This is a genomic window from Halanaerobium saccharolyticum, from assembly GCF_004362045.1.
GTDB lineage: Bacteria > Bacillota > Halanaerobiia > Halanaerobiales > Halanaerobiaceae > Halanaerobium > Halanaerobium saccharolyticum_C.
Genome location: NZ_SNWX01000017.1, coordinates 1 through 57,671, shown reverse-complemented (window position 1 = coordinate 57,671; position 57,671 = coordinate 1). Strand labels below are relative to the sequence as shown.

56 protein-coding genes, 2 tRNA genes, 1 riboswitch and 1 other annotated feature (1 of these 60 running past the window's edge) are annotated in these 57,671 nt (G+C 35.2%); of the genes, 6 read left to right on the top strand and 52 right to left on the bottom strand.

Going from position 1 to position 57,671, the window contains the following annotated elements; all coding sequences use genetic code 11:
- The 6 genes from dnaJ to lepA form a co-directional block, all read right to left on the bottom strand.
- On the bottom strand, positions 1-894 hold the 5' portion of the coding sequence (gene dnaJ / locus DFR79_RS10535; RefSeq protein WP_133515451.1) for a molecular chaperone DnaJ. 231 nt of this gene lie to the left of the window's left edge; the window shows 894 of its 1,125 coding nt (coding positions 1-894); it begins with the start codon at positions 892-894; its stop codon lies off the left edge, out of view.
- 106 nt (positions 895-1,000) lie between these two features.
- Positions 1,001-2,899, bottom strand: a complete 1,899-nt coding sequence (gene dnaK, locus DFR79_RS10530; protein ID WP_133515450.1) for a molecular chaperone DnaK — start codon at positions 2,897-2,899, stop codon at positions 1,001-1,003.
- Positions 2,900-3,003: 104 nt separating this feature from the next.
- Positions 3,004-3,639, bottom strand: coding sequence for a nucleotide exchange factor GrpE (gene grpE, locus DFR79_RS10525; protein WP_133515449.1), 636 nt, complete (start codon positions 3,637-3,639; stop codon positions 3,004-3,006).
- 5 nt (positions 3,640-3,644) lie between these two features.
- Positions 3,645-4,694: a heat-inducible transcriptional repressor HrcA gene (hrcA, locus tag DFR79_RS10520; RefSeq protein WP_243727776.1), complete on the bottom strand. Its 1,050-nt coding sequence runs from the start codon at positions 4,692-4,694 to the stop codon at positions 3,645-3,647.
- A 95-nt stretch (positions 4,695-4,789) separates the two neighbouring features.
- Positions 4,790-6,022: a radical SAM family heme chaperone HemW gene (hemW, locus tag DFR79_RS10515; protein ID WP_133515448.1), complete on the bottom strand. Its 1,233-nt coding sequence runs from the start codon at positions 6,020-6,022 to the stop codon at positions 4,790-4,792.
- Entirely contained in the window at positions 6,015-7,802 is a 1,788-nt protein-coding gene (gene lepA / locus DFR79_RS10510; protein ID WP_133515447.1) for a translation elongation factor 4, read from the bottom strand. Before lepA ends, hemW begins: the two co-directional genes overlap by 8 nt.
- 259 nt (positions 7,803-8,061) lie before the next feature.
- On the opposite strand from lepA, the gene rpsT reads away from it, so the two are divergent.
- A complete protein-coding gene (gene rpsT / locus DFR79_RS10505; protein ID WP_133515446.1) occupies positions 8,062-8,322 on the top strand; it encodes a 30S ribosomal protein S20 in 261 nt (86 codons plus the stop codon).
- A 153-nt stretch (positions 8,323-8,475) separates the two neighbouring features.
- Here rpsT and holA read toward each other — a convergent pair whose 3' ends face one another.
- The 18 genes from holA to nadD all read right to left on the bottom strand — a co-directional run bounded on the left by holA (position 8,476) and on the right by nadD (position 29,132).
- Positions 8,476-9,483, bottom strand: a complete 1,008-nt coding sequence (gene holA / locus DFR79_RS10500; RefSeq protein ID WP_133515445.1) for a DNA polymerase III subunit delta — start codon at positions 9,481-9,483, stop codon at positions 8,476-8,478.
- Positions 9,484-9,585: 102 nt separating this feature from the next.
- Entirely contained in the window at positions 9,586-11,913 is a 2,328-nt protein-coding gene (locus tag DFR79_RS10495) for a DNA internalization-related competence protein ComEC/Rec2 (RefSeq protein WP_133515444.1), read from the bottom strand.
- Complete coding sequence (locus tag DFR79_RS10490; RefSeq protein WP_133515443.1) at positions 11,910-12,569, bottom strand: helix-hairpin-helix domain-containing protein; 660 nt, start codon at positions 12,567-12,569, stop codon at positions 11,910-11,912. The genes DFR79_RS10495 and DFR79_RS10490 overlap by 4 nt, the downstream gene beginning before the upstream one ends.
- Positions 12,570-12,668: 99 nt before the next feature.
- Positions 12,669-13,283, bottom strand: a complete 615-nt coding sequence (gene udk, locus DFR79_RS10485) for a uridine kinase (protein ID WP_133515442.1) — start codon at positions 13,281-13,283, stop codon at positions 12,669-12,671.
- A gap of 107 nt (positions 13,284-13,390) precedes the next feature.
- Positions 13,391-14,590, bottom strand: coding sequence for a patatin-like phospholipase family protein (locus DFR79_RS10480; RefSeq protein WP_133515441.1), 1,200 nt, complete (start codon positions 14,588-14,590; stop codon positions 13,391-13,393).
- Positions 14,591-14,690: 100 nt separating this feature from the next.
- A tRNA-Sec gene (locus DFR79_RS16130) sits at positions 14,691-14,789 on the bottom strand.
- Between the two features lie 106 nt (positions 14,790-14,895).
- On the bottom strand, positions 14,896-16,818 hold the full coding sequence (gene selB / locus DFR79_RS10475; protein WP_133515440.1) for a selenocysteine-specific translation elongation factor: 1,923 nt from the start codon (positions 16,816-16,818) through the stop codon (positions 14,896-14,898).
- Positions 16,819-18,240: an L-seryl-tRNA(Sec) selenium transferase gene (gene selA / locus DFR79_RS10470; RefSeq protein WP_133515439.1), complete on the bottom strand. Its 1,422-nt coding sequence runs from the start codon at positions 18,238-18,240 to the stop codon at positions 16,819-16,821.
- Between the two features lie 188 nt (positions 18,241-18,428).
- A complete protein-coding gene (locus DFR79_RS10465) occupies positions 18,429-18,938 on the bottom strand; it encodes a GNAT family N-acetyltransferase (protein ID WP_133515438.1) in 510 nt (169 codons plus the stop codon).
- An 11-nt stretch (positions 18,939-18,949) separates the two neighbouring features.
- Entirely contained in the window at positions 18,950-19,939 is a 990-nt protein-coding gene (gene argF / locus DFR79_RS10460) for an ornithine carbamoyltransferase (RefSeq protein ID WP_133515437.1), read from the bottom strand.
- A gap of 170 nt (positions 19,940-20,109) precedes the next feature.
- Positions 20,110-20,321 (bottom strand) — a binding site (T-box leader).
- 300 nt (positions 20,322-20,621) lie between these two features.
- Positions 20,622-21,077 carry a SoxR reducing system RseC family protein gene (locus DFR79_RS10450; RefSeq protein ID WP_133515455.1) on the bottom strand — a complete coding sequence of 152 codons (456 nt, stop codon included), beginning with the start codon at positions 21,075-21,077 and terminating at the stop codon, positions 20,622-20,624.
- A gap of 341 nt (positions 21,078-21,418) precedes the next feature.
- Positions 21,419-23,281 (bottom strand): ferrous iron transport protein B, encoded by a 1,863-nt coding sequence (gene feoB, locus DFR79_RS10445; RefSeq protein ID WP_133515436.1) that lies wholly within the window; start codon positions 23,279-23,281, stop codon positions 21,419-21,421.
- A complete protein-coding gene (locus DFR79_RS10440) occupies positions 23,282-23,509 on the bottom strand; it encodes a FeoA family protein (RefSeq protein ID WP_133515435.1) in 228 nt (75 codons plus the stop codon).
- Between the two features lie 294 nt (positions 23,510-23,803).
- On the bottom strand, positions 23,804-26,299 hold the full coding sequence (leuS, locus tag DFR79_RS10435; protein ID WP_133515434.1) for a leucine--tRNA ligase: 2,496 nt from the start codon (positions 26,297-26,299) through the stop codon (positions 23,804-23,806).
- 88 nt (positions 26,300-26,387) lie between these two features.
- On the bottom strand, positions 26,388-26,756 hold the full coding sequence (rsfS, locus tag DFR79_RS10430; protein ID WP_133515433.1) for a ribosome silencing factor: 369 nt from the start codon (positions 26,754-26,756) through the stop codon (positions 26,388-26,390).
- 14 nt (positions 26,757-26,770) lie between these two features.
- Positions 26,771-27,934: an LCP family protein gene (locus DFR79_RS10425; protein WP_133515432.1), complete on the bottom strand. Its 1,164-nt coding sequence runs from the start codon at positions 27,932-27,934 to the stop codon at positions 26,771-26,773.
- Positions 27,935-27,937: 3 nt separating this feature from the next.
- Positions 27,938-28,525, bottom strand: coding sequence for a bis(5'-nucleosyl)-tetraphosphatase (symmetrical) YqeK (yqeK, locus tag DFR79_RS10420; protein WP_133515431.1), 588 nt, complete (start codon positions 28,523-28,525; stop codon positions 27,938-27,940).
- A 4-nt stretch (positions 28,526-28,529) separates the two neighbouring features.
- A complete protein-coding gene (nadD, locus tag DFR79_RS10415) occupies positions 28,530-29,132 on the bottom strand; it encodes a nicotinate-nucleotide adenylyltransferase (RefSeq protein WP_133515430.1) in 603 nt (200 codons plus the stop codon).
- A 141-nt stretch (positions 29,133-29,273) separates the two neighbouring features.
- Here nadD and DFR79_RS10410 point away from each other — a divergent pair, with 141 nt between their 5' ends.
- The gene (locus tag DFR79_RS10410; RefSeq protein WP_133515429.1) at positions 29,274-29,792 is read left to right on the top strand and encodes a gamma carbonic anhydrase family protein; all 519 of its coding nucleotides are present in this window, start codon (positions 29,274-29,276) and stop codon (positions 29,790-29,792) included.
- Between the two features lie 94 nt (positions 29,793-29,886).
- Here the strand turns inward: DFR79_RS10410 and DFR79_RS10405 are convergent, their stop codons facing one another.
- From DFR79_RS10405 to DFR79_RS10390, 4 genes are all read right to left on the bottom strand, one after another.
- Positions 29,887-32,280, bottom strand: coding sequence for a homocysteine S-methyltransferase family protein (locus DFR79_RS10405; RefSeq protein WP_133515428.1), 2,394 nt, complete (start codon positions 32,278-32,280; stop codon positions 29,887-29,889).
- Positions 32,264-33,019 carry a Vitamin B12 dependent methionine synthase activation subunit gene (locus DFR79_RS10400; RefSeq protein WP_208107534.1) on the bottom strand — a complete coding sequence of 252 codons (756 nt, stop codon included), beginning with the start codon at positions 33,017-33,019 and terminating at the stop codon, positions 32,264-32,266. The genes DFR79_RS10405 and DFR79_RS10400 overlap by 17 nt, the downstream gene beginning before the upstream one ends.
- A gap of 1 nt (position 33,020) precedes the next feature.
- A complete protein-coding gene (metF, locus tag DFR79_RS10395) occupies positions 33,021-33,908 on the bottom strand; it encodes a methylenetetrahydrofolate reductase [NAD(P)H] (protein ID WP_133515426.1) in 888 nt (295 codons plus the stop codon).
- Between the two features lie 167 nt (positions 33,909-34,075).
- Positions 34,076-34,178, bottom strand: a riboswitch (SAM riboswitch).
- Between the two features lie 59 nt (positions 34,179-34,237).
- On the bottom strand, positions 34,238-35,131 hold the full coding sequence (locus tag DFR79_RS10390) for a cation diffusion facilitator family transporter (RefSeq protein WP_133515425.1): 894 nt from the start codon (positions 35,129-35,131) through the stop codon (positions 34,238-34,240).
- Between the two features lie 166 nt (positions 35,132-35,297).
- Here DFR79_RS10390 and DFR79_RS10385 point away from each other — a divergent pair.
- Positions 35,298-35,372, top strand: a tRNA-Arg gene (locus DFR79_RS10385).
- A gap of 108 nt (positions 35,373-35,480) precedes the next feature.
- Here the strand turns inward: DFR79_RS10385 and DFR79_RS10380 are convergent.
- Both DFR79_RS10380 and DFR79_RS10375 read right to left on the bottom strand, forming a co-directional pair.
- Positions 35,481-36,644, bottom strand: a complete 1,164-nt coding sequence (locus DFR79_RS10380; protein WP_133515424.1) for a tyrosine-type recombinase/integrase — start codon at positions 36,642-36,644, stop codon at positions 35,481-35,483.
- A gap of 14 nt (positions 36,645-36,658) precedes the next feature.
- Complete coding sequence (locus DFR79_RS10375) at positions 36,659-37,399, bottom strand: LexA family transcriptional regulator (protein ID WP_133515423.1); 741 nt, start codon at positions 37,397-37,399, stop codon at positions 36,659-36,661.
- 186 nt (positions 37,400-37,585) lie between these two features.
- Between DFR79_RS10375 and DFR79_RS10370 the strand changes: the two genes are divergently transcribed.
- The 3 genes from DFR79_RS10370 (at position 37,586) to DFR79_RS10365 (ending at position 39,822) form a co-directional block, all read left to right on the top strand.
- A complete protein-coding gene (locus tag DFR79_RS10370; protein ID WP_089862116.1) occupies positions 37,586-37,861 on the top strand; it encodes a helix-turn-helix domain-containing protein in 276 nt (91 codons plus the stop codon).
- Positions 37,862-38,273: 412 nt separating this feature from the next.
- Positions 38,274-38,447: a hypothetical protein gene (locus DFR79_RS16125; RefSeq protein WP_166638033.1), complete on the top strand. Its 174-nt coding sequence runs from the start codon at positions 38,274-38,276 to the stop codon at positions 38,445-38,447.
- Positions 38,401-39,822: a rolling circle replication-associated protein gene (locus DFR79_RS10365; protein ID WP_166638032.1), complete on the top strand. Its 1,422-nt coding sequence runs from the start codon at positions 38,401-38,403 to the stop codon at positions 39,820-39,822. Before DFR79_RS16125 ends, DFR79_RS10365 begins: the two co-directional genes overlap by 47 nt.
- Before the next feature lie 189 nt (positions 39,823-40,011).
- Here DFR79_RS10365 and DFR79_RS10360 read toward each other — a convergent pair whose 3' ends face one another.
- The 22 genes from DFR79_RS10360 to DFR79_RS10270 all read right to left on the bottom strand — a co-directional run.
- Positions 40,012-40,314, bottom strand: coding sequence for a hypothetical protein (locus DFR79_RS10360; RefSeq protein ID WP_133515421.1), 303 nt, complete (start codon positions 40,312-40,314; stop codon positions 40,012-40,014).
- A 154-nt stretch (positions 40,315-40,468) separates the two neighbouring features.
- Positions 40,469-40,675, bottom strand: coding sequence for a ribbon-helix-helix protein, CopG family (locus DFR79_RS10355; RefSeq protein ID WP_166638031.1), 207 nt, complete (start codon positions 40,673-40,675; stop codon positions 40,469-40,471).
- Positions 40,676-40,726: 51 nt separating this feature from the next.
- Positions 40,727-40,981, bottom strand: a complete 255-nt coding sequence (locus DFR79_RS10350) for a UPF0175 family protein (protein WP_133515419.1) — start codon at positions 40,979-40,981, stop codon at positions 40,727-40,729.
- 248 nt (positions 40,982-41,229) lie between these two features.
- Positions 41,230-41,775: a site-specific integrase gene (locus tag DFR79_RS10345; RefSeq protein WP_133515418.1), complete on the bottom strand. Its 546-nt coding sequence runs from the start codon at positions 41,773-41,775 to the stop codon at positions 41,230-41,232.
- Between the two features lie 183 nt (positions 41,776-41,958).
- Entirely contained in the window at positions 41,959-42,438 is a 480-nt protein-coding gene (locus tag DFR79_RS10340; protein WP_133515417.1) for a hypothetical protein, read from the bottom strand.
- A 32-nt stretch (positions 42,439-42,470) separates the two neighbouring features.
- Positions 42,471-43,457 (bottom strand): PD-(D/E)XK nuclease family protein, encoded by a 987-nt coding sequence (locus DFR79_RS10335; RefSeq protein ID WP_133515416.1) that lies wholly within the window; start codon positions 43,455-43,457, stop codon positions 42,471-42,473.
- A 22-nt stretch (positions 43,458-43,479) separates the two neighbouring features.
- Positions 43,480-44,439, bottom strand: coding sequence for a hypothetical protein (locus DFR79_RS10330; protein ID WP_133515415.1), 960 nt, complete (start codon positions 44,437-44,439; stop codon positions 43,480-43,482).
- A gap of 40 nt (positions 44,440-44,479) precedes the next feature.
- A complete protein-coding gene (locus tag DFR79_RS10325; RefSeq protein ID WP_133515414.1) occupies positions 44,480-45,478 on the bottom strand; it encodes an FRG domain-containing protein in 999 nt (332 codons plus the stop codon).
- Positions 45,479-45,497: 19 nt separating this feature from the next.
- Entirely contained in the window at positions 45,498-46,226 is a 729-nt protein-coding gene (locus DFR79_RS10320; protein ID WP_133515413.1) for a M48 family metallopeptidase, read from the bottom strand.
- 12 nt (positions 46,227-46,238) lie between these two features.
- A complete protein-coding gene (locus DFR79_RS10315; RefSeq protein WP_133515412.1) occupies positions 46,239-49,271 on the bottom strand; it encodes a type I restriction endonuclease subunit R in 3,033 nt (1,010 codons plus the stop codon).
- A gap of 3 nt (positions 49,272-49,274) precedes the next feature.
- The gene (locus tag DFR79_RS10310) at positions 49,275-50,546 is read right to left on the bottom strand and encodes a restriction endonuclease subunit S (protein WP_133515411.1); all 1,272 of its coding nucleotides are present in this window, start codon (positions 50,544-50,546) and stop codon (positions 49,275-49,277) included.
- Positions 50,539-52,032, bottom strand: coding sequence for a type I restriction-modification system subunit M (locus DFR79_RS10305; protein WP_133515410.1), 1,494 nt, complete (start codon positions 52,030-52,032; stop codon positions 50,539-50,541). Before DFR79_RS10305 ends, DFR79_RS10310 begins: the two co-directional genes overlap by 8 nt.
- A gap of 52 nt (positions 52,033-52,084) precedes the next feature.
- Positions 52,085-52,525, bottom strand: a complete 441-nt coding sequence (locus tag DFR79_RS10300) for a hypothetical protein (RefSeq protein ID WP_133515409.1) — start codon at positions 52,523-52,525, stop codon at positions 52,085-52,087.
- Positions 52,526-53,002: 477 nt separating this feature from the next.
- On the bottom strand, positions 53,003-53,269 hold the full coding sequence (locus DFR79_RS10295; protein WP_133515408.1) for a LysM peptidoglycan-binding domain-containing protein: 267 nt from the start codon (positions 53,267-53,269) through the stop codon (positions 53,003-53,005).
- Positions 53,266-54,159: a phage recombination protein Bet gene (gene bet / locus DFR79_RS10290; RefSeq protein ID WP_133515407.1), complete on the bottom strand. Its 894-nt coding sequence runs from the start codon at positions 54,157-54,159 to the stop codon at positions 53,266-53,268. Before bet ends, DFR79_RS10295 begins: the two co-directional genes overlap by 4 nt.
- Positions 54,160-54,219: 60 nt before the next feature.
- The gene (locus tag DFR79_RS16430; RefSeq protein ID WP_258363642.1) at positions 54,220-54,348 is read right to left on the bottom strand and encodes a hypothetical protein; all 129 of its coding nucleotides are present in this window, start codon (positions 54,346-54,348) and stop codon (positions 54,220-54,222) included.
- An 86-nt stretch (positions 54,349-54,434) separates the two neighbouring features.
- On the bottom strand, positions 54,435-54,899 hold the full coding sequence (locus DFR79_RS10285) for a JAB domain-containing protein (RefSeq protein WP_243727775.1): 465 nt from the start codon (positions 54,897-54,899) through the stop codon (positions 54,435-54,437).
- 24 nt (positions 54,900-54,923) lie between these two features.
- Positions 54,924-55,097 carry a hypothetical protein gene (locus DFR79_RS16120; RefSeq protein WP_166638030.1) on the bottom strand — a complete coding sequence of 58 codons (174 nt, stop codon included), beginning with the start codon at positions 55,095-55,097 and terminating at the stop codon, positions 54,924-54,926.
- A 64-nt stretch (positions 55,098-55,161) separates the two neighbouring features.
- Positions 55,162-55,584 carry a hypothetical protein gene (locus tag DFR79_RS10280; protein WP_073158286.1) on the bottom strand — a complete coding sequence of 141 codons (423 nt, stop codon included), beginning with the start codon at positions 55,582-55,584 and terminating at the stop codon, positions 55,162-55,164.
- Between the two features lie 52 nt (positions 55,585-55,636).
- Positions 55,637-55,759, bottom strand: coding sequence for a hypothetical protein (locus DFR79_RS16425; RefSeq protein WP_257286577.1), 123 nt, complete (start codon positions 55,757-55,759; stop codon positions 55,637-55,639).
- Between the two features lie 270 nt (positions 55,760-56,029).
- Positions 56,030-56,707 carry a hypothetical protein gene (locus DFR79_RS10275; RefSeq protein WP_081374545.1) on the bottom strand — a complete coding sequence of 226 codons (678 nt, stop codon included), beginning with the start codon at positions 56,705-56,707 and terminating at the stop codon, positions 56,030-56,032.
- Positions 56,700-57,671, bottom strand: a 972-nt coding sequence (locus tag DFR79_RS10270; protein ID WP_208107533.1) for an AAA family ATPase, incomplete at its 5' end; no start/stop codon positions are given. The genes DFR79_RS10270 and DFR79_RS10275, both read right to left, overlap by 8 nt.

Sequence of the window (57,671 nt, the reverse complement as noted above, 5' to 3'; positions counted from 1 at the left end):
AATATCAAACTGAACCTTACCCTCCAGGGTAGGCACTTTAATCTTATCACCTAATGTGGCCTGCACAAAACTAATTGGCACCTCACAGTAGACATCATCACCCTTGCGGTCAAAGATTTCGTGATCCTGAACATCAATTACTATATATAAATCTCCTGCCGGGCCACCTTTTTCTCCAGCCTGACCTTCTCCGGACATCCGTAGTCTGGTTCCAGTATCAACACCAGCCGGAATATTTACAGTTAATTTCCTCTGTTTTCTTACCTTACCAGAGCCATTACACTTATGACATGCTTCTTCAACAATTTTCCCATCTCCACCACATTTGGGACAGACTCTGCTCTGAGTAAACTGGCCAAATGGAGTCTGCTGACTGCTGCGCACCTGTCCCTGACCATTACATTCAGGGCATGTTTTTACATCAGTTCCTGGTTCAGCCCCACTGCCATCACAGCGATCACATTCTTCTTCCCTGGGAATTCTAATTTCTTTTTTACCGCCAAAGGCAGCTTCTTCAAAAGAAATTTCTAATCTGTACTGGAGATCGGCTCCACGGCGGGGTCCACTTCTTCTGCGGCCGCCCATTCCACCGCCAAAACCGAACATATTAAATAAATCATCAAGACCACCGAAGCCACCCTGAGCAAAATCATCAAAGTTGAAGTCCTGATCATTTATACCTGAATGTCCATACTGATCATAACGTGCTCTTTTATCCGGATCACTTAGTATCTCATAAGCCTCAGAAATTTCTTTAAACTTTTCTGAGGTATCTTTTTCCTGATTCATATCAGGATGATATTTTTTGGCAAGCTTACGATAAGCCCGCTTAATTTCTTTTTGATCGGCATCCCGGTCAACACCGAGCAGTTCGTAATAATCTTTTTTTGCCATCTTAAAATCACCTCTCTATAAAAAGAAAGAGAAAACAGTTATAGGGAGAGTCATACTCTCCCTAAACTGGTATATTCTTTTTCTTATTTATTAGTTAATTTCTGATTTATTTTTCTTCCTCTTCGTCATCTACTTCTTCAAAGTCTACATCGACTGTATCATCATCTGCATTAGCCTGACCTGCTCCAGCTCCCGGCTGTGGACCTGCCTGTCCCGCTCCGGCTCCTGGCTGAGCTCCAGCTGCACCAGCACCAGGCTGAGCTCCTTCAGCTTGAGAATACAATTCGGAACTTAACTCTGTTAATTCATCAGTTAAAGCTTCCATTTTCTCTTTGATTTCTTCAGTTTCAGCATCTTCATTTGCTAAGACTTCTTTTAACTCTTCTTTAGCTGCTTCAACCTTATCTTTAATTGCAGAATCAACTTTTTCTCCTGCTTCCTCTAGAGTTTTCTCTGTTTGATGAACTAAAGCATCTGCTTCATTGCGTGTTTCAATTTTTTCTACCCGCTTTTTATCTTCTTCAGCATGTTCTTCAGCATCTTTTACCATTTCTTCTATTTCTTCGTCAGATAAACCGCTTGTAGATTTTATAGTGATCTTCTGCTCATTACCTGTACCTTTGTCTTTTGCAGATACATGAACAATACCGTTTTTATCAATATCAAATTCTACTTCAATCTGAGGTACTCCACGTGGTGCAGGTGGAATATCAGTTAATTGGAAACGGCCCAGTGTTTTATTATGCTGTGCCAATTCTCTTTCACCCTGCAGTACATGGATATCTACACTTGTCTGATTGTCAGTAGCTGTAGAGAATATCTTGCTCTTTGAAGTAGGTATTGTTGTATTTCTATCAATTAATTTAGTGAACTTACCACCAAGTGTTTCAATACCTAAAGATAATGGTGTAACATCAAGTAGTACAACATCATCTACATCTCCCGCTAAAACACCAGCCTGAATTGCAGCACCAACTGCTACAACTTCATCAGGATTAATACCTTTGTGTGCATCTTTCCCGATCAAGTTTTTAACTGCTTCCTGAACAGCAGGAATTCTGGTAGAACCACCAACAAGAATAACTTCATCTATATCTGATTTATCCATACCAGCATCTGCAAGAGCTTTGCGGGCTGGATCCATTGTCTGTTCAATTAAATCAGTGATTAGACTTTCAAACTTAGCTCTTGTTAAATCAATATCTAAGTGCTCAGGCCCTTCATCAGTTTGAGTAATAAAAGGCAAATTAATATTTGTCTGCTTAACACTGGAAAGTTCTATCTTGGCTTTTTCAGCCGCATCTTTTAAACGCTGAAGTGCCATTTTATCTTTCTTTAGATCAATTCCAGTTCTATTTTTAAATTCTTCTGCTAAATGGTCGATGATTCTCTGATCAAAATCATCTCCACCAAGGTGATTGTTACCATTAGTTGCGATAACTTCGAAAACTCCATCTCCAATATCAAGAATGGAAACATCAAAGGTACCTCCACCAAGGTCATAAACTAAAATAGTTTCTTCACCTTTATCATCAAGACCATAAGCTAAAGAAGCAGCTGTTGGCTCGTTGATAATTCTTTCTACTTTTAAACCTGCAATTTTACCAGCATCTTTTGTTGCCTGACGCTGAGCATCACTGAAGTAGGCAGGTACTGTAATAACAGCTTCCTCAACATCTTCACCTAAATACTCTTCAGCATCCCTTTTTAATTTCTGTAAAATCATTGCTGAAATTTGCTGTGGAGTATATTCTTCTCCATTAAGTGTTGCTGTAAAATCTGAACCCATTTCTCTTTTAATTGAAGAAATTGTCTGATCAGGATTAGTTACTGCCTGACGTTTTGCATGTTCACCGACAATTCTTTCTCCCTTTTTAGAATATGCTACTACAGAAGGAGTAGTTCTAGCACCTTCTTTATTAGGAATAACAGTAGGTTCTCCACCTTCCATTACTGCCACACAGGAATTAGTTGTACCTAAGTCAATACCAATTACTTTACCCATTTTATATTCCTCCTTAGAAAATTGTTGTCAAAATACTTAACAAAAAACCAGATTAATAATAAATAGAATTTATAACAAAATTATTGAAACTTCAAGACTTTATTTTATCCGGCTACTTTAACCATCGCCGGTCTAATTACGCGATCATTGAGACTAAAACCCTTTTGAACAACCTCAACTACAATTCCTTCTTCAAATTCTTCACTTTCAACTCTCATGATTGCCTCATGATATTCAGGGTTAAATTCTTCCCCTTCTGCCAGAATTTCTTCAATACCCTGATCTTTTAGAGTTTTTAAAAGCTGTTTGTAGATCATCTCTACTCCCTGGTAAAAATCATCTACTCTGTCCTCCGCCTTCAAAGCCCGCTCAAAATTATCAATTACCGGCAGCAAACTGGCACAGAGTTCTACTTTCCCCTGGGTTGTCATCTCAGCCTTTTCTCGCTGACTTCTTTTGCGGTAATTAACAAAATCAGCCTGTAAGCGCTGTAGTCTGCTTAATAAATCATCTATTTCGGCATCCATTTCTTCAATCATTTCATTTTTTTCCTTAACTTCCTCAATTAATTCTTCCCGGGAAAGCTCCATCTGGATACCATTTAGTTCTTCTTCATTTAACTCTACCTCAACCTCAGCATTTTCTGCCTCTGCTGCAAAATTATTATTTTCTGCAGTTTCATTATTTTCGGGATTCTCAACTTTTTCTTCAAAATTATTATTTTCTTTTTTATTGTCCATAATTATCACCCACTAGCTTTAGAAATTAATTTACTTAAAATATCAGAAATAACATCCACCGAAGAAATAACACGTGGATATTCCATTCGGGTGGGACCAATAACACCAATTTTTCCAACTGCTCGCTCAGAAATATAATAAGTTGCAACAACAAGTGAGCAGTTTTTAATATCTTCAACTTCATTTTCCTGACCAATTTTAATTTCAAGATCAGAACCAGAAATACTATTAATAATTTTATTCAGCATTTCTTCCTGATCAAGTAATTTGAGCATCTTCTTGACTTTTTCCAGATCATTAAACTCCGGCTGCTCTAAAATATAGGAAGTACCTCCCAGATAAACTTTAACTCCACCAGGTTCAAATGCACCTTCAAACTCATTATAAAACTGTTTAAACAAATCAACAGATAGGTCAACTTTTGCCAGAAGCTCTTTTTCTACTTCTTTTAGATAATTAGTATCTAAATTGGCAAGTAATTTATTTTCTAACTTTTCGCTTAAAAATTTATTAAGATAAGAAATTTTAGCTGTAGATAAACTCTGATCAAGATTAATAATTTTATTATTAACCATTCCTGTATCTGTAACCAGAACTAAAAGCAGAGAATTATCTGCCAGCTGCATTATTTCAACTTTTTTTAAACGACTGACCTGACTTTTGGGCTCACTAACCATCGCCGTATAATGAGTCATATTAGAAAGCATTTTTGCCATACCAGAAATAATATCCTGTACATCCTGAAGATCCTGATATAAATTTTCCACATTTTCGATTACTCCAGGAGCTTCATTTTTCTTCCTGCTGATAAGCTGATCAACATAATAGCGATAGCCTTTATCAGAAGGTATTCTTCCTGCAGATGTATGGGGCTGTTCCAAATAACCTAAGTCTTCCAGATCAGCCATTTCATTTCTGATAGTTGCAGGACTTACATCCAGATTATATTTTTTTGCAAGTGTCCTTGAGCCAATTGGAGATGCAGAAATTATATGTTCCTGAATGATGGCCTGCAGTATTCGCTTTTTTCTCGGATCTAATTCCTCAACCATCATTTCTCACCTCTTTTTTTAGCACTCGATTAAGGAGAGTGCTAACAGCTAATAATAAAATAACACATTGATATTTTTTTGTCAAATAATTATTGGAATTAATCAAGTAAAAATTTAAGAAAAACTTTGTTAGCTACTTCTTTACCTCGATCCGTCAGATAGATACGCTCATTTCCTTCTTCAATTAAATTATTCTCTTTTAATTCTGCAATCTCTTCTTTATATAGAGATTTAAAATCGACTTTAAATTGACAGTAAAATTTATGATAAAATAAACCTTTTGCTGTTCTTAAAGCAAGAAATGAGTATTCGGCCATCTTCTCTTTTTTGCTCAAACAGTTTAATTCTCTAATTTTTATTTCCTGGTTTTGTTTGTTTTGTCTAAATCTACCTGCTGGTTGACTAACTTCACTCTCCAAAAACTCGGCAAAGGATAAATTTTGTGGATTATAATATTTAAGATACAAACTTAAATCAGACAGATTTTGCGAGCGGCAGTTACCATCAAAAGCTGCTGCTCCTGGACCTAAGGCCAGGTAAGGCTGATAGAGCCAGTAAATATAATTGTGACGGGCTCTATATCCTCTACGGGCAAAATTAGAAATCTCATAATGCTGATAACCAGCAGTTTTTAATTTTTTTAAAGCCAATTCATACATTTCTGCATCAACTTCTTCTGTCGGCAGTTTAAGTTCCCCCTGATTATAGCGCTGATAAAAAGGAGTATTCTCATGTATTTCAAGATTATATAACGAAATATGAGGAGGATTAAATTTAAGCATCTCTTCTAAATCAATTTCGAACTCTTTTAAACTCTGTTCAGGTAGAGCAAAAATTAGATCAGCACTATAACTATCAAAGTACTGATCAACTAAAGTTAATATTTTTTTATTATTCTCACTGCTACTTCTGCGCCCTAAAAAATTTAAATGCTGATCATTAAAACTCTGGATCCCAACACTTAGACGGTTAATTCCCGCTCTTTTTAAAGCAATAATTTTTTCTTCTGTAATAGAAGCCGGATTAATTTCAATCGTAATTTCGGCCGCCGGAATAACTCTAAACTTATTTTTAATCTTTTTAATCAATTCTCCTATAAAAAAAGGAGCTACTAGAGAGGGAGTTCCTCCTCCCAGATAAATAGTCTGCAGTAAATGGTTATTTACTTTATGAGTTAATTCCTCTAATTCCATAAAAAGGGCGGCCCAGTAGAGGTCCACCCTTTGTTTTGAATATTTAACTGAATAAAAATCACAGTAAGGGCATTTACTGGTGCAGAATGGAAGGTGAATATATAGTGCATTTGCATTTTCAAATTTTAAATCAGGCATTTTCATTCCTTTCTAAAACTGTCATAAATGCTTCCTGAGGAATTTCGACACTTCCAACCCGTTTCATCCGCTTTTTACCTTCTTTTTGTTTTTCAAGTAATTTACGCTTGCGGCTGACATCTCCACCATAACATTTCTGCAGTACATCTTTGCGCACAGCAGGAATATTGACTCTGGCTATGATTTTTCCACCAACTGAAGCCTGAATTGGAACTTTAAACATATGTCGGGGGATTACTTCTTTTAATCTTCTAACAAGATCATTACCCCGCTGATACGAATCTTCTTCATGAACGATTATAGATAAAGCATCCACAACCTCTTTATTAAGTAAAATATCAAGTTTAACCAGATTGGATTCTTTGTATCCTTCTAATTCGTAATCCAGGGTTGCATAGCCTCTGGTTCGTGATTTTAACTGGTTAAAAAATTCTGTAATAATTTCACTTAAAGGCATTTCATATTTTAAAGTTACTCGATCCTGATCTATATACTGCATATCCTTAAATTCACCCCGGTTGTCCTGACAGAGCTCCATCGCCTGGCCCACATATTCTTCCGGTAGATGTATTTCTGCAGTAACAAAAGGTTCTTTTATTTTATCAATTTCACTTTGATCCGGAAAAGCAGCCGGATTTTCTATTTTCAATTCTTCACCATTCTTTTTAATAATTTGATATTCTACACTGGGAGCAGTAATTACTAAATCCAGATCATACTCTCTCTCCAGTCTTTCCTGAATAACCTCCATATGCAGCAGACCTAAGAAACCACAGCGGAAACCGAAACCAAGGGCTTCAGATGTCTCTGGCTCAAAGGTAAAAGAAGCATCATTAAGCTGCAGCTTTTCTAAAGCTTCTTTTAAAATTTCATAATCCGCATTATCTGTTGGATAAAGACCACTAAATACCATAGGCTGTACTTTCTGATATCCGGGAAGGGCTTTTTCGGTAGGATTATTCTTTAAAGTAATTGTATCACCTACTCGACAGTTGCGTACATCTTTGATTCCCGAAATAATATAACCTACTTCGCCGGAACTCAATTCATCTTTTTTCTGCATCGCGGGATCAAAAAATCCAACCTCATCCACTTCATAACTTTTTTGATTGGACATCAACAAAATCTTATCTCCCTTTTTAACAGAGCCTTCCATAACTCTAACATAGGCAATTACGCCCTGATAGGAATCATAGAGAGTATCGAAAATCAATGCTTTTAAAGGTTGATTTATTCCATTATATGGCTCTGGGACACGCTTAATAATTGCCTCCAGAATTTGATCAATATTTGTTCCTTCTTTTGCACTGGCCAGAATTGCCTCATCAGGGTCAATACCGATATCTAATAGCTGTTCCTTAACCCTCTGCGGATTGGCTGATGGTAAATCAATTTTATTAATAACTGGAATGATTTCCAGGTCATGTTCCAGGGCCAGATAAATATTGGCCATTGTCTGAGCTTCAACTCCCTGAGCAGCATCAATAACTAAAAGAGCTCCCTCACAGGCAGCCAGACTTCTGGATACCTCATAGGCAAAATCTACATGACCAGGAGTATCAATTAAATTCAGCTCATAACCCTGATGTTCAATTGTCACCGCCTGAGCTTTAATAGTTATGCCTCTTTCTCTTTCTAAATCCATTTTATCTAAAACCTGTTCCTGCATTTTGCGATCTGTAATTGTACCTGTATATTCTAACATACGATCAGCAAGAGTCGACTTCCCGTGATCAATATGAGCAATTATGCAAAAGTTTCTAATCTTATCAGTCTGCAAAAAAACTTCCTCCTTTTATACTAAAACTTTTTGCCGGATTAATTATACTATCCACAGCACTTTAATTATATTATACTTAGGCTGATTAATCAATTTTCTTTTTTAACTCCATTTAAGTTATAATTTATTAATCTCATTTTAAGAGAAGCTGTTTTTTGAATTTAACTCTTGCATTTTAGATAACAACATGTTAAAATTGAAATGTTGCAAATTAAGTCTGAGACTATAAATACTTACTTTTAAGAGGGGGTGAAGTTAGATGCCTATTATTAAATCTGCTAAGAAAAGAGTTAAGGTAACAGAAAAGAAAACTGCTCAAAATCGCGAATGGAAAGATAGATTAAAAAATGCGATTAAAGATATGGAAAAGGCAGTTGAAGCAGGGGACAAAGAAGCTGCTGCAGAACAGTTAAAAGAGACTAAAAAGGTCATCGATAAGGCTGTAACTAGAAATATTATTCATAAAAACAATGCAGCCCGCAAAAAATCCCGCCTCACAAAGATGTATAATAATATGTAATTTTAATTTTAAATTTAGGACAAATGTCCTTATTAAAATATATCTAAAAGATAGCTATCTTTTAAATTATTAAACTCATCCAGCTGGGTGAGTTTTTATTTATCTATAATAAAAAGTTCAGCCTCTAACAAACAGGCTGAACTTTTTTTAGATTTAATAAGCAATTGATTTGATTATAATCATTTCCAGAGCCGTATTCTGATCCGGATAGTAACCTGTCAAAAAGTGGTAGTTAGCTCTTAATATTTCATCCAATATTTTTTCTAATTCTTTCTGGGTAAAGTTCCTACACCGCTGCAGTGATTTTTTTACCGGATAGGGATGTTTACCAATTTTTTTAGCAATCTTATAATTATCCTGAGTGTACTGACTGTAAAATTTAACCTGCATTAAAAGCTCAATCTGATTTTTAAGCATTGTCAGCAAATATAAAGGATAAACTCCCTTGTTTAGCATTTCTTTTAAAGTCAAAAGAGCCTGATCAGTTTTTTTGTCACCAATTAAATCAAGAAAGTGGAAGATTTCTTCATCTTCTAGAAATTTTTCTCTGCTGATGATATTTTTGAGATCATAATAAGAAATCTTTTCCTGATCTGGATAACGTGTTACTACCTTTTCAATTTCACTATTCAATATTTCCAGTTTATTGCTGAACATATTTTCCAGCATCTTTACACTCCGGCTGTCAATTTTTTTATTATTTTCCCTAAAACGAGCAATAATCCACTGATCTAAATCTCGATAACGGGGAGTTTCAAATTCCTGATATTCTGCAATTTTTTTTAAACTTAGATAAAACTTTTTTCGTTTATCCACTTTATTGGCTGTTAAGAAAAGCAGACTGGCACTCTGATCAATGTTTTTAAAAATTTTTAATTGTCTCTCCTGCTCACTCTGATTTAGAGAATCATCCTCTGTAAAATGAGAAATTATAAATCGCTTTTCTGCCCCCATTGGAGGAGTCTGAACAGCATTTGAGAGTCGTTTTAAATATTCATCACCGGGATTAACATAAGAAAGATTGAAATCTCTAACTGCCTCCGGCACAAATTTTTCAATAAATTTCTCTTTAAATTTATTTCTGAGATAAGAATTATCTGCATAAATATAATATAATTTTTTTGCTTCTTTTTCATTTTTAATAAACTCTTCTAAATCCATCTAATTTCACCCCAACAATATTTCGTTATTTTTCTTCCTTCTCTATTTTAACATATCTAAACTTTTCTCTCCAGTTTATAGTCTTAAATAAAAGTTAGTTTCCTATCTAAAGCAGTTAAAATAAATATTCTGTCCATCAGAAATCAATTTAATCATTCCCCTCTGATCAGTACGCAGATAGCTAATTGATTTTCGCTTAAATCTTCTAATAACTTCTGCTGAAGGATGACCAAAGTTGTTTCTGCCAACCGAAATAACAGCCAACTCAGGTCTGACTGCATCAAGCAGTATCTCACCACTAGATGTTTTACTGCCGTGGTGACCGGCCTTGAGAACATCAATTTTGTCCAAATTATAATCCTTTACTATTCGGGCTTCTCCTGCCTTAGATAAATCTCCGGTAAATAAAAATTTATTTTTTCGATATCTAAGTAGAAAGACTATAGAGTTTTCATTTCTATCTTCTTTGATCCTATTTGACTCAGGATTTAAAATTTCCAGGCTGCAGCCAGCAATTTTAAAATGAACACCGGCAGTTAAGAAATATAATTTAGAATTACCCTCACTAAGACCTTCTGCCAGCTGGTGATGCAATTTAGTTCTCTCATGATAGGGAGGAATCATAATATTTTTAACCTTTTTCCGCTGCAGTAGATGCGGAAGTCCTCCGGCATGGTCTGCATCAAAATGACTGATCATTAAATAGTCTACAGTACTAACACCGAGGTAATTTAAATAGGAGATAATACTGTATTCAATATTTCTGCCTTCCTTCCCGGGGGGACCGGTATCAATTAGCATATTTTGCCCACCTGGAAATTGAATAAAAATTCCATCTCCCTGACCTACAGCCAGAAAATTTATTTCTAAATTATCTGGAGGGGGATTATAAAATAAAAAGGCAATTATTAAGAGTAAAGAAATTGGGACTATTTTCTGCCATAATTTATATTTTCTGGCCTTAAGCCAAATATATCTTTTTCGATAAATAAAAGGAATGGCAAAGAGAAACAAATAATAAATAAAGATAGTAATTAATTTCGGCCTTGCAATAACCAGAGGCCTTCCCTGAATTAAAGTCATTAATTCAAAACCATTAAATAATAGTTTTAATCCCAGCTCAATTAAAATTGCCAGCGATCCAAAAAAATTTAAGCTGACTAGCGAAAGTAAAAGTAAAATAAAGATTAAGGGCAGTAAAACTGTAATATAGGGAATAGCCCAGAGATTTGTAACTAAAGCAATAAAGGCATATTCATTAAAATAATAGGCTGTGATTGCCAGTGAGGCCAGCTGGGCTGCCAGAGATACTGCTAAAAAGCCAGGCAGCCAGCGATTTAAAACCGGAGTTAAATAAAACAAAGCCAGAACCAGGATATAAGAAAGCTGTAAGGAAACCGTAAATAAGGCCTGGGGATCGAGCAGCAGATTAATAATCAAAGTTAGAGAAATTATATTTAAAAAATCTCCTTCCCGATTAAATTCGTCAGACCATAAAAACAGAAGCGCCAGCAGTGCTGCTCTAATAATTGAAACAGCAGCCCCTACCAGAATAATATAGATAAAAGTCAAAAAAGAGAGTAAATAAAGAGCATTTCTTTTCTTTGAACAGAGCTTAAATAGAATAAAAGAAAATGTTAGAATCAAAATTCCCATATGCAGACCCGAAATAGCCAGTAGATGGCTGGCCCCTGAATTTCTGAGTAAAGATTCCTGTTCATAACTTAAATATTCTTTTTCCCCCAGTAAAATTGCTTTGATAAAAGCAGCATTATCCTCAGTAAATAACTGATTAATATTATTCAAAAGGAGCTTTTTGACTTTAATAATTAGATTTTTTAGGGATTTGTTTTTTCTGATTAGGCTAATATTTTCTGGATTCCAGCCCTGTAGATAAACACCTTTTCTTTTTAAGTATTCTACATAAGAAAATGAACCGGGATTCAGAGCAGGAGCCGGTTTTGTTAATTCCAGTTCTAGAGTAATCAAATCTCCATCATTGAATCTCTTTAATTTTTCTGAAGTAATTATAGCACTACCATATTTTACTCTTGTCCCATTAACTGAATATACTTGAAGATAAACTTTATCACTCTCTAGATCTCCAGGATCCAGTTTAATTTCTGCCAGCAGCTGACTCATTCCAGAGTCAGCAAAATTATGGAGAGAATACTTACTTCGATACTGATATTCCTGATAACTATATAAAAGACTGCCCAGAAACAAAAATAAAATTGCAAGCCAGGTATAAATTGATTTTTTTGAAATATTTAATTTAAAAACTGTATAAAAACATAAATAAATAGTTTCAGTAATCAGTAATATTTTTAAACTTAAAATCAAATTATGACTTAATAAAAAATAACTACTTAAAATTCCTGCTGTTAAAGCTGCCGCCAGATAGAAAGCCGGTCTTCTTATAATTTTCACTGTAAAACAATCTCATCTTTAATATTTTCCAGTGTTTTCTCTCCAATTCCACTAACTTTTAAGAGATCTTCTTTTCGAGAAAAATAACTATTCTGCTCTCTATACTTAATAATTGCTGCCGCTTTAGAAGGACCAATACCACTTAATTTTTCTAATTGACTCTGATCAGCCTGATTGATGTTTATTAAATCACTATCACTGGAGGTAGAATATTTATTGAGCAAAAAATTATCTTTATTCTGTGAATCGGAAAATTTAAAATCCCCCTGAATCTGATTAATTTCCTGCTGGTTATTTTTTGATATTTCGGGAATATTTAATTTTTGCCCATCATATAACCTTTCAGCTAAATTTATTTGCTTTAGATCAGCATTTTCCATAAGTCCGCCAGCTGCTCTGATTAAATCTACAAGTCTATCATTTTTATTTAGTTTATAAACTCCTGCATTTTTGACAGCTCCGGCTAAATGGACAACTATTTGAACATTATTCTCTTTTTCCACATTTTTTTCTGCTACACTGCCTGCTTCTAGAAGATTTAAATTGGCTTCCGGATTTAAAGTCGTACTCTGCTGAATGTTTTGATTATAATAACGAAAACACAACAACAGCAATCCGACAACTAAAATAAAAATTACTCTTTTATTTTTGAACATAAAAACACCTCCTAAAGGCTTATTCGAGATAAAATTTAGATTTCCTGTAATTTTTTTACATTTAATATAAAAAAATATAGCAGCCTGAGCTGCTATTAATTAAATCTGTCGCAAGTAATCCTTGATTTTTTTAATAATTAAATCATTTGCTATCTCATTTAAACCACCATGTGGAATAATTATATCTGCCTGATATTTACTCGGTTCTACAAATTTTTGATGCATAGGTTTTACAGTTTTTAAATACTGATTTTTAACAGATTCAAAGGTTCTGTCTCTTTCTTTAATATCTCTGCTGATTCTTCTAAGTAACCTGATATCAGCATCTGTATCTACATAAATTTTTAAATCAAAAAGATTTTTTAAAGATTCATAATGAAAGATTAAAATACCTTCTACAATAATAATTGGTGCTGGTTCTACTTTTTTCTTCTTTCCCAGCCGCTCATTTGTTTTATAGGAATAAACAGGTCTTTCTACTTTTTTACCACCCTTTAACTCCTGCAGCTGCTTGACCAGCAGTTCAGTCTCAAAAGAATCCGGATGGTCAAAATTAATTTTATGATCTGCTACCTTAAAATGGCTGCGGTCATGATAATAATAATCATGCTTTAAAATAGTTACTTTATCCTGAAAAGAATCTTTTAAAATTCTTGCAAGTGTTGTTTTACCTGATGCAGTTCCTCCTGCAATTCCAATTAATAATGCACTCATTCAGTTAACCCCTTCATAATTTGATTAATTATTTTTGAAAAGTATTTAAAAATTTTTGTCTCAGTTTTGATATTATATTTTTATTATTTATCAAATCCACTATCTCCTCATTGAATAAACAGCTTCTCAGCAACATCTAAAAGAAGATCCTTTTTTAACTGCCCGGGCAGTAAATTACTCGTTTTGATAAATGCAGGCAATTTTCTGGAAAAACTTTCATTTTTTTGCTGATAGTTCTCTCTGACTATCTCTAATAATTCTTCAAAATTATAAATTTGATATCTATCAATTTTTAAAAAAGATGCCATTTCCTCCAATAATTGGGTCACGATTACACTATAACTTGCCTGATAATTTAGTTCTAATAAGTTAACCAATTTAGGAATCAAATTCTCGAAAAAAGAACGAAGATATGGTTCTTCTGTTAGAGACAGCTGTTTTAAAAGTCTCCTGATAATCTTTTGATCAAGATTCAATAAATAATTTATAAAATATTCTTCCTCTTTTTCGATATTCAAATAATATTTACTTCCACTTAAGTTTTTAAAGTATTTCATCGTATCATAGTAACCCATTTTGATATTTTTGCGCGCATTTTGCTGATCAAAATTAAGCATTCTTCCCAGTTCCTGACTGGGATTAATAAATATCAATTCTTTATCCTGATCAGTCTTTTTTTCAATATCTCCCAGGCTATAAGTTCTAATTGCAATAATTTTTTTATAACCCTTATTTTGAAGAGTTTTAAGAGGTAAATTTTCATAAAATCCACCATCAATTAAAATTTTGCCGTCTATCCGCTGCATTTTAAATGCAGGTAAATAAGAGCTGGCCATAATATAATCCAGTACTTTTCCTTCTGGAATATCTTCTATAAATAATTCAAGAGGTTTTAAATCACTTAAAGAGAGGGTAACTATAGCAAAATCAATTTTAGAATTCCTCAAACTTTCTTCATCAATATTTTTTTCCAGAATTTCTTTTAAAAAAGAATTATCAAGGCCACGATTTTGCAGTACCTCTTTAGCTTTATTGATAAAATATGATAAATTATTCTGATTGATGCTCAAATTTAAAAGTTCAGATAAATATTTATCTTCTATATCCAAAACTTTGGAAGTCGAAATATTATACCAGTAATCATAGGCAATATCTAATTTATCCTGGACAAACATCGCTCCATTCATTGCCCCAATGGAAGTGCCTGCAACTGCATCTATTTCAATATTAAGTTCGTTGAGAGCCTTAAGAGCGCCAATATGATAAGCTCCTTTGGCTCCACCACCTTCCAGCACCAATCCATACATTATAATTCTCCCCATTCCCTATATTTTGTAATATAATAAAAATGATAGAAAATAAAAGCTTAAACAAAAATAAACTACAGTCTCCAGACTGCAGTCAAAATGGCGGGAATGTGTGGGAATCGAACCCACCACAGACAGGTCCGCCTGCCTGCCGTTGGATTTGAAGTCCAGGATGTCCACCATGGACACAGCCACTCCCCAAGATTTTCTCTTATAATTTTAACATGATATTTCAAGTTATTCAAGCAGTTACAACAAAAGATAATAGCCTATTTAAAATCAAATTTTTCACCTAAATATTAAACTCATAACTCTAAATTTTCACCTGGATAGCGATAATCCTCTACTCTTTTAGTAATTTTTATTTGGTCCGTTTTTTCCAGTAAAGGTAAAGCATAACGCCTGCTGCTGTCAATTAAATCCCTGAATTCAGCCAGGTCAATACAGTCGTTTTCTCTAAAATATTCTTTAAACATTTCATTAAGTTCATTTAGTACACTAATGTGAAAATATAATTCTGCTGATAGGCGAATTAAAACCCCTTCATTTTCCAGATAATCAAATAATTCTTCTTCAAGTTGATAATAATTAAACATCTCTGTTCTGGTCGGTGGAGAAAAAAGATGCTTTTTATATTTTTTGATGACTTTATCTTTAATTTCCTTAATTTCAGGACTTAGTTTTATTTGAAAACTACTGTGAGCAATTAAATTGTTTTTTTCTTTTAGAAGTTCTTTCTTATATAATATCTGAAGTAAAGAATTTAATTCATTTTTCTTTAATTTAAAATCCAGACGGGAACGAAGTTCTTCCTTTTTTATACCCGGTTTCAAACTATATTCCTGATGATAATCAGAGACAATTTTCAATATACTATTTTCTATATCTTTTAACTTGCTTTGATGAATATAACTTTTTTCAGGAGCCAGTTCCAAAATTTTTTCTTCAGCAGTCAGTTTGTTTAAAATTTCTTTTAAACTTTTAGATTTTAAAGCACTTTTCTTTTTTAACAATTCAATTTTTGCCGGCTCATTTTGCCTTTTTTCGATAAATAATTCAACTGCTCTTCTGATAGAAGCTTTATTTAATTCTTTTAATTTCTTTACAGTTTTGCTATTATCGACTTTCCGGCTGGGAGGAGGATCCAGTTCTAAAATTTCTCCGCCACCAATTGTGTTCAGAGGAGAAATACGCCTCAATACAAATTTTTGCTTAAAAACCAGAGCTGCTGCTTTTTCAAGTATTAATTTAATATAAACCTTTTCTCCCGGAAAAGCTTCTTTTTTATTGTATAAATATATTCTTCCCCTTGTTTTTAGAGCTGCAGTATGAAAATGAATCTGATCCCCGTTTTTTACTGTAAAATTTAGATCATCTAACAGCCTGAGTTCTCCCTCAAAAAATTTGCTTTTTAAAAGAGAGTTTGACTCAGCAATAATATCCCCTCTTTTAATTTCTGATTTATTTATTCCACTAATATTGATTCCGACTCTGCTGCCTGCATTAATCTGCTGCTTCTCACAGCCGTGGCTTTCCAAACTTTTAATTTTTAATCTTTTTTTCTCGGGATAAAGACTTAGTTCATCTCCTGACTTAAGCTGACCGCTAAATAAGGTTCCAGTCACTACTGTTCCTAAACCTTTGAGACTGAAAACTCGATCAACTGGGAAATAAGTAATTTCTGATCGCTGCTGCTGATCCATTTTTAAGGCAGTCTTGACTATTAAGTCTTTAAGTTCTATAATTCCCGCCTCTTTTGTAGAAGAAACTCTGACAATTTCTGCAGTTTCTGCAAAACTATTTTTTAAATGATCTCTCAAATCCAATTCTATTAACTGCAGCCATTCCCTGTCCACCAGATCGATTTTAGTCAGCACAATAATGGCTTTTTTTACTCCCAGCAGATCCAATATAGCCAGATGTTCCTTAGTCTGAGGCATTACTCCCTCATCTGCAGCCACTACTATCAGAGCCAGATCAACCCCGGCTGCAGCAGAAAGCATTTTATTGACAAATTTTTTATGCCCCGGTACATCAACAATTCCCAGTTTCAAATTTTCTGCTCTAGTTTTTTCGTTTTCCAGCTGGGAAAAACCATTTTCTATCGAAATTCCTCTTGTTTTTTCCTGGTCCAGTCTGTCGGTCTCATCTCCAGTCAGGGCTTTGATTAAAGTGCTCTTACCGTGATCTATATGTCCTGCAGTACCAATTATCAAATTTTTTTTCACTTAAAACACCTCTGCCAGCACTTTATTTATTGAAATAGCAAGCTCCTCAAGCTGATGCTCAAATACTGTTTTTAAATCAAAAATTATCAGTTCATTCTGGATTCGGCTGATTACAGGGGTTTTTAACTGTCTTAATTTATACACAAACTTTTCCGGACTCAAATCTCCTGTTTCAACTGCCAGGGCATAACTTTTAAAAGTATTCAATGGATAAGCACCACCCCCGACCTTTGCTTCTGATTCAATTATTGTAAACTTGACTCCAGCTGGAGCCTCAATTTTAGCTTTCAGCTTTTCTGCTCTGATTTTAGCTTTTTCCGCCTTTTCTGTCAGTATTTTTAGGGTGGGAATCTTTTGCAGCGCCTCTTCCAGATTATAATATAGTTTTAAAGTTTCTTCCAGCGCAGCCAGAGTCATTTTATCAACTCTTAAAGCTCGCATCAGTGGATGCTGCTCAATTTGAGAAATGAATTTTTCTCGACCAACAATAATTCCAGCCTGAGGTCCCCCTAACAGCTTATCTCCACTAAAGGTCAGAATATCAATTCCTGCTAAAATTTCTTCCTTAACAGTGGGTTCCTCGGGCAGTCCATATTCCGAAAGATCAAATAAAATGCCGCTGCCAAGATCTTCAATTACGACTAAATCATGCTGATGGGCTGCCTTAACCATCTCTTCTGCACTGACAGAATGAGTAAAGCCCTGAATCCGATAATTACTGGTATGAACTTTAAGTAGAGCTCCTGTTTTTTCACCAACTGCAGTTAAATAATCCTTTAGATACACTTTATTTGTAGAACCAACTTCTTTTAAAATTGCTCCACTGCTCTCCATAACTTCAGGTATTCGAAAAGAACCACCAATCTCTACCATTTCACCTCTAGCTATAATTACTTCTCTGTCTTCTGCAATAGTTTTTAAGACCAGCATAACAGCTGCTGCATTATTATTAACCACCACTGCAGATTCTGCTCCCGTTAAATCTCTGAGCAGCTGCTTAGTTCTTTTATATCTATAACCTCTTTCACCATTCTCTAGATCAAATTCCAGACTCGAATATTCTGCGGCAATTTCTTTAACTTTATTTAAAGCATTTTCCGGAAGTAAGGATCGACCCAGATTGGTGTGGAGAATTATGCCGCCAGCATTAATAACCCTTTTTAGCCCCTCATTATCTTCTGCCTCCAGTCTTTTTGAAACTGAAATTAATATTTCTCCAACTTTTAGTTCCTGACAATCAATATCTGTTTCTTCCATTTCTGCTTTTTCAGCAAGTATTATTTGTCTGATTTTTTCAAGTTCACTGCGCAGAGTTTTTAAAAATCTAGTACGCGAATATTTATTAATTATTCTATCTGCCTGTTCTGCTGCTAAGAAATCATTAACCGCCGGAATAGATGATAATAATTTTTGCCTGTTCATTTTATTTCCTCCAGATTTTAAGCATTCTAATAATATTAATTCTCGAAATACCGGGTAATTCCTCTTAAAATGCAGATTAAAATAGGAAACCCACTCTGCTCACAAAACAGAGTGGGTTTCTCACTTCTCCATTCTTAAATAACATTTAATTATTTAAAATGAAGTTTGTCGAGGGAATTTCGACAAATTTATTTAATTGTTTTTACCCAGAGACCGCGTTCATAACCTTTACTGTGATCTGTTTCCAGACAATTAAAACCGAGTCCCTGATAAAAACAAATTAATTTTTCATTTTCCAGAGAAGAATAAAGCTGAAGATAATGAGCATTTAACTCCTTTAATTTTTCAACTGCCTGCTGAAAAAGCATTGTTCCCAGACCCTGATTCTGATAGTCAGGCGAAACGGCAAATCTTTTCAGGAGGTAGCGTTTATCGCTAATTTCTTCCAGTCTGAGTGAGGCAATTATTTGTTCCCCATCACTTAGAACCAGAACTATATTATTCTCTAGATCCTCTTTTACGGCCTCCAGTTCTTCCTGGAGAGCGGAATTAATAACTTTTTCTTGATCATTCTGCTCACATTTTTTCTTTGCATAATCTGCAAAAGCCTGCTGCATCAAAATATGAATTTCTTCTGCATCAGCTAAAGTACCCTGTCTACATGTATATTTGGACTGCCTGCTCACTGCTGTCATCATCTCAATCACTCCTATAATGTAGCTGTCATGACAGCTTTTATTGTATGCATTCTATTTTCTGCCTCATCAAAAACTTTAGAATATTTACTTTCAAATACCTCTTCTGTAACTTCCATTTCTTCTAGCCCATATTCTTCATATATTTTCCTGCCATTTTCAGTCTCGATATTATGATGAGCTGGCAGACAGTGTAAAAATATAACATCAGGGTTTTCTGTCATTTTTATCATATCCATATTTACCTGATAGGGAGTTAAAAGCTCAATTCTTTTTTTGAATTCAGATTCTTCACCCATCGAAACCCAGACATCAGTATAGATTGCATCTGCCCCTTTAACACCTGCTTCTACATCAGCGGTTAGTTTAATCTCAGCTCCTGACTCTGCTGCCAGATCCTTACATTCTGCCACCAGCTCTTTCTCAGGCCAGAGTTCTTCTGGAGCAACAATAGTATAATTTACTCCCATGATTGCTGAACCGACCATCAGCGAGTTAGCCATATTGTTGCGGCCATCCCCCGTGTAAACCAGATTAAGTCCTTCTAATTTACCAAAGTTTTCTTTTAAAGTTAAAAAATCAGCCAGGATTTGGGTTGGATGGTAAAGATCAGTCAGTCCATTCCAGACAGGAACCCCTGCATATTCACCCAGAATTTCCACAGTTTGATGTTCATAACCTCTAAATTCAATTCCATCAAACATTCTTCCTAAAACTCTGGCTGTATCAGCCACAGTCTCTTTTTTTCCTAACTGAATATCATTTTTACCCAGATACTCGGGCATTCCACCTTCATCCTTTGCTGCAACTGCAAAGGCACATCTAGTTCTGGTAGATGGTTTCTCAAAAATCAAGGCTATGTTTTTTGCTTCCAGACTATTTCCTTTTATTCCTGCTCTCTTTTTAGCTTTTAAATCTTCTGATAAAGTTAATAGATAATTAATTTCTATTTTTGAAAAATCCTTCAATGTTAAAAAATTTCTTCCCTTTAAGTTATAAGCCATCATAATCTCCTCCTTGAATTCTCTCTGGCATAAATATCCTCTTCTACCCTGCTCACTGCTCTAATTTACTTTAATAATTAAATTGCTAAAACTTTTAGTTAAAAAACTTATCACCTGCATAAAACCTGCATAAAACAATATAAACTAAAAAATCCCCGCTCTCTTATCAAATAAGAGACGAGGAATTACCCGTGTTACCACTCTAGTTGCCAGTTAATAACTGACCACTCTAAAACTTAACGCGTTCAACAACGTCTCTACCTACTAATTTTGGAAGAGCTCCTCCTGAGTGCGCTTCAAAATAATCTACTTATCGGACTCACAGCTGCTCCGACTTGCTGTAAAGCAAAATTATTTTTACTCTCTCATTCACTGGATTTATCTTATTTTATCATAAATCGTATTTTTTATTATTATATAGCTGAATCGGAAAAATTGCAAGTTATTTAAAAAAGTAAAAATATTCAGATAATAATTAAATATTTACTAGTTTCCACTTTACCTTTTTAAATCGGTAAAATACATAGCTTCCTCTAACTGTCCAATCTATAACCACTGCTGTCCAGGCACCAGGTTAAAAAACCAAGGCCGAGCGGATGTACCAGGATGTAACCCAATTGCAGCTACAGCAGAAGCACCCAGCCTGCCAATCATCATATCAATAATCATAATTTATTTATAATTAACTTTCATAATAAAAGCCATTGTGAGTTACAACTCTTGTTATTTCAGGATGAAAATAACTTTTAGAGCCTGCTTTTTTATCAAAAAACTTAAGCAAAGCAAAAGATAATAAAAATCCGATTCCTGAACCAATAATCCCTGCTATTTCTAAATTACTAATTATGCCGCTCAACAAACTGCTGCCGGCAAAATAACCAGCTATAATCGCAACCAGAGGAAGCAAATAGACTACAAGTGCGGAAAACAAAATCGGCCTGGCACCCATTTCCAGTTCAACTGTACTTCCCACTTCAGCTCCAATGGGATCATTAACTAAAACTTCCATTTCCTCTACCTCATGTGAATCATCAGCCAGCATACACTTTTCGTCACAGTGGCTGCAGGCAGAGGTTCTTATAATCTGAACCAGACTTTGACCATTTTCTTTTTTAATTACTCTGGCTCTTTCTTTCATCAATAATCACTCTTTCCTTATAAAAAATTTTGGTTCAAAACATTGCTAATCTATTTTAGCAAATATTGAAGCTAAAATAAAGAACACTTATCACATTCAGTACACTTTTTAAATAGATAGCTGTTACAGCGCGGACATTTGAGTTTCTTAAATTCCTTCATTTTATAGCCGCAGGTGGGACAGACAATTTTTTTCTCCTCTTCTGCCTGAGGATTTAGATCACAATTATCCAAACTAAAACACCTTCTTTCCTCTTGAACTACCAAAATAATTAAAAGTAAAATTATTAATTATAAACTTGCAAACGATACTTCAATATAAATCCAGGCAGTCCTAAATTATTAAAAAATCAGTAAATTGACCAGTCCACCGGTAATAAAAGCAGTAATCCAGCTTCCAAACCAGATATAAACTGACTCCTTAAAGTTTCGTTCCTTAATCATAATCATCATTGCTGCAATACAGGGTACAAATAAAGTTAAAGTAATTAAAGAAATTGTAATCTGGGCTGATGTTAAAGCAATTGAGGTTAAACCAGCCGCTCCAAAATCACGCCTGATAATCCCCATCACAAAAGCGGTTGCCGTTTCGGCCGGCAGTCCAAGCCAATTAACTGTTATTGGTTCTGCTCCCCTGGTAATCAGGGCCAGCAGACCTGTTTTCTGCATTACAGTAATCAGGGCAGCACCAAAAACAAAAATTGGACCCGCCTCTTTAACAAAGGCTACTGTCTGCTGATAAGTTTTATTAAAGACATTTTTTAGATCCGGCAGCCTGATTGGTGGTAAATCAATTAATAAATCACTTGACTCTCCAGGTAAAACCTTATTCAAAAAAGTCCCCGCCAGAACATAAACTGCAAAAATTGTCAGTACATAAACCAGAATATAAAAGACATCAAGCTGGGCAATTAAACCTGCTATAACACCAAGCTGAGCTGAACAGGGAATTGCAAGACCTAAAAGAAAAATAGAAATAATTCTCTCTCTTTTTGTTCCCAGTAGTCTGGTGGTAATGGTGGCCATGGTTACACAGCCAAATCCTAAAAGCATGGGGATAATTGCCCGACCATTAAGACCAATTTTCTGCAGTAGGCGATCCATGAGCACTGCAATTCTGGGTAAATAACCTGAATCTTCCAGTAGAGAAAGCAAAAAGTAAAATCCGGCCACCAGGGGTAATAGCAACCCAAAAATGTAGGTCACCGACATGGTTAAGATTCCATATTCTCCTGCCAGAAGCTGGCCAAAAAAGTTTTCCAGCCCAATAGTATTTGCTATTATATTACGCACAAAAGGCTCATAATTTTCAACAAAAATTAATTCTTCAGTAACACCAACAACTGTCTGAGCAACAAAAACCCCGATAAATTGATAAATTAAATATAAGAGCACTAAAAGCATTGGAATAGCTGTCACTGGTTTTAACATATAAGCCCCAATTTTTCTTGCCAGCTGACTTGTGTTTTCATCATAACTTAAAACTCGATCAGTAATCTGATCCACCCGCTGACGGCGAGCAGTATATATTTCTTCTCTCAATTCTGGAACAGTTTTCAGGCTAGGATATTGACAGCGAATGTTTTCATCTTCTTCTAAAATCATTAAAGCATCAGCTCTATTTTCAGTCACAGCTTCAATATCTTTCAGTTCTTTTTCTAAATCCGAATTTTCAGCAAAAATAGTATTACCTTTTACCGCCTGATCAATTGAGTGCTTAAGTTTGTCCAGGCCTCTATGTTTGGCAGCTGTTGTTGGAATAACTGGGACACCCAGTTCTTTCTCCAGAGCTTCAAGATCAATAGAAATATTATTTTTCTCTACCTCATCCATCATATTTAGCGCCACAATTATTTTTTTACCCAGATCAATAAGCTGCTGGGTTAAAAATAAATCTCGTTCCAGATGACTTGCATCAACAACATTAATTATAATATCTGCAGACATAATAAAATCCCTGGCTACTCTTTCCTCATCATTTATGGAACCGACTCCATAAACTCCTGGTGTATCATAAACAGCTGCATCACCCATTTTGCCGCTCGTGATATCAAGGGTAGTCCCGGGATAATTAGAAACACTGACATAAATACCTGTGAGGTAATTAAAAAATATAGACTTACCTACATTGGGGTTTCCAGCCAGCACAATCTTTTTATCAGCCTGCAGTTCATTTTCTATCTCTGTTTGACCGCAGTGACTCAACTAAATCATTCCTTTTTTCTTAACACTTATTTTTTCTGCAGTTCGACGTCCAATAGCAATTTCCTGTAAGTTCTTTTTTAAGATTACCGGGCCACCAGGTATTGAACCTGCACTTTCTATTTCTGAGCCTTCACTTATTCCAAAACGCAAAGCCTGTAAGCGAGTTTCTTTATCTTCAATTTTATCTATAATAAATTTATTTCCATGTTTCATATCAACTAGAGTCATTAATTTTTTCCCTCCTGCTGCTTTTTGAAAATCATCTGATAAAAACCAAAATCTTAACTAATTAATTATAAATTATTATAATTTCTTCTTTCCTAACTTTATTATACTGAAAACGATTTTCAAAGTCAACAAATTTCGTTAATTAATAGTTAATTTATCAAGTTTAAAAATTATTATTTCTAACAAAAACTCCTGCGAGTTTATTTGCTAAAAGACTCACAGGAGTTAATTATTATTTATTATATTTTCGACTTATTTCGACATAAAACGAGTAGTAACCGGTAGCTGTAAATTTTACTGAATTACCAGGTTGACTAATTTCTTTGGAATATAAATTGTTTTAACTAAATTTCCATCCTCAAGATAGGACTGAATCTTTTTTTCTTCCATAACCTGGGCTTTTACTTCTTCTTCAGAAGCATCTGCAGCAATATTAATCTTATCTCTTACCTTACCATTAACCTGGATGACAATTGTAATTTCATCCTTTTTAAGAGCTTCCTCTTTATATTCCGGCCACTGAGCTGCATGAACATTTTCCTGATGTCCAAGCTGCTGCCAGAGTTCTTCGGTAATAAATGGAGCAAATGGTGCCAGTAAAAGAACAATGTTTTCTGCAGCTGCTTTAATTAAGGCAGTATTAGTTTCTTCAGCACTGCGGTCATTTAAATAAGAATAAACTTCATTTGTTAACTCCATAATTGCACTGATTGCTGTGTTGAAGTTTAATCTTTCTCCAACATCCTCACTTACTTTTTTAATGCTGGCATGCATTGTCCGATAAAGAGTTTTAGCGTCTTTATCCAGGCTGTCAGCGTCAACTTCAGCTTCTTCATTTTTGATCAGTTCCAGATTTTCTGTGACAAAGCGCCAGACACGATTTAAGAAACGGTCAGCACCTTCAACTCCCTTATCACTCCACTCTAAGTCTTTCTCCGGTGGTGAAGCAAAAAGTATAAATAAACGGGCTGTATCTGCACCGTATTCATCTAAAATATCTTTAGGATCAACTACATTACCTTTTGATTTGGACATCTTGGCCCCATCTTTAAGCACCATTCCCTGAGCCAGCCAGTTAGTAAAGGGCTCAACATGTTCTGTTAGATCCATATCGTGAACAACCTTGGTAAAGAAACGGGCATACAGCAGATGCAGGATAGCATGTTCAATTCCACCGATATACTGATCAACCGGGAACCACTTATCCAAATTTTCTTTAGTAAATGGCATTTCTTCATTTTTAGGATCTGCATAACGCATAAAATACCAGGAAGAATCAACAAAAGTATCCATGGTATCAGTTTCTCTTTTAGCCGGACCACCACATTCAGGACAGGTGGTATTAACAAAACTATCTACTTTTTTTAGTGGTGACTCTCCGGTTGGAGAAAACTCAACATCATGTGGCAGTTCAACCGGTAGATCTTCCTCAGGGACTGCTACTGTTCCACAGTCATCACAATAAACAATAGGAATTGGAGCTCCCCAGTAGCGCTGTCGGGAGATTAACCAGTCACGCAGTCGATAATTAGTTTCTACTTTGACAAAACCTGCTTCTGAAAAATCTTCAGCCATTTTATCAAAAGCTTCCTCTACCTTTAAACCATTGTATTTACCAGAATTAATTAGATATCCATCTCCAGCATAAGCCTCTTCCATTTCGGAACCAACCAGTTCTTCTTTCTGATCCTCTGGCTGGATTACAGCTTTAATATCTATATCGTATTTGCGGGCAAAGTCAAAGTCACGCTGGTCGTGAGCTGGAACTGCCATAATTGCTCCAGTACCATAACCCATCAGGACATAATTTGCTATATAAACAGGAATTTTTTCGTCATTAACAGGATTAACAGCATAGGCGCCGGTAAAGATACCCAGCTTTTCTGTTTCGGCAGATGTTCTTTCCTGTTCTTTCTGCTTCTTAACTTTTTTGACAAATTTCTGAACCTCTTCTTCTTTTTCAGTCCCCGCTGTTAATTCTGAAACATAAGGATGCTCCGGTGCCAGAACCATATAGGTTGCACCAAAAAGAGTATCAGGTCTGGTTGTAAAGACTTCTAAATCCTTATTCAGTTTTGGCAGTTCAAAATTAACTCTAGTACCTTCACTGCGGCCGATCCAGTTTTTCTGCATAGTTTTTACTTTTTCCGGCCAGCCTTCTAAAAGCTCATGGTCTTCTAAGAGTCTTTCTGCATAATCAGTTATTTTTAAGAACCACTGTTCAAGATCACGGTGATCAACTTCAGTTCCACAGCGCTCACAAGCTTCATTTACTACCTGCTCATTGGCCAGTACTGTCTCACAGCTTGGACACCAGTTAACAGTTGATTCTTTTTTATAGGCTAAATTATCATTAAACATCTGAGTAAAAAACCACTGAGTCCACTTATAATAATCCTCTGCTGCTGTAGTTACTTCCCGATCCCAGTCATAACTTAAACCCATTGCCTTCATCTGTTCTTTCATATGGGCAATATTATCCCAGGTCCATTCTTTAGGATGAATATTTCCATGCTTGATAGCTGCATTTTCCGCAGGCAGCCCAAAAGCATCCCAGCCCATCGGATGTAAAACATTATAATCGTTCATTCTTTTATATCGGGCAATAACATCTCCAATAGAATACACTCTTACATGACCCATATGCAAATTCCCAGAGGGATAGGGAAACATTTCTAAAACATAATAATTTTCCTTATCCGGATCATCTCCAGTCTTATGTAAATTTGAGTCTTCCCAATTTTTAAGCCACTTTTTCTCTACTTCTTGAAATGGATAATAGTCCTGCAAAGATCTTCACTCTCCTCATTTATTCAAAAATTTTATCTATATTATTAAAATAAAACAAAATTATATCCAGCCTCCTACTCAGGCCAATTTACAACTCTTCTTGATCTTCCTGACGCAGAATTTTCTCTGCATCTGACCAGAGTCGTTCCAGATCATAATATTCTCTTTCTCTTTTATGAAAAACATGAACAATTACATCAGCATAATCCATCAGCACCCATCTTGCATCATCCATCCCAGCTATTTTCTTGGGTTCAATACCTATTTCAGATAGTTTTTCATCAATAGATCTTGCCACAGCTCTAACCTGCTGATCAGAATTAGCACTGCAGAGTACAAAATAATCTGCAATCACCGTTAAACCCTGAACATTTAAAATATCTATATCCTCTGCTTTTTTATCATCAGCTGCATCAGCAGCCAGTAAAGCTATATCCTTAATATTTAAATCTGACATTAATAAGCTCCTCCTTATACAGACTTCTCATAGCCTGCTCCAACTATAACTTCTATATTTTTAGCTGAATCTTCCTCAGCATCTTCAATAAATTCGGTCTGACCACCCAGCAGTTCTGCAATTTGTGAAGCTGTCTCTCTATCCTTCTGAGCATAATACTTAATAATGGAACTTTGATAATTATAACGATCAGCATTTCCTATCTCAGCAATCTGAAAACCATATTGCTTTAATAAATCTGCTGTCCTCGAAGCAGCACCGGACTCACCAACCCCGTTTAAAACCGTTAACTGATATTTCTTATTTTGAATATACGATTTGTTTCTGACCAGATTGTCAATCATTATCTCTGCTTGCTCAAGATTTGGGACCCAGTAGCTGATTCCATCTATATATTCAGGTCTTCCGGGCAGCATTTTAGATTCAATCTGGTTTAAATTAATTTCTTTAGCTGTATTTAGAAATGGTGTAATATCCTGAAATGGAATATTAGTATTGACTGCTTGATTTACTTCTTTAATAACCCCGGGTATTTTAGGGATAATAGAAGGAGAAAGGACCTTAGCTAAAACAGCATTAATAAACTTCTGCTGTCTTTCAATTCTACCGATATCTCCTCTTATATCACGATAACGAACATACTGCAGGGCTTCTTCCCCATTTAAAGTCTGCTGACCTGCAGGAATATTTATATAAAGTCCACCTGCTTTATCAACATAATGTAAACGCTCAGAAACCTTAATATTTATCCCACCTAATCGATCAATTATCTTTTCAAAACCGGTAAAATCTGTTTCTAAATAATAATCGATATCAATATCCAGCATTTCTTCCACTGTTTTCTGAGTTAACTTAATTCCCCCATAAACATGAGAAGAATTTAATTTAGTGAATTCTCTTTTATCAGAATTTATATAAGTATCACGGGGTAGAAAAATAAGACCTGCCTTATTACTTTCTACATTCAGGCTAATTAAAATAATAGTATCTGCACGAGAAGGTCCATTGATATTTGAATCATAACCTACAGCCAGAATATTGACTTTGTTATCTTTAAAAGGTCCACTGGAAGAAATTTGACTTAATTCATCATTCCACAAAAATGGAATAGCAATCCCGATAATCACCAGAAATATAATTAAAGCTATATATTTCCAGTCAGTTAATTTTTCTAACATTTATTAATCACTTCTCTTTAATAATTTATTTCGGAAATCATTTGAATAAGGATGGATCATATTATCCTGTTCAAGCTGATATTTAATAATATGAGACGTAATTAAATATAATCCTGATTCAAAATCTCTTTCGATTTCAATTCTAATTTCATCTAAACCGTCAAAATATCTATCTTCAGATATAAAATCTGCTGCATAAATAACCTTAGCTATTCCTCCCATTTCCGGATGGCCCAGAGTATGGAAGCGAATTGCTTCTAAAATTTCCGGATCAGTTATTCCAAATATATTTTCTGCCATCACTGCTCCTGCTGGTGCATGCAGTACTGGAGTAATCTCTAACTCCAGCCGATCCGGTTCCCAGTTTGAGTTCTTAACCATATCTTTTAATTCTCTCTCATTTTTACTTTTTGCAATATCGTGTAATAAAGCAGCTGTTTCTACATTTTTAAGGTTAAAATTTTGTTTTTCTGCAATCTTTAAAGCTGCTTTAAGTACAGATAATGTATGCTGAAATCTCTCTCTACCTAATATCTTTTTTATTTGTTCTAAATCAAGATCAGAATTTAATTCCTCTTTTTTTAAATACATTTAATCACCTGTAAAGATTATTTTCTCTTATGTACTCTTCAATTTGTTCTAAAGTTAAATATCGAATAGAATTTCCTTTTCTAACTTCTTCTCTAATAAAAGAAGAAGATATTTCTATATTCAGGCCTCGATACGTCAAAATATTATTTAAATAAGCTTGAAATTTCTGCTGGCTTAAAATTTCCCCAAAGTCATAATCAGGTCGATTATAGACTATAAATTTAGCTTCTGATAATAAGAATTCTGGTTCTTTCCATTTAAAAATTTCTGCTAAAGAATCAGCACCTATAATAAAAAAAACCTCTTCTGCATCAAGCTGAGGTACAAATTGAGACAAAGTCTGTGCAGTATAAGAATAACCATCTTTTTTAATCTCCCAGTCAGAAATAGAAAAACCTTGATTTTTATCTACAGCTAATCTTAGCATTTTAAACCTATCCTGATCAGGTGAAATATCTTTATTTTTTTTATGTGGTGGCATTCCAGCCGGCATAAAAATTATTTCGGCCAGGGAGAAACGATTTTTTATCTGTTCCGCTATAATAAAATGTCCTAAATGTGGGGGATCAAAGGTCCCACCAAAAATAGCCACTCTTTTTTTTGACATATTTTTCACCTCTAATTTTATACATCTTTAATTATAAATTATTTTATCAATCCTTGCAAGTTAAATGACCATTAAAAAAGGAGTTTTAAACTTTAAATAGAAATAATTAACTAGAGAATAATAAAACTGGAGGTTTTAAAAATGCTTTATAAATTCAAAAAGAAAAAACCCACTACTGCGGCAAATATTTTTATTGCTCCCGGCAGCAGAGTTATTGGAGATGTAGAAATAGCTGAACACAGCAGCATCTGGTATAATACTGTTGTGAGAGCGGATCTAGCTGAAATTAAAATTGGAAAATACTCAAATATTCAGGAGAACTCCACTGTTCATGTTGAGCAAAATCAGGGAGTTGAAATTGGTGATTATGTAACTATTGGCCATAATGCAGTCATTCACGCCTGTAAAATTGGTAATAAATCACTAATTGGTATGAATGCTACAATTTTAAGTGGAGCCTGGATTGGCGAAGGTTGTATTGTTGGTGCCGGAGCAGTAGTTCCAGAAAATGCTGAAATCCCCCCGGGAAGCCTGGTATTGGGAGTTCCTGCTAAAGTAGTTCGCAGCATTACAAAAGAAAAAATAATTGAATTAAAACAGCATGCAATTCATTACGCTGATCTAGCTGCCAGGCAGGAAGATATTGAAGAAATAAAATAAGATTAATTATGCCTCCAGTTTAAAAACTGGAGGCAATTTTAATTCAAACTATTTTCCAAAAATGTTTTTTATAAAATCAATTATAAAAATAAACTTATTCTGCAAAAATTTTCTTTGCAATTTCTACAGCTTCTTTTGCATCTCTGGCATAAAAATCAGCATCTATCATCTCTGCATAATCAGTAGTTAATACAGCCCCCCCCACCATGATCTGACACTCTGGAGCTTTATCCCGGACTGCTTTAATCGTTTTTTCCATATTTTTAACAGTGGTGGTCATTAGTGCACTCAATCCTAAAAGTTGAACCTCATTTTCTACCACAGCATTAACCACTTCTCTGATATTTACATTCCGGCCCAGATCAATGATTTGATAGCCGTAGTTTTCGAGTACAGTTTTAACTATATTTTTTCCAATATCATGAACATCACCTTTAACAGTAGCCATTACAATTTTACCTTTAGTAATATCTCTCCCACCTGTCCGGGCCATCTCCTCTTTTAAAACAGAAAACGCTTCTTTTACAGTTTCAGCTGACTGTACCAGCTGCGGCAAAAAGATATCACCTTTTTCGTAGCGTTCTCCTACCATATCAAGTGCAGGAATCAAATACTCATTTACCACTTCTAATGCTTCTTTCTCTTTTAAAAGTTCCTGAGTCAGACGGGCAGATTCACTTTTTAAGCCTCTAATAATTACGGTCTGTAAATCATTTTTTTCAGTCAGATCTTCTTCCGCTTCTGACTCAGATTCAGTTTTATTCTCCAGTTCAGACATATATTCAATATATTGAGCAGCACCCTGATCAATATTATTCAGCACAGCAGCTGCTTTAACTGCCGCCATCATCTCAACATCATTAGGATCAATAATTGGAAGATTTAAACCCTGATAAAGAGCCATTGCTAAAAAAGTCCTGTTCAAAACAGGACGAGCTGGCAGACCAAACGAAACATTAGAAACTCCGAGGGTGGTTTTAACTCCCAGTTTTTCTTTTACCATCTTTACTGCTCGTAAAGTTTCTCTGACTCCCTCCTGCTGGGCCGAAGCAGTAAGGGTCAGGCAGTCAATAATAATCTTATCTCTGCTGATCCCATGTTCAGCTGCTCTGCTGACTATTCTCTCGGCAATTTCAAAACGTCCCTCAGCAGTTGTGGGTATCCCCTCATCATCCATAGTCAAACCAATAACTGCTGCGCCATATTTTTTAACCGCAGGCAGAGTTTTCTCCAGCACTTCACGCTCTCCGTTAACTGAGTTGACAATTGCTGTTCCATTATAATATCTTAAGGCCTCATCTATTACTTCTGGGTTACTGGAATCAATCTGTAAGGGAATATCCAGAATTCCCTGCAGTTCATTGATCAGTTTAACCATCACTTTTTTTTCGTCTATCTCCGGCAGCCCGAGATTTACATCCAGAATATCTGCTCCTGCATCTACTTCTTCTACAGCCACTTTTAGAATATAGTCCAGGTCACCATTTCTTAAAGCTTCCTTAAATGCGGCTTTCCCGGTTGGATTAATTCTTTCTCCCACCACATTAACTCCAGCCAGATTAACAGACTGAGAGGGAGAACAGGCAAGACTTTCTTTTATAATTTCCCGTTCTTTGACTTTTTTATTTTTTAAATTCTCAGCAATCAAAGAAATAAACTCTTCGTTTGTTCCACAGCAGCCTCCAATAACTGCCAGTCCTTTTTCATAAAGACGGGCTATTGGTTTAAAATATTCAGCTGGAGAGATTTTAAATACTGTTTCTCCATTCTCCACTACCGGCAGACCAGCATTGGCCTGCAGGATAACCGGGAGTTTAGAATATTGAAGCACCTCTTCAACCAGGGGTTCCAGTTTTTCCGGTCCCAGAGAGCAGTTGAGTCCAATCGCGTCTACTCCCAGGCCTTCCAGCACAGAAATCATGGAGTGAATACTGCTTCCGGTAAAGGTCCGACCATCTTCTTCAAAAGTCAGAGTACAAAACACAGGTAGATTTGAATTTTCTTTAGCTGCCAGGACAGCCGCCCGGGCTTCATAAAGATCAGCTATTGTTTCTATATGTATGAGGTCAGCTCCCTCTTCCACTCCGACCAGTACCTGCTGCTGATAAAGACTGTATGCTTCATCAAAGCTTAAACTGCCCATCGGTTCTAAAAGCTCACCTAAAGGCCCCATATCCAGAGCAACAGCTGCTTCAATTTCGGATTCTATTACTGCCTGCCGGGCATTCTGGACAGCAGCAGAAACCACTTCTTCCACTGAATAATCTGTTTCTTTCATTTTTAGGGCATTGGCACCAAAAGTATTGGTTGTTAAAATCTCGGCTCCTGACTTTAAATAACTTTTATGAATCTCAACAATTTCTTCCCTTTTTTCTATATTCAATTTTTCAGGAACATCACCGGCCTTTAAACCCCGCTGCTGCAGTACTGTTCCCATAGCTCCATCAAATAATATTATCTGGTTTCCCAGTTTATCCTTTAGCTCCACAATAAATCCCCTTTCTTCTCAGCTCACAGTCCTGATATAAAATACAATTTTTGCAGTGCCTTGTCTCAAATTCTAAATCTCTCTCTTCTAAATTTTCGTTTTCGTTACCCCTATCTATACGATCTTCAGCCTGATGATCAACTTCAGTTTTTTCTGTAATAACCCCAATAATTGCAGTTACTGATTTAGTGGGAATTAACATATTATATTTAGAAGCAGTTAACCCAATTTTTTTTGGTGCCTTTAAAATTCTTAAAATTTCTTTCTGAATCTCAATCCCCAGATCTCCGTAGCCAGGACTATAGCGAAAGGTTATATCCTCATTCCCCGCTGCCAGAACTTCTTCTTTGATCTCAGCCTCGACCTGATCACAGCCTGCTTCGATAGCCGTGGTGGCACAGGCATCAAATATCATCGATTTTGTAACTGAAACTTTTTCATAATAGGAAATTTTTTTATCAACCTGAGCTCCCAGGGTAGCGGCCATTATATAGATTTCTTTGGAATTATTTAAATGTTTTTTTATACTTTTCCCTTTTAGAGTTAGGGTTGTTCCTTTTACCTTTATTCCATCCTCAGACAGCTCAATCGGAAATTTTTGATAAAGGTAACGGAAATTAATTAACTTTTTGATTTCAGATGTTGCTTCTTCAATTAAACGGTTAATATTATCGTCTTCTAAATCCTTAGAACTCTGTAAATACCTTAAAACTTCTGTTCTATCAATTTCTAATTCCATTTTAATCAGCCTTTTTCCCGTTGATGTGAGTAATCAATGATCCAACTGCTTCTTTGATTCGGCGGGCAACATAAGGATTATTCATTGTATAAAGATGAATTCCATCAACCTCACTGGATATTAAATCAACTATCTGTTCCACCGCATAGGCAATCCCGGCATCTCGTAAAGCTTCTGGATTATCATCATATTTATCTAAAATCTTTTGGAATTTTTCGGGAAAATATGCATCCGATAATTCTATAATTCTCCCTACCTGTTTTTTGTTGATAACAGGCATAATTCCTGCTTCAATAGGGACATTTATCCCCTTTTTTTCTGCCTTACTGCGGAATTCATAAAAAAGTGAGTTATCAAAAAACATCTGAGAGATTAAATAATCAACTCCACAATCAACCTTTTGTTTTAGATATTCCAGATCCTGTTCCAGACTATCTGTTTCCAGGTGTCCCTCCGGATAACAGGCAGCAGCTACTCCAAAGTCATTATTTTTATTTATATGCTCAATCAGCTGATAGGCATAATTATAATCACCAATAGCTTCCCCATCTACCGGTTTATCTCCTCTTAAGGCCAGAATGTTTTCTATATTTTTACTCTCCAGCCGGGACAGAATTTTATTTAAAGTTTCCCGGTCAGAATTAATACAGGTTAAATGGGCCAGAGCCTCTACATCGTATTTTTCCTTGATGATTGAAGAAAGCTCACAGGTTCTATTTTTTCTAACCCCTCCACCAGCACCATAGGTGACACTGATATAATCCGGGTCAATATCTTTTAACTCTTCTAAAGTTTGATAAATATTTTCAATTGGCACATCAGGACTGGGTGGAAAAACCTCCAGGGAAAATACTACTTCTTTTTCCTCAAAAATATTTTTAATCTTCATTTCTAATTTTATCCTCCTTATGCTTCTCCGCTGCTGTTAAAATTATATATCTAAAACCTCTGCTCAAATTACTCTCTGATTTTTTAGTAGACACTGCTAGAAGTTCATGTTTAAAAAATAACATGAAATAAAAAATCCACTTCCTAAGTAGAAGTGGGGTGCACAACTACTTATCTTCCAGGCTCAACCTGCTGGATTTAGCACCGGGCAGTATAACTGCTGGTTGCCGGGTTTCTCAGGGCCAGATCCCTCCACCACTCTTGATAAGACAATATTCTATTTTTAATTACTTTACCACATTAAAAGATTTTTGTCAAAAATTTGACTGCTTATATATCACAATCTTCACTCTCACACTGCTCATTTTTGTATTCTATTTCCACAGTTACATGATCAATTTTTTCTGCAGCCAGCAAATCTTTTATCTCAGATTTAAGCTTAATTATTTCTTCTTTCGAAAATTGATCTGGAATAATAACATGGGTGCTGAGAAAATTATTCTCTCCTGCTAATGTCCAGAGATGAGTATGGTGCACTGAAAGAGCCGAAGTTTCATTTTCTATTTTTTGCTGCAGATTTCCAATCTCTATCTCTCCTGGTACACCCTGCAGAAAAATATTCAAAACTCTTTTCAACTTAGAAAATACATTATATAAAATATAGAAGTTAATTAATAAGGATAAAAGCGGATCTAAAACTGGAATGCTTTTGAAAATTAAAATTATACTAACAATCAAAACTGCTGTCCAGCCCAGCAGATCCTCCATTAGATGCCAGCTTACGACTTCCTTATTCAAAGAACTGCCACCTCTTAATTTTAAAACTGAAATCCCATTAACCACTATTCCCAGGAGAGACAGAAATAACATCCCTTCTGGATGAACAGCCTGAGGATTAAATAATCTGGGTATTACCTCTGATAGAATAAAAAATGAACCTAAAATCAAAACAATACTGTTGATTAAAGCCCCCAGAAGTGAAAAACGAGCATAACCATAACTAAAATCTTTGTCTGCCCCTTTTTGCGAAAAGTTCTCCAGATACCAGGAAACTGCGAGAGAAATAGAATCTCCAAGATCATGTAAGGCATCAGACAAGATGGCCATACTGTTGGTTAAAAGTCCACCAATGATTTCAATGATCGAAAAAGATAAATTTAAGAAAAAAGCAAATTTAATATTCCCCGCTGCAGAATGATCATGTTCATGCTGATGTTCACTCATTATAATCACAAATATCAGTCATATTTTATTCTCCTTTTGATGGATTTACTTATATAAAATTATAATATCTCAAAGAAAAGAAATCTGTTAAATGATTTCTTTAAATAATAAAAATTTGCAGCTTATTGACATTGACCGGTCTGTCTGTTAAAATAATTTAGGTAATGCCCCCGTAGCTCAGTGGATAGAGCAAAGGCCTCCGAAGCCTTGAGCGCAGGTTCGATTCCTGCTGGGGGCACCATATATCATTCCTGCTATAACAGCGATTATAGCAGTTTTTCTTTTTCAGTATCTATTCTCATTAAGCTTCCCACCGTGATTTCACCGCAGTACTTTCTATCCACCGCAATCAAGCATCCAGAAATTTAGAAGCTTTTTCAGCAGCTTCAGCCTGTAAAGTTGGAATTAAATGAGAGTAAGTATCCATTGTTTGAGTGATTGAGGCATGACCCAATCTCTCCTGAACAATCTTAGGATGTTCATTTAACTGCAGCAAAATCGAAGCGTGTGTATGGCGAAGTGTATGGAGCGTTTTTTCTTTATCTAATCCAGCTTTATCTCTTAATTCAGCATATCTAACATTATATCTGTCTGGATAATATTTTTCACCATCTTCTTTGCAGAACACCAGATTATATTCATCGTGATAATTATCTCCCAGGAATTCTTTGAACTCCTCCTGTTTCTCTTTTCTTTTCTTCAGTACTTCTACTATTTCGTCAGTAATATCGATATTCCTGTTACTATTAGCCGTTTTAGTACTTTCTCTTAGAACAGAGCCATTACCCTTTTCACCTACCAGAGCCTGTCTCACCCGAATCTTTTTATTCTCAAAATCAACATTATCCCATTCCAGGCCTAAAAGCTCACTTTTTCTCATACCTGTATGGACCGCAAGATAGATAAAGTCATGTAATAGCGGATCATCCTCTTTAGCAACCTCTAACAGTTTACTTATTTCTTCTTTTGTTAAAGCAACAATGGTATTATTCCTTCTCCGATCAATTTTCGGTGCTTCAACAGGATCAGCCGGATTAGCTGCAATGTATCTATTTCTAACCGCAAAGCTTAAAGCTTGCTTCAGCTTCTTATAGTGCTTTAATAAAGTTGCTTCTGATAACCCGCCTTCTTTACCGTCCTTTCTTCCATCTTTCCGCTTCTTCTGCAAATATACTCGAATGTGAGCCGGACTCAGTTCTTTTAACTTGATATGTCCGAGGGCAGGAATCAAATGAGTTTTAAGTATGATCTCATATCTATCATGAGTAGTCTTTTCTGTCTGAACAACCGCGTACTCCTCAAACCACTTCAATAATAAATCCTTTACTGTCATGTCCGTCTGTACTACAACTCCCTGATCAGCCTGTAATTCCATTTTTCTAGCCCATTTCTTAGCATCTCTCTTACGAGTAAATGTCTTATAATCTCTCATTGCCTTTCCTGTTTCTGGATCCTTGCCTAGATACACCTGCGCCTGCCAATTCCCTGATTTCAATTGTTTAAAGCTTCCCATATTAATTCCTCCTATTATTTTATATATTGTCTTCCTACAAAAACTACTAATCCTTTAACCTCAATTTCTGATTTATCAATTTCGCCATAGTTCTCAACATCTGGTTCTAATCTCACCTTATCTTTATTAATAATGTAGTATCTTTTAATTGTTCTGTTGCAACCACCACCTTTTCTGATAATCAATAATATTGTGGAGCCATTCTCAGGCTCATCATTTATGGGTCTAATTAGAATGTAATCATCTCTTATAATTCCCCAATCCTTAAATTTATTGTTTGTCATCTTTAAAGCATAAGAGGAATCTGTAACATAGCCTTCTGGAAAAGTGAAATAGTCTTCTTTAACACATTCTTGCTTCTCATCCCAAAAAGCTTCATTATTATAATTGTAACTTGTAACCATTTCTCTAGGGTTCTTCTTTTCTACCTGCTCAAGATAAGTTGAAAGTAACCCTTTTGCTCCTTGAGTATCTTTTTTTTCCTCATATTGCCCCTCGTCATCCTTATCCATAACTAAAAGATACTTCTCATCCAGATAACCTGCGGCTACCATTAATTCAATATAACGAACTTTATCATTATTCTCGGCTATTTTTTCTAAAATATCTGGCTTAGGATCAAACTCAAGCGACCCGTTTTTGAGTTTAGATAAATAAGATCTGTGTATGTCTGCTTCTTTAGCAAACTTCGTGACTGATTTATCACCAATTGCTCTACTTACTAAATTCATTAATTTCACTTTATCTTTTTTCACTTTCTCTCACCTCCAAATATATTGTAACATACTTTTGGGATTTATTCAAACACTTTTTTATTAATTTTAGGATTATACTTTACAATAATAAAACTTCATGCTATAATATTGTTGTAATAAAGCAAATAAACAGCAATTGATTGTTGTTCAATATTTGCACACACTAATATTTTAGGAGGATTTAAGATGAAAGATACTAAAACAGATCTGATAATTTATTTTAAGAATGCCGTAAAAGAACAAATCGACTTTGACTTTGAGCAGATTCCTTTTTCTTTAGGTGTAAGCGACTTAAAAGAGCTTTTGCCTCTATCTGATTCTAAAATTTATATGATGCTGGAAGCAGGAGAAATTCCTGCAAGAAAGATGGGAGGTAAATGGACAGTCTCAAGAGCAGAGTTCCTTGCTTGGTTTTACGGATCTGAAGAAGATCTAGATTTGGAAGAACAGGTAATCGTTTAATTATAATAGTAGGGGGAGAAAGAAGTGATCACTCTCCCCCAAACTTATCACACTCAAAATAGTAAAGTAATAATCTGAAAATCCTCCAACAGATCCAGGTCTTAACGGGCCTGGGTCTTTTTTTGTTTATTAACTAATTATCTTATAAGCATCTTCCGAGGGCAAACATTAGTTTTTTTTAGTGCCATAGATGAATCTTATTATTAAAATTTGAAAATTACTGTCAAAAATGGCCTTTTAATCGGTATTATATATATAGAAGCACTTTTTAAAATGGGGGGAAGCAGGTGGAGGATCCCAAGCAAGGTTCTCTGCCTGCAGCCATAAAAAAAGACCTACTGTTAAGTTCTTTTAAATAACTACTTAAGTACTTACGAAATCCTGTGATCGGATTAAGGAGGCTTCTAAAACAGTGAAAGTAGACGAGATCTTAAAGTTAAAGAAATCTAAACTCAGTAACATTCAACTACTCAATTTACTTAAAGAAGATATATTCCAGAATCAAAAGAAAAAGGACAACTATAACGGAGGTAATAATAATGACAGTGACAGCTCAAAATCTCAGAACTACCATGAAAAAGAATGAGGATAAGGCGGAAGGCAGAAATGTAGCAACATTAAACTCTATCGAAAGGGATATTAAAGGAGTATGGTACTCGAGAAAGCTAGATCTATACGGTAATATTCTCGATGAAATAAGTTATGAAGATGAAATATATAGGGGCGGAGAAAAGGAAAATAAATGGAAGCCTAGGACAAATGATAACAAACCATCAAGAAGTAAAAGTACCTATACTCCAACTCCAGAAGAAAGAATAGCTTCAAATATCAATCAACTGAAAAAAAAGACCTGGAAATTGACCATTGCTAATATTGAAGACATGAATACTTTTACCACAGTAACTATGGGAGATGTAGACTTCTACAGCCTATTTTCTTCAAAAAGAAGCGATAAAGATAAAAATGAACTCTACCTTGCTGATCAGTTGAGTGAAAGTGAATTGCAGCTTCTTAAAGGTAAGACCAACCTGAAGTATAAAAAGGAGAAAGATAGAAGATACTTAAATAACAGTGAGGAAGAAAAGACTCTACGTAAAAAAATTATAAACATCTTAATCGAACAGGCTTCATCTATGATCGCCAAAATAGAAGAGTCTTTTGTAAAAGATGAAAGAACATTTAAAAGTGTCAGAGCTCATAATCAAGCTATTAAAAGAGAACTAGCTTCAAGAATCAACTCTCTTCTATCTGGTAAGTCTCCGCATAATATCGAAAATGCCTATTCGGCTTTCAGTAAATTCATTGAGAATCTGAAGAATTTATCAGAAGCTTATGAAGGTGACTTCAAATACATAGCAGTTTTAGAATTCCAGGAAAACGGTAGACCACACTTTCACATGCTGTCTAATCTAAAGTATCTGGAGCAGTCAAAACTCCAGAATAAGTGGGGTCACGGAATAGCTCATATTAGCTCTCTTAATTCGATTAGTAGACCAGGTCTACACATCAGTAAAAGAGATAATTTAAAGGCAAAAGCAACCAAGTTGTCTAATTATCTCTGCGAAGAAATTAGTGAAACCAGAAAAGATCCTAGAACTAAAAACAGAAAAATACTTTTGAGAAGTAATGACTTACTAAAGCAGCCACTGGAGGTAATTACTCCTGAATTACAACGACTAGTAGACCAATATGTATTTAGTAATTCTGTTGAAGCAGACTGGGAAAGTAGGTTCGAAGGTAAAGGATATTATTCGAAGGACTTCCGAATAACTAGAATGGTTATGGAAGATTCCAATCTCTACTCACTGGTAGAACAACTAACAGGTCAGCTGCTGTATAAGATTCTAGAAATAGCAGAGAAACTTAATAGCGACATCATAACCAAAGATATATACTATCAGGCCAAGCATGAACTTTTCTACAATGATCAGGAATATATGCCGGCTACTGTTGCAGCATAGTGTCTCTCCTGCTTGAACATTGACAACTAAATATTGCTCTCTTCTTCTATATTAGATAAAACCTGGATGTGCGCCGCAGGATTTTAACTGCCGGGCTATAACCACAGGGAGATCTATGTCTAAAACTTATATAAAAGTGGTCCAGCCGGCCAGAGAAAGAAAATGTCCATTTCTTGCTATACTTAACGTTTATTCAAATACATCAAATACCACTGATTCAGGTATCCACATGTATTCTACACCCTCATCATTTAAAGGGAACTCAAAATAGTACCAATTACCTTCCAGATCAGTCTTGTATTGATCAGTACCCTCTAAGCCATCCAGCCACTGTTCTTCAGCAATGACTAGTTGTTCTTCATCATTAACTGGCTTTTCAGGGAATCCTTCCTGGATAATTTTAAGGTGATACTCTCCTTTAGGAAAGTTATAGCCACTGTCTCTATAATTCTTTGCCTGGTAACTTGCGCCAACTTCAAATTGCTTTGTCATGCTTATCAGCTCCTATTATGATATTTAGTTCTAAGATAATTAATAGATCTAAAGATAATGCTAATTAATATTATTGAGCTTGTCAAAATATACAATGTAGTAATCGACAAGACTACCTAAACTTCAACAAGTTAGAATAATGAACTTTTAAAAATTATTCTACTACTTTAGCCTTATTTTCACATCCATTAATGAATCTCCTAACAACGTATGATTTAGTTCGGCCTGATTTTTTAGATAAATCATCAATTATATCAATTTCGTCTTGATATAAATAAAAACTAACCTGTTTTTTCTTACCTTTATGATTTTTCTTCTTTATGATGAAAAAGTCATCAGGTATATTCTCATTGTTTTCCATTATAGTCACCTCCCTCATAAAATAATCCAGCAAATAAGAAATTAATGAGTTTTAGGCATTCTCAACATCAGAAGCTAATTCTTCTGGCTCCATATTTATCATTTCTACACCATATCTGTGCAACTCTAACAGAAATGTTACTCGATCCATCCCAACCATTTCTGCAGCCATACCCGAAGATATTCGTTTGAGTTCAAATAGTTTGACTGCCATTGCCATTTTAGCTTCTCTTTCAAATACTTCAGAACTCTCTTGAAGCAAATCTGGTAAAGTATCAGGATATTCAATCTCCATTTTTCTAGACATATTAATGACCTCCTACTAAATTTATTATACTCAGATGCATATTACTAACTCTATTATAGCACATATCTGCAGTAGAAAAAAAGACTTAACAGACAATATACTGCAGGGAGCGCACAAAGGCTATTTAAAGCTGTTCCTAACCGTTCTACATAAGAATCTCCAGCATAAACACAGGGCTTCAAACAGCTATTCTCGAGCCTTCTCAGCCCTTTTCACATAGGAACTTAGAGCATTATCTATTTTCTAACTTACAGTTCGAATTCTCGCATTGATTCATCCATCAAATCCTGATTTACTCCTATATAATCTAAAGTAATACTCGGGGCAGAATGATTAAAAAGTTTCTGCAGCATTGCCACATCTTTGTACTGCTGATAATGGTGGTAACCGAAGGTTTTGCGAGTGGAATGGCAGCCAATGGATTCCAGACCAACTTCTTTACCTACAGAACTTAGCACTCTATATGCCTGACTTCTAGTGATCGGTTTGTTGGTCCCATTTCTACTCTGAAAGAGGTACTCATGATCAGCCATGTTTTTAATGTATTGATCTAAAGCATCTCGCAATGCACCATTAATAAAGAACTTCTTTGACTTTTGAGTCTTCTGTTCTTTGATCTGGATGTGTGTCTTATTCCTTACATCAGAAACTTTTAGTTGCAGCATGTCTCCAATTCTAAGGCCAGTATTAATTCCGAGCACAAAAAGCAGGTAATTTCTGTAATTATCCATCAGCAATAGGCGTTTAATCTCCTCAATTAATTCCTTATCTCTGATCGGCTCAACTTTTTTCATTATTTTAGTCCCCTCTCTGATTTGTTTAAGATACATAAAAGCTCATTTAACACAGTATAGACATCTATTGAAGTGAGTTCATAAGTAAAATATTAGGCCTCCACCGCCGCTAAGGTTGCTATAACAGTGATAAAGACCACAAATATCAACTCACCTTATTAACTATTGTGGTGAATTGATCATCTAATCGTTTCTTAGTTTTAGTTTTACTTCATCACTCATCTTTTTAATATTTTCTCCATTTGCCCGCCACTGCAAAAGGTAATTACCTGGCTTTGCATCCAATTTTATTGATACAATTCGTTTTGTTTCTGGTTTGAGATTTTTAAAAGAATAATTAAAAGAATTATTATCAAAAGCTACACTTGGAGCACCGAATCTACCCGATGCGTCTTGGACGGGATTAACTTTAATAAGGCCAATACCCTCTGTTTCCACAACTACTATTCCATTTCTAGCAATCAAACTTTCTTCTCCATTACAAAAAGCAAAACTGACATCCCACCTATCTTTATCATCCAAAGAGTTAATATCTTCAACTTTAACCTTTAAATTCTTAACTTTTTTAGGCCTAGATTTGAATGAATAATAAGCAGCAATAATTGCAGCAATTGTCCCTATTATAGAAGAAACAGTTCCTACAACTGGTACCCAATTCTCCATAAACCCCTCCTTGCGTTATAATACTCCTTTAGTTATTCCTTTACTTTCAATGCTTTTATTACCTTTCTCCCCAGTGATCTAGTATTTCTTTTATTCCCTGAGTCAAAATATAAACTGACATCTAAATTTTTATCCTTTATTATCTTTCTTAATAATGGTTTTGCTACTTCATATTCCTGTTCATTTAGATTATAGACCTTAATTGAGCTGCTCTCATACTTTTCAATTCTATATTTTCCATCTCTTAGCTCTACAGTTACAGACTCTTTAATATCACCCAAATCATCAGCTACTCGCTCTGGAGAAGTAAATTTAATATTCGTCTCAATAATATGTCGAATAAAGGCTTTAAGGGTGTTTCTAACATAATCTGAAATAGGATCAATTTCAAAGTTAGCTTCACTCTTAAGTAATGACTTTAATAATCCTGCAAGTGTACCTGAATCATCCGCCGCATCCCACTTTAACCAAACCTTATCATCATTTGATTCATGATCAATTATTAAATTATCAAACTCTTTTTTAAGTGAATTAAAATCACCAGAAGGGGTTAGAAAAACCATTAAAACTTTTGTTTCCTTATCTTCAGTTCTATTAATTTCTGATCTAATAGCCTTATACTCCTGTCTAAACTGATCATTTTGAGCAGAAGAAGGCTTTATCTTGTTTTCAACAGCTATTTTTAGAATTTCTTTAGTTTCATATTCAGCTGTCACTGGATCAAACATATCATCATAAATCTGAATCTCAATATCTAAATATCGTTTTTGTCCTTTGTAATTATATGGAGACTCAAGAGTAACTTCTACTTCAAGGCTATTTTTATTTTTCAGCAGGTCACTGTTATTTTCAAATAGTTCTTTTGCAGTAAGTTCATCTAAAAGCTTAAGGAATTCTTTTAAAAAAGTGTCTTTTAATCCATGTTCCTGATAGGGGTTAATGAGAAACGAAAGCATAGCACTCATGTTATTCTCATTTAAGCTTCCTTTACCCTGACTTAAAGCAGTAAAAATATTCATCAAGTATCATCCACCCTTTAAATTATTTGCTGATAGTAAAATATTCATATTGTGGTTTTGCTTCACTCCAGGGAAATACATCAGCAGAAACAACAGTCTGTAAAGTCCACCGATAATCATTTCCAGCCTCCAAAATATTATCCTTAATTTTATATTCCTGAGCATTATTAACAGTAATCCAGTCTAATCTTTCCCACTCATCATTATCTAACTTCTTTTCAATTCTAAGATAAGCTTTGTCTGTTTCTGGGATATAATCAAATTCAAAAGTAGGTGCTACTGTATCGATAACCTGATTAGCAACAGGGTAATTTAAATTCGGAAAGTCTATCTGAAAGTCTAAAAGTTTAATCTCAGCCTTAAATTCTTCTTGAGTTCCATCAGCAAATTCAACTATATAGGTATAGTATCCTGCTAAAGGTTCAGTTAGATTCCAGTATTGATGCCATTGAGAACCAAAGTGAGGCTCCAGAGTATATTCTTTCCCATCTGGATCAATTACTTTACCAGACTCAATTTCTTTCCCAGATAAAGGATTAGCATAAAATGCTATTTGCCAAACTCCTTTATTATGAAACTCAGAGTAATATTTAAGCACACTTGCTATTGTGTTTACAGGTATATCAACTATATTTTCTCCTGCATCTATATTAATAGTATTCTCCCATAAAACTATTTGATCTTCATTTGATTGTGAAACAACTTTCGAACTAACATTTGAAGCTCCTTTTAGTACTCTTACTGTTGCTTTTCCACTATCTAAATCCTCAATCTTATAACTTCCATTCTCACTTGTCACTTCCTGCTTATTATCTATTTCTATAACAACATTACTTAAATTGCTGCTAACTCCATCCTTTAACACACTTACAGTCCCGGTAATAAAAGAATCCTCAGTATTAGTTAGGCCATTTCCACTATTACAGGCAGTAAGTGTTATAGCAAGTACTATAATTAAAATAATTAGTAAGTATTTCTTCACAAAGCTTCCCCCTTTATCAAATTGCTACAAAGTTATCTTTTTATTCTGGATAGCAGCAAGCTCTAAATCTTATTTCTGCATCTCCATAAGGCCCATCTTTTTTCATTCTTCTTTTTATTGCCCTTCTCCGTTGGCGTGATAATTTATATATTGGGCTGTCAACCATGCTGTAACCATTTTCACTTAAATCGCTGATTAAATCTTCTTTATTTATTTCATTTTTGTCACAATATATAGAGACTGCTTCTTTGCTAACTATTTTTGATTTCTTTATATTTTTAGCAATCTCACTCACATCATCTTCGGGAGGTATAAGTTTATTAAAGTCATCATGACAGAATAAACTGTTAATCATTTTGTTGTATTTTAGTTTTTGCTTGAATAATACTTTGTTAGACATATTAGAGAAATCTTCATTGTAATCTAGTTTTATCCCAAAGGCACATTGAACACCAGGCCGTTTAAACGGCTGTAATCCAATTAGCTTCATATTATTTAGATCATTAGCTATAAGTTCTTGGCCCATATAACTTCTAATGCAACCTACTCCTTCAGTTCTTGGAGTAAATCTACTTTCCTCACTGTTATAAATATGTGTTGCAAAAAATGCTGCAACAGCAATATCAGAGCTTAGGTCCAACAAATCGGTCTTAAGTTCATAATGTTGAGCTAATGCATCATAATGAATATCCATACCGTCATTCTCTGCAAATATAACTTTGGGATGAGTCTTTAATATTAAGGAGAAGTCAATAATTTTGAGCCGATTTATCATTACATCTTTTCTAGTAGGATTACCTCTAAAAATACTGGGTTTACAAGGATATCTCGAATCGTAATTATCATTTTCTCCCCTATAAAAAGTAAAAAACATGTTTTTAGGTAAAGCAGACATTTTACCGTTTGGCATTTGCATGAGATTAAAAGACAGCTTTCTTCTAATATAGCCAAGACGTTTTGATTTCAAATTTAGTAAAGGACTATTTGATTCAAAATGACGTATAGCTTCAAATATATCACTATATATTTTCGGACTCATAAATCATCTCCTCAATCTTCTAAAAGTCTAATCTTCTACCGTTAACTTTTAGCCACTCTTTCTTTTCTTTAATATCAGGTATAACAGCAGCTACCGTGGCCCAGAAATCTCTAGAATGATTGTCATGTATCAGGTGCGTAAGTTCATGTACTACCAAATAATCCACGATGGACATTGGTGCCATGATGATCTTCCAGTTAAAGTTGAGATTGTCTTTACTGCTGCAGCTGCCCCAACGTTTCTTCTGTTTTTTTACAACTACATTATTTGGTTCAACATCAAGCTTAACCTTATACTTATCCACTCGCTCATTAATCTTTTCTTTAGCATGTTCACGATACCATTCAATTAAAGCAACTCTAATTTTTTCTCTTCGCTGTTCTTTTTTCTCTTCAAGTTCCACTGGATAGTCAATAATAAACTTACCCTGGTAGAGCTTTACTTCCACTTTTGAATTTTCTGCCGGATTAACCTCTAATCTATATCTTCTACCTAAATAAGAAAGTTTCTCCCCGGTCATAAATTCTTTTTCTTTTGGTGCCGGCTTAATCTTATCCATTTCCTTTAATTTGGAAAGAATCCAGTTAGTTTTTTTCTTTAGTACCTCTTCTATTTTAGTTTCTGCTGTATTTTTTGGAGATCTGACTATTAAATTCCTCTCATGATCAACAATAATCCCCATTGTTTTGCGTCTAGTGCGTATTATTTCATAATTTATTAGTGTATTTCCCAGTTTGATTTGCTGCATTCTTACCTCCGATTAAAACATAAATATATTCTGAGAGAGCTTAATTATCTTGTTGGTTAAACTCTCATATTTCTGCTTGAACTCGTCATATTTGATCAAATGAACCTTGGTTGTTTTTCGCATTTTCTGCAGCACTTCAGTCTTCTGCCGCCAGAGATCAATCTTAGTGTATTCACTTAAGTCATTAAAGATACTCTGAGTAACTTCCTTGACAGTTTTGTTTACATAAGGCTCGTTACTACCTTCACCTGCAGTATATTCACCAGGCTCTTCTGCAACTTTGCCCTTTTCTTCTTTTTCTCTCTCATTTAAAAGAAGCTCATAGAGGGCAAACTCTTTCTTGTTTAATCCCAGTTTTTCTGCCTTTGACTGGACTGTTCTCATATCATTAATAATATCCTTCATCTCACCAATCTGTTCTAAAAGACTCATCTGATTATTTTTTCTCTTTTCGATGATCTCTTCCAGTCGCTCACTTAGTTTTTTATAATAGACAGGGTTTTCTTCCATCTGTACATTAATTTCTTTCTTTATCGCATGCTCCATCTCACTGGCTTTAGCCTTATCAGATTTTAAGTCATCTAGAGTTTCTTCAAATTCTTTCTCATCAAGTATAGATACTGGCTCATGCAAGACTCTGACACTGCTTGCTCTGATATGATCATCGATCAGTTTTTTAACCTTTTCTCCCACACCTTTGATATCAATACTGTCATCACGATACCTATTTCTAACTGCTGTATGAATTTTACTCAGCTTATATAAATCACCCCTGTAAGGATCAGCTATCGGGTGAGGCATGATGATATCCATACTCTTAGCAAAATCCTTAAAGTCATTTTTGAAGTCATTTCTCTTCTCTTCATCTTCAAAGAGCTCAATACAGGCTTCCAGGTCATTCATATCTGTATTTCTAAAATATTTCATTACCTCTCTGTGATTGGCTTCCAGTCTTGGTTTCTCATCTTCAATTGGAGTTACAGCGTTTTCCACATCAGAAGGATTAAAGATAGCCAGTGCTTTTTTAAGGTTATCAAAGACTCCATAATAATCTACTACCAGACCATAATTCTTCTCAGGATAAACTCTGTTAACTCGGGCTATAGCCTGCAGCAAGTTATGTTCTTTCAGAGACTTATCCAAATACATAACCTGCTCAACTGGAGCATCAAAACCAGTCAAGAGCATATCACAAACGATGATTATTTTAAGTGAAGAGTGAGGATTCTTAAACCTCTCAACTATTCTAGATTTCTGATCATTATCAACACTGTATTTTTTAAGCAAGCCCTCATCATTATGGCCACCAGAGATTAATACAGCCGCTTCTGGACCATCTAACTCATCAATCGCCTCTTTATACCTAACTGCTGCCTGTCTGCTTACGGCCACTATTTGAGCCTTAAAAGGGGCAATCTTTTCCGTATAATGTTTAATGATATCCAGGGCAATAGTTTTAATCCTGGAACTTGCTTCAGCTATATCATTTTCAGTAGCGTATTTTTCTTTTATCTTCTGTTTTTCTTCATCTGAATATCTGTGGAAGGTTTGATCAAAGACTTCATCTAGAGTTCTATCCTCTACATGTAACTCGGCCAGCCTACTCTCATATTTAATCGGCAGTGTAGCATTATCTGCAACTGATTCTTCTATAGTGTAAGTATCAATATAATCACCGAAGGTTCTTAAGGTGCTTCTTGATTCTTTATCAATTGGTGTTCCTGTAAAACCTATGTAAGCTGCATTTGGTAAAGCTCTCCTCATATTAGAGGCTAAATCTTTAAACTGAGTTCTGTGTGCTTCATCAGCCATTACAAATACATTCTTTCTTTCAGTTAAAACAGGATATTTTTCGTTTTCATATTCCTGAAACTTATGGATAGTGGTCATAATAGTTCTGCCCGCTTCTGAGGATAAAAGCTCTTTTAAGTCTTTTACACTGCCGGCTCTTTCTGGATTAGGGAAGCCACACTTTTTAAAAGTTCCACTTATCTGTTCATCAAGGTCAACTCTATCTGTTACAATCAACATTGTAGGATTGCCAATATCCTTCATCCTTCTCAGTTTAAGGGCTAAAAAGAGCATGGTTAAAGACTTACCTGAGCCCTGAGTATGCCAGACAGTTCCGTTTCTATCTTCTAAACTCTCAGCATTCTTTATTCTTTCTACTGCTTTCTGCACAGCTCTGTACTGCTGGTAGCGGCAGGCCATTTTAATTTTAGCATTACCCTTATCTTCAAAAACAGTAAAGTTCCTGATAATATCTAAAAACCTATTCTTTTTGAAAAGTGAGAAAAGAAGTATATCCTGTCCTGTCGGCTCTTTCCCCAGTAGTTCTGCCAAAGAGTCTTTAGTATAGGGATAAGGGTCCTTCCAGCCTTTATAAGCCTGTGCTGGAGCACCTACAGCAGCTGAAGAAGCTGAATCACCCCAGGCTGCAACAAGCAATTGGTTGGGGTAAAATAGTTCTTCTGCACCTTCCTGATAATCATCTCTAATGTTTTGATATCTTCTTAATTGTTTTATCGCATTTTCTTCTGGATCATCACAGGTTGTATTATTTTTGCATTCTATTACAGCAAGAGGTAAACCATTAACAAACAGTATTATGTCAGGTTTAATAGGATCTTTTCCTTTGACTCGAAATTGGTTGATTGCTATAAAAGAGTTATTATCAAGATTCTCATAATCTATGTACTTAACAGTCTGATTTTTCTTCCCATGACCTATATCCTGCTGTAAACTGATATGATTAATTAGCTTATCATAGATGATCTCATTGGCTGCCATCAAGGAGTTAGCTTTTAGACGGGCTGGTCTGATCTCGTTAACAGCCTTATTCAAGTTATTCTCATTGATCCAGGGATTGATTCTTTTAAGTGAACTTTTAAGCTCCTCAATTAAAATCACCTGGTGTTCTGATTCTCTTGCCGGCAGCTCTACGAAATCTTTATTCAGCTGATCATAGACTTTATAGCCTAAAGTATCCAATAAATCTAAAGCAGGTTTTTCTGATTGATTATACTCATCCCAATTTCCAGTCATTTTCTAAACCTCCATATCTGTATTTACTCTAATCTCTCCTGTTAATAGCTTCTGCATTAAACCTTTTTTAAGTCGCTCCAGTTTTGCTTTATATTCTTCTTCTTTCTGTATCTTAGCATCTACTGATGTTAGGATTGATGCTATTTTCTTTTGTTCTTCTAGTTGAGGAAGTGGTATTTTTATTGCACCATCAAAAACTTCTCTTGGAACACGCTGCCTTCCTGTAGAACCTTCCATCATTGAGATAGCTAAATTTCTAACTTTACTCCATTTTAAAAGATAATAAATATAATCTGAAGTTATTAAATCTTTTTTTGGTGATAATACAATTAATTCTGTAGATCCAAAAGCAACTTCCTCTTCAAGATTTTCAATCAAAGCTGTTTTACCATTTTCAGTACTTGGGGTAATTCTAGCAAATAATACGTCACCTTCTTTAAATTTAACATTTGTACATCTACTTTTTTCTCTGCTTTCATAACCATCTACTTCAGGAGAATGTTCGTTAACTGAATCCATTTCTAAAAATAAATACTTTTCCTTTTCTGGTATTTTATATCTGGGATTAATTTTAGCTGCATAACTCATCACTTTAATTTCCCAACTCTTAGGAATCTCACCAAACTGACTATCCTTAAACTCACTATGTCCAATCCCTTTAGTAAGTAGCTCCTGCATTAATCCTTTTTTCAGTTCTTTTGTTTCCTCAATTATTTCACTAGTTTTTTCTATTGATTTATCTACTGATGATAGGATTGAAGCTATTTTTTTCTGTTCAAGTAGAGAAGGAACAGGAATATTTACACTTCTAACATTAGTCCTACTAATCTCCAAAAAAGTACTTCCTCCTGCTAAAGCCTCCAAACGTGGAGTAATATAACGTAATAAATATAATAAGTAGTAATTATAAACTTTATTTTCATCGCAAATTATATTAGCAAATCCCTGATTTGTTGTCATAGGAACCTTATTAATAACTGTTTCACCTATAGTAGCACGGCTACTCATAATTACTGTACCAGGAGGTAATAATTTAACAGAACTATTTTCAAATCCTTTTTCTGTAATATATTCATCAGTTTCACTAATCTCATTAATCAATTTCCCAGTCAATTGGGAAGGGGTAAGCCAGGGAATATCTCCTCCCCAATACTCATCTGTACTCCTTCTTGGAGTATTACCTCCAGTTACTTTACCAACATCACTTAAACGCTCAACTTTCCAATCATCTGGAATAACTCCAATGGAAGTATTTCTGTATCCCTCTTTAACCATGATAACCAAGCTCCTTAAGATAGCCCATCATCTCTGATTCTATCTCATCTCTTTCCTTTTCCAACTGATCAAGCTCAGTTAATACTTCTTCAACATCCACTGGTTCTTCCTCTTCTGTTGTATCCACATAGCGAGGGACATTTAGGTTAAAATCGTTTCTCTCTATTTCTTCCATATCAGCAACTCTACAATATTTCTCTATATCTTCAAAGTTGTGGTAGGCATCTAAAATCTTTTCTAAGTCTTTCTCTCTTAAAAAGTTCTGGTTGCTTCCTTCTTCATAATCTTCCTCACCATAAATAAAAATAACCTTATCTTTTCTTTTAGCAGGCTTATTCTTATTTAGCATTAAAATACAACCAGGTGACGAGGTATTGTAAAACAGATTGGAAGGCAGTGCAATCACAGCTTCAATTAAATCTTCCTTCAAAATTTTCTTTCTGATCTTACCTTCAGAACGGCTGCGGAAAAGCACACCATTATCTAAGACTACACCAACCTTACCATCACGATTGGCACTTGCTAGCATATGCTGAACCCAGGCCCAGTCAGCAGAGTTTTTAGGTGGAAAACCATAATTAAATCTATTATATGCCTGAGACTCCTTAATATCACCCTTGGCATAACTCTGATTCCACATTGGATTGGCAATTACTCTATCAAACTGCTGCAGCTTACCACCATCTTCTAAAAACAGTGGTTCTGTAAAAGTATCACCTCTTTTAATCTGAGCATCATAAAGATCATGTAAAAACATATTCATCTTAGCAATAGACCAGGTATTTAAGTTTCTTTCCTGACCAAAAAGAGAAATGTTCTCCATTCTATCCTGATCTTCTTTTCTAATATGTTCTGCTGAATAAATAAGCATCCCGCCAGAACCGCAGGCCGGGTCATAGACTCGATCTCCAGACTGAGGATCTAAAATTCTTACTAATAGTTGAACCACCTCACGGGGAGTATAGAACTCCCCACCTTTTTTACCGGCATCATCAGCAAACTGTCTGATTAAGTACTCATAAGCTCTACCTAAAAGATCAGCATCTTCTAAGTTTTCATTTCCTAATTTTAAATCAGTATAGTGCTGGATTAATTTTTCTAACACACTGTCAGGTAATCTATCCTTGTCATTGAAATCAACTGTAGTCAGCACTCCTTCTAAAACAGAGTTTTCCTGTTCTAAAACTACAAAGGCTTTATTGATAGCTGCTCCAATATCTTCAGTCTGTTCTTTAATTGCAGACCAGCGAGCTCTTTCAGGAATAAATACCTTTGATTCAGTGTAAAAGTCTGGATCATCTACTACTTCTTCACCGTATTCTTCAATAATGTGCTCTCTGTTCTCCATAAATACATCATTCATTCTTTTTAGAAATAATAGTCCAAATATGTAGTTTTTATAATCTGCGGAATCAATACTACCTCTTAGTATATTGGCTGATTCCCAGAGATGTGATTCTAATTCTTCTAATGTTAACTTTGACATTTACAGTTCCTCCTAGAATAGTTAAGTTCTCATTTATTATATATTATAAAGTTTAATTAATGCTTTCATAAGCTTCTACCTGGTTTTCATATTCATACTTGACCATTTCATAGTCAAGGCCCCATTTTTCTTTTGCAGCAGCCATAATTTCTGGATGTTCGTCTTGAGATTGAACCCAGTTATAGGCAGCTACCTGGTTTTCATATTCGTACTTAATCATTTCATAATCGGTATCCCATTTTTCCTTAGCCAGTTCCAATAAGTCAATATGATCCTCTACTTTTATAAGCCAGTTATAGGCTGCAGTCTGGTTATCAATCTGGTATTTAACCATTTCAAAATCATCTTCCCAGTCTTCTGTTGCCTGCTCCTTTATAACCTCTTGAGCAGCTGCAGAATCAAGAAATAGATCTTCTGGTCCAGCAGCCTGAATCGAAAAAGTGAAGACCAACACAAATATTAAAGCAAGACTTAATTCCAGTTTTCTTCTCATTATTTTTCATCCCCTTTAATTTATTGTAGCTCACTACTCTGACACCGTATTGTCAACAGCAAGAAAATATTTTACCTATTACTATTTATACTTCAATAAATTCTTTAATTTTCCTTTATTGCTGCAGCAGTTATTATTGTCGTATTTTGTAGAAAAAGAGCGATATAAACAACTATATTTAAATTATCTTACACATGCATTACACACTGGAATAGCCACTCTTAAAAGGTCTCAGAGAGCCATATACGTCTATTTTTGCCTTATCTGACTGTTTGTATATTAACAGATAAACACCTTCAAAACAAGCATTTAAAGGGATATAGGCTAGATTAGAATATAAGCAGCCTCCATCATGATTTACCTTTATTCACAATGAAGACTGCAGAATTATTTTTGAAGATTAGTCGCTCCAGTGATATTATTAAATCATAGTTTTAAACCAGAAAAGATTTCTGAAAGCTTTAACCCTTTCTCAGTCTACTTTTCTGGAATCACAATCTTCTGATTAACTCTGATCATTGTCTCAATCTCATTGACCTTTTTAATGGCTGCTACCATCAGCCGCGGGTCAAGGTCAGAGTTAATCTCTTCTGCTATCTCCCAGAGGGTATCACCTCGCTTTACCACATAAACCTCATTCCAGCTGTAACTATCAATAATATCATCTGGACCTGTCTGAGCTAAAATTGCTGCTGTCAGAAGCAGTATTGCCATCAATACAGCGGATATGGTTAGTTTATTCATGAGATTTCCTTCCTTTCCTGAGCACTTAACCTGCTGAATGTATTTAAGATAGATTTCAACTGATCAAACTGATCCTTGCTTAAGCTGTTGATCGATATCTTTTTGCTGCTGTCTATACCTTTTTCTCTTTTTACATGTCTGAGATAATTATAGAGATCTTCTTTCAGCTTGGGATCACTACCAACTATTTCTTTGATAGCACGCTCTCTTTCAGTTAGAGAGTTAACTTGATCGTTTTTTAAAGTTTCATCTTTCTGAGTCTTACCTTTATTTTTCTTGCCCTGTACCTGGCTAAATGGAATCTCATCAAAGTTATAATCACTCTGCTGCTGTACAGCCATTTCTTCCCTGGAAACAAGACCAGAAACACTGAAAGCTCTCTTTAAAGCCATTGATTCAGCTACTTTAAGAATCATAGCAGAAGGATACTGCTTCCAGACCTTAGTATCTGACCTGTATTCTTCAAAGGGAGCAAAGACATAAACGGGATAGCTTCTGTCCTTTCTATAAACTAAAGCGTAACTACCGACGATCTGTCCGCGGTTGGTCCCATATTGATGATTAATTCCAGTTTCTTTTCGTCTAAACTTATCATTTTCTCTAACTACATCTGAAACTAGCCCATCATACTGGGGATGCCTATCAGCTATCTTTAGATAACCATCCCTGGAAGTCATAATTGTTGGCTTGCCGTCTTTCTTCCAGAAAAATATTTCCTTATTGAAAGGATCAAGTCCATAGTTTTTAGCCAGATAGATAAACATCTTAAACTCATCACTGGTTGCATCTCTGGCAACAGTTCGTCTCAGGGTTTCTAACTCCTCTTCAGTAAAAGTAATCAGTTCTTTTTTCTTTCTGTTAATATCAACAACTTTACTATTTGCACTCATTTTTTATTCCTCCTCTTAATTTAAGGAGACCCAGATTTAATCCAGGCCTCCCATTATAATTTAGTCTTCTTCTGGTCTTTGAGCTTCTTCATCACTTAGATCATGATCACAGTGGGGGCAGTTCCATTCACCCTTCTTACAGGAGCTGTAGGACTTCTTCTTACACTCAGGACAGTGCTTTACATACATCTTAATCACCTCCTTTCTCTGCTTTTTAGACATAAAAAAAGCCCGGCGCCGGCCAGGTTAATTAACTATTATTAATTTTTATTGATTCAGTCTTTCATCAAATTCTCTTCCTGCATACTGATAAAGTTATCTCTGCTGCCGATTATTATATGGTCCACAACATTAATTCCCATTATCTTGCCAGCCTTCTGCAGCTTTTTAGTAATTGAGATATCATCACTGCTTGCACCCGCCACCCCAGAAGGGTGATTGTGAGCTAAAACTATACCCGCTGCATTCTGCAGTATTGCACGTTTAAAGACCTCTCTGGGAGTAACTAGGCTTGAGGTCAACGTACCTGTAGAAACCTCAAATACCCCTGTTACTTTGTTTTTAACGTCAAGGGTAGCGATAGCAAATACTTCTTCTGCTCTCCTGTCCAGTTCAACCACTTCTACAAAGAGATCTCTTGCCTGAAATGGGTTCCTCACATACTTATCAATGTCATACCTTCCACCTGACTCCTTAACGATTCTTAAACTAAACTTCTGAATATTTACCATTACTCTCATCTCCTTTATGTTTTTAGTATTCATTTAAAAGGGCATCTTAAATTCCTGATCATCACTACTTAAAACTGCAGCTCTTTTCTTCTTTTCCTGCAGCAGTCTTGTTGCTCTTTCCAGCTCATCCTCATCCATTGGCTCAGCATAAGGTCCTAAAGCTCTCTTTACTCTCCATTCATCACTCGGCACACCATTAACCGGCATAATTTTCACCTCCAAATAAAAAAAGAGACCATCAGCTCTCACTGACAGTCCCCTGAGTTTAATCCTAAGCATTATTCCAACCTTCCATGAATGCATCTTTCAGTCCTGAGAAAACACTCTCTGATTTAAGTCTGGTAGAATTGGCAGCGATAACCGACTTCTCTATTGCCTTCAGGGCAGCTCTATCGACCTTTGATGCAGCCACCCCAGTGACTTTAGCAACATTCCTAGTTCCAGTAGATGCAAGTCCAGCTGCCTTTTTAACGCCATTCTCAGCTGTCTGAGCAAGCTTCTTAAAGGCATTGTCACCACTCTTAGAAGCAATAATCTTCTCAGCATATTTGAGCTCATCTTTTCTCTTAAGCCCCAGCTCATCCAGCTTATTTAGGACCAGCTCCTGCATTACATCATTCTCTGCCATCATTGCTCTAACCAGCATTTCTCTTAGTCTTAAAACAGTCTCAACATTGTTTTCATTTTTAAACATAATTATTACCTCCGTATTTTAGTTTTATTTTGACTTTCAACTTAAACAGCATTTACTCAGATATCAGATAAAGATCAAAGAGAATAAAGAACAAAGCCAGCAGAATATTTCCACTGAACAAACTCTGCCAGGCTAAAGCACCAAGTAATAAGATAACAAGTGTATTAGAAGCCATCTGATTCACCTCCTTTTCATCATTTTGGACTAAGCCCACTCCCTTATCTACACTCACCTCCTTAACTTAAATTTAGGCATAAAAAAAGAGCTGCCAGGAAAGCCTCAATTAAGAGACTATCCAGACAGCTCAGTTTCTTTAAGTATTCAGTTATGCTCTAGGGGGTGGGGCGTCGAACGTCGATCTGAAATTCATAATTAAGACGTGGTCCCGCTAGAAATTTTGTTCAATTTTTGAGATTGCTAATAGAAAAATAAGCCATTAAAAATGCTAGATATTTTCAAAAACAAGGTACAAATTGCTATATCTGTTTAAGGAGTTATTTCCCTGCTTAATAAACTCCCAAGTTTCTTCATATTCACCTTCGACAGCAAAACTATTAGTTCTAATAAAATCCAAAAACTCAAATTTCTTTTCAAAATAGCTATCACTAAACTCTTCAGCTTTTTCTACTTTTAGATTATCATCAATATTTGCATCATTGTGAAGCACATGTTCTAAATTACAGGATAAGTAGTAAGCGTTATATGGAATACCATTTATTTTAGAATGCCTACTCAGTCTATCCATGATGCTGCTTTTTTTATTATTTCTTTTCTTTGTGTTTTCAGGATGTCTGGTACATAACTTATCACCATAATAGTAAATCTTATCCTTATCATGCTTTTCGATCAAATTTTCACTGATATATGCTCCGTCAGTGTCCAGCAAATGAATAATTTCTAAAATATCCCCTTTATTATAATGTTCTTTGTCCAAAAAAGATAATACTTCTTCATTGATTACTTCTATCACATTACGAGAATTAACTCCATTCCTGGTAGTTATATCTCCACGAGCAATTTGAAATTCAATCTCTTTATCCTCAAATATCTCAGAAAAAATAAGACCAAAAGATATTTCCTCCGTTATACCTTCTACTAAGAATAGAATTAATTTTCTAGTCATCAGCATCAACTCTACCAGCAGCCCTAAAAGCTCTGGCTATTTTGTATTCATTTGTTCTCTCATAAACTTCCTCGTCCTGTCCACCTAACTTAATTCCACGATAATAGAAGCTTCTTAGATTATTGGTTTCCTTAACATTGGTGAATCTAATATATCGATTCTGAGGATTAGTAGTTGTAAAAATAAGTGACTCTTTATTCAGTTTCTCCAGCGGTCTTAGGTTATGAGAAGTAAAGACCAACTGCCCCTTAGCTCTATCCTGAATGATCTCCAGAATTTCACCTAAAAGGTATTCAAATATACCGGCATCAAGTTCATCCACTGCAAGACAAATACCAGGCTTATTATACATAGCAATCATTGCACTCAAGATAGATATGATCTTTTTAATACCATCTGATTCATATCTCAAAGGAATCTTAATATCTCCTCTTTCTGCCAGCAGCTCTATTTTAATAACTGGATCACCGTTCTCATCCAATTCTTCTCCATACTCTTTAATTTTAATTGTTAGCTCTGGTATTATCTCTTTTAAGACAATGTTTAAGTTCTCGATAACATTTTTGACAGTAGAGAGGACCCGCTCAGGAACTGTTGTCGGCTCAGACAGAGCTATTGCCAGATCTCCACCTTCTATTCTCTCTGAATCACTAAGCTGAAAACAGAAAGGTATAATTAGATTGGCATTGATCATACCTGAACGAGAATTTCTGATCACAAACAGGTTCATTCGAGCATACTGTTTAATCTCCATTATAATATCAGCAAATTCGCTAAAGGCTTTATTACCCTTATAAATATGATCCATCTCACTAGAAAAAATAAAAGAGGTTTGTTCCTTCTTCGCAAGCTCCTTGGCTACTTTAAGGTCCACTTTAGCATCTTTATTGTTTTTAGTGAGCAAATTGTAATTCTTCTGGGGACTTAACAACTGCTCCTTCTCATCAAGGTTGTGAGTTATTAT

Coding starts and splice junctions, on each gene's coding strand:
- bet (WP_133515407.1), bottom strand. CDS start 54,159: ATGAGTGCAAATAGTAAAGTTGTTGATATTAACAGAAAGAAAAAAGAA.
- holA (WP_133515445.1), bottom strand. CDS start 9,483: ATGGATTTAGAAGAGTTTATTAAAAATGAAAAAGAAGCAAAAAAATTA.
- DFR79_RS10285 (WP_243727775.1), bottom strand. CDS start 54,899: ATGAGAGTAATGGTAAATATTCAGAAGTTTAGTTTAAGAATCGTTAAG.
- argF (WP_133515437.1), bottom strand. CDS start 19,939: ATGGCTTATAACTTAAAGGGAAGAAATTTTTTAACATTGAAGGATTTT.
- DFR79_RS10410 (WP_133515429.1), top strand. CDS start 29,274: ATGCTTTATAAATTCAAAAAGAAAAAACCCACTACTGCGGCAAATATT.
- DFR79_RS10465 (WP_133515438.1), bottom strand. CDS start 18,938: ATGATGACAGCAGTGAGCAGGCAGTCCAAATATACATGTAGACAGGGT.
- DFR79_RS10370 (WP_089862116.1), top strand. CDS start 37,586: ATGAAAGATACTAAAACAGATCTGATAATTTATTTTAAGAATGCCGTA.
- DFR79_RS10300 (WP_133515409.1), bottom strand. CDS start 52,525: ATGAGAAGAAAACTGGAATTAAGTCTTGCTTTAATATTTGTGTTGGTC.
- DFR79_RS10325 (WP_133515414.1), bottom strand. CDS start 45,478: ATGAGTCCGAAAATATATAGTGATATATTTGAAGCTATACGTCATTTT.
- hemW (WP_133515448.1), bottom strand. CDS start 6,022: ATGCCTGATTTAAAATTTGAAAATGCAAATGCACTATATATTCACCTT.
- grpE (WP_133515449.1), bottom strand. CDS start 3,639: ATGGACAATAAAAAAGAAAATAATAATTTTGAAGAAAAAGTTGAGAAT.
- rsfS (WP_133515433.1), bottom strand. CDS start 26,756: ATGTCAGATTTAAATATTAAGGATATAGCTTTACTGGCTGCTGATGCA.
- DFR79_RS10320 (WP_133515413.1), bottom strand. CDS start 46,226: ATGCAGCAAATCAAACTGGGAAATACACTAATAAATTATGAAATAATA.
- DFR79_RS10350 (WP_133515419.1), bottom strand. CDS start 40,981: ATGTCTAGAAAAATGGAGATTGAATATCCTGATACTTTACCAGATTTG.
- DFR79_RS10355 (WP_166638031.1), bottom strand. CDS start 40,675: ATGGAAAACAATGAGAATATACCTGATGACTTTTTCATCATAAAGAAG.
- DFR79_RS10340 (WP_133515417.1), bottom strand. CDS start 42,438: ATGGAGAATTGGGTACCAGTTGTAGGAACTGTTTCTTCTATAATAGGG.
- DFR79_RS16430 (WP_258363642.1), bottom strand. CDS start 54,348: ATGTATGTAAAGCACTGTCCTGAGTGTAAGAAGAAGTCCTACAGCTCC.
- DFR79_RS10275 (WP_081374545.1), bottom strand. CDS start 56,707: ATGACTAGAAAATTAATTCTATTCTTAGTAGAAGGTATAACGGAGGAA.
- selA (WP_133515439.1), bottom strand. CDS start 18,240: ATGAACAGGCAAAAATTATTATCATCTATTCCGGCGGTTAATGATTTC.
- DFR79_RS10280 (WP_073158286.1), bottom strand. CDS start 55,584: ATGTTTAAAAATGAAAACAATGTTGAGACTGTTTTAAGACTAAGAGAA.
- DFR79_RS10490 (WP_133515443.1), bottom strand. CDS start 12,569: ATGTTCAAAAATAAAAGAGTAATTTTTATTTTAGTTGTCGGATTGCTG.
- DFR79_RS10440 (WP_133515435.1), bottom strand. CDS start 23,509: ATGACTCTAGTTGATATGAAACATGGAAATAAATTTATTATAGATAAA.
- udk (WP_133515442.1), bottom strand. CDS start 13,283: ATGAGTGCATTATTAATTGGAATTGCAGGAGGAACTGCATCAGGTAAA.
- DFR79_RS10335 (WP_133515416.1), bottom strand. CDS start 43,457: ATGAATATTTTTACTGCTTTAAGTCAGGGTAAAGGAAGCTTAAATGAG.
- DFR79_RS10365 (WP_166638032.1), top strand. CDS start 38,401: ATGACAGTGACAGCTCAAAATCTCAGAACTACCATGAAAAAGAATGAG.
- nadD (WP_133515430.1), bottom strand. CDS start 29,132: ATGTCAAAAAAAAGAGTGGCTATTTTTGGTGGGACCTTTGATCCCCCA.
- DFR79_RS10380 (WP_133515424.1), bottom strand. CDS start 36,644: ATGGGAAGCTTTAAACAATTGAAATCAGGGAATTGGCAGGCGCAGGTG.
- DFR79_RS10295 (WP_133515408.1), bottom strand. CDS start 53,269: ATGAATAAACTAACCATATCCGCTGTATTGATGGCAATACTGCTTCTG.
- DFR79_RS10345 (WP_133515418.1), bottom strand. CDS start 41,775: ATGAAAAAAGTTGAGCCGATCAGAGATAAGGAATTAATTGAGGAGATT.
- DFR79_RS10310 (WP_133515411.1), bottom strand. CDS start 50,546: ATGGTTAAAGAGGGATACAGAAATACTTCCATTGGAGTTATTCCAGAT.
- DFR79_RS10425 (WP_133515432.1), bottom strand. CDS start 27,934: ATGTTAGAAAAATTAACTGACTGGAAATATATAGCTTTAATTATATTT.
- DFR79_RS10315 (WP_133515412.1), bottom strand. CDS start 49,271: ATGACTGGAAATTGGGATGAGTATAATCAATCAGAAAAACCTGCTTTA.
- hrcA (WP_243727776.1), bottom strand. CDS start 4,694: ATGATGGTTGAGGAATTAGATCCGAGAAAAAAGCGAATACTGCAGGCC.
- DFR79_RS16425 (WP_257286577.1), bottom strand. CDS start 55,759: ATGGCTTCTAATACACTTGTTATCTTATTACTTGGTGCTTTAGCCTGG.
- DFR79_RS10480 (WP_133515441.1), bottom strand. CDS start 14,590: ATGTATGGATTGGTGCTGGAAGGTGGTGGAGCCAAAGGAGCTTATCAT.
- DFR79_RS10305 (WP_133515410.1), bottom strand. CDS start 52,032: ATGTCAAAGTTAACATTAGAAGAATTAGAATCACATCTCTGGGAATCA.
- rpsT (WP_133515446.1), top strand. CDS start 8,062: ATGCCTATTATTAAATCTGCTAAGAAAAGAGTTAAGGTAACAGAAAAG.
- DFR79_RS10450 (WP_133515455.1), bottom strand. CDS start 21,077: ATGAAAGAAAGAGCCAGAGTAATTAAAAAAGAAAATGGTCAAAGTCTG.
- yqeK (WP_133515431.1), bottom strand. CDS start 28,525: ATGTATTTAAAAAAAGAGGAATTAAATTCTGATCTTGATTTAGAACAA.
- metF (WP_133515426.1), bottom strand. CDS start 33,908: ATGAAGATTAAAAATATTTTTGAGGAAAAAGAAGTAGTATTTTCCCTG.
- dnaK (WP_133515450.1), bottom strand. CDS start 2,899: ATGGGTAAAGTAATTGGTATTGACTTAGGTACAACTAATTCCTGTGTG.
- DFR79_RS16120 (WP_166638030.1), bottom strand. CDS start 55,097: ATGCCGGTTAATGGTGTGCCGAGTGATGAATGGAGAGTAAAGAGAGCT.
- DFR79_RS10400 (WP_208107534.1), bottom strand. CDS start 33,019: ATGGAATTAGAAATTGATAGAACAGAAGTTTTAAGGTATTTACAGAGT.
- DFR79_RS10360 (WP_133515421.1), bottom strand. CDS start 40,314: ATGACAAAGCAATTTGAAGTTGGCGCAAGTTACCAGGCAAAGAATTAT.
- DFR79_RS10390 (WP_133515425.1), bottom strand. CDS start 35,131: ATGAGTGAACATCAGCATGAACATGATCATTCTGCAGCGGGGAATATT.